Origin of the sequence: Roseateles subflavus (genome assembly GCF_030285365.1) — a bacterium.
GTDB lineage: Bacteria > Pseudomonadota > Gammaproteobacteria > Burkholderiales > Burkholderiaceae_C > Roseateles_B > Roseateles_B subflavus.
Window position 1 is genome coordinate 52,818 of the sequence record NZ_JASVDS010000003.1, and the last position, 55,212, is coordinate 108,029.

53 protein-coding genes and 1 riboswitch (2 of these 54 running past the window's edge) are annotated in these 55,212 nt (G+C 68.1%); of the genes, 30 read left to right on the forward strand and 23 right to left on the reverse strand.

Annotation, left to right across the window (positions count from 1 at the left end; translation table 11 throughout):
• The 3 genes from QRD43_RS11235 to QRD43_RS11245 form a co-directional block, all read left to right on the forward strand.
• A protein-coding gene (locus QRD43_RS11235; RefSeq protein WP_285982576.1) for an NADP-dependent malic enzyme crosses the window boundary here: on the forward strand, positions 1–82 show its final stretch. The gene continues 2,246 nt to the left of window position 1, outside the view; only the last 82 of its 2,328 coding nucleotides appear in the window; its start codon lies off the left edge, out of view; it ends in the stop codon at positions 80–82.
• Between the two features lie 306 nt (positions 83–388).
• Entirely contained in the window at positions 389–1,819 is a 1,431-nt protein-coding gene (pyk, locus tag QRD43_RS11240; RefSeq protein WP_434063865.1) for a pyruvate kinase, read from the forward strand.
• Between the two features lie 92 nt (positions 1,820–1,911).
• Complete coding sequence (locus QRD43_RS11245) at positions 1,912–2,700, forward strand: substrate-binding periplasmic protein (RefSeq protein ID WP_285982577.1); 789 nt, start codon at positions 1,912–1,914, stop codon at positions 2,698–2,700.
• 18 nt (positions 2,701–2,718) lie between these two features.
• Here the strand turns inward: QRD43_RS11245 and QRD43_RS11250 are convergent, their stop codons facing one another.
• Positions 2,719–3,738: an STAS-like domain-containing protein gene (locus QRD43_RS11250; protein ID WP_285982578.1), complete on the reverse strand. Its 1,020-nt coding sequence runs from the start codon at positions 3,736–3,738 to the stop codon at positions 2,719–2,721.
• A gap of 394 nt (positions 3,739–4,132) precedes the next feature.
• Between QRD43_RS11250 and fba the strand changes: the two genes are divergently transcribed.
• The 3 genes from fba (at position 4,133) to QRD43_RS11265 (ending at position 7,437) form a co-directional block, all read left to right on the forward strand.
• Positions 4,133–5,197 carry a class II fructose-bisphosphate aldolase gene (fba, locus tag QRD43_RS11255; RefSeq protein WP_285982579.1) on the forward strand — a complete coding sequence of 355 codons (1,065 nt, stop codon included), beginning with the start codon at positions 4,133–4,135 and terminating at the stop codon, positions 5,195–5,197.
• Positions 5,198–5,309: 112 nt separating this feature from the next.
• Entirely contained in the window at positions 5,310–6,206 is an 897-nt protein-coding gene (locus QRD43_RS11260; protein ID WP_434063866.1) for a phosphoribosylaminoimidazolesuccinocarboxamide synthase, read from the forward strand.
• 118 nt (positions 6,207–6,324) lie between these two features.
• Positions 6,325–7,437 carry a hypothetical protein gene (locus tag QRD43_RS11265; RefSeq protein WP_285982581.1) on the forward strand — a complete coding sequence of 371 codons (1,113 nt, stop codon included), beginning with the start codon at positions 6,325–6,327 and terminating at the stop codon, positions 7,435–7,437.
• A gap of 20 nt (positions 7,438–7,457) precedes the next feature.
• Here QRD43_RS11265 and QRD43_RS11270 read toward each other — a convergent pair whose 3' ends face one another.
• From QRD43_RS11270 to QRD43_RS11280, 3 genes are all read right to left on the reverse strand, one after another.
• Entirely contained in the window at positions 7,458–8,147 is a 690-nt protein-coding gene (locus QRD43_RS11270; protein WP_285982582.1) for a glutathione S-transferase family protein, read from the reverse strand.
• A 122-nt stretch (positions 8,148–8,269) separates the two neighbouring features.
• Positions 8,270–9,235, reverse strand: a complete 966-nt coding sequence (locus QRD43_RS11275; protein WP_285982583.1) for a complex I NDUFA9 subunit family protein — start codon at positions 9,233–9,235, stop codon at positions 8,270–8,272.
• A 49-nt stretch (positions 9,236–9,284) separates the two neighbouring features.
• Positions 9,285–11,291, reverse strand: a complete 2,007-nt coding sequence (locus QRD43_RS11280) for a lytic transglycosylase domain-containing protein (protein WP_285982584.1) — start codon at positions 11,289–11,291, stop codon at positions 9,285–9,287.
• Positions 11,292–11,387: 96 nt separating this feature from the next.
• Here QRD43_RS11280 and QRD43_RS11285 point away from each other — a divergent pair, with 96 nt between their 5' ends.
• The gene (locus QRD43_RS11285) at positions 11,388–11,954 is read left to right on the forward strand and encodes a 5-formyltetrahydrofolate cyclo-ligase (RefSeq protein WP_285982585.1); all 567 of its coding nucleotides are present in this window, start codon (positions 11,388–11,390) and stop codon (positions 11,952–11,954) included.
• A gap of 13 nt (positions 11,955–11,967) precedes the next feature.
• On the opposite strand, the gene QRD43_RS11290 is transcribed toward QRD43_RS11285, so the two are convergent.
• Positions 11,968–12,960, reverse strand: coding sequence for a LysR substrate-binding domain-containing protein (locus tag QRD43_RS11290; RefSeq protein ID WP_285982586.1), 993 nt, complete (start codon positions 12,958–12,960; stop codon positions 11,968–11,970).
• 132 nt (positions 12,961–13,092) lie between these two features.
• Between QRD43_RS11290 and QRD43_RS11295 the strand changes: the two genes are divergently transcribed.
• Complete coding sequence (locus tag QRD43_RS11295) at positions 13,093–13,452, forward strand: DUF2917 domain-containing protein (RefSeq protein WP_285982587.1); 360 nt, start codon at positions 13,093–13,095, stop codon at positions 13,450–13,452.
• A gap of 78 nt (positions 13,453–13,530) precedes the next feature.
• Here QRD43_RS11295 and QRD43_RS11300 read toward each other — a convergent pair whose 3' ends face one another.
• Both QRD43_RS11300 and QRD43_RS11305 read right to left on the reverse strand, forming a co-directional pair.
• Positions 13,531–13,833, reverse strand: a complete 303-nt coding sequence (locus QRD43_RS11300) for a hypothetical protein (RefSeq protein WP_285982588.1) — start codon at positions 13,831–13,833, stop codon at positions 13,531–13,533.
• Between the two features lie 25 nt (positions 13,834–13,858).
• The gene (locus tag QRD43_RS11305; RefSeq protein WP_285982589.1) at positions 13,859–14,257 is read right to left on the reverse strand and encodes a TfoX/Sxy family protein; all 399 of its coding nucleotides are present in this window, start codon (positions 14,255–14,257) and stop codon (positions 13,859–13,861) included.
• Positions 14,258–14,327: 70 nt separating this feature from the next.
• On the opposite strand from QRD43_RS11305, the gene QRD43_RS11310 reads away from it, so the two are divergent.
• Together QRD43_RS11310 and pepQ are read left to right on the forward strand one after the other, a co-directional pair.
• The gene (locus QRD43_RS11310; RefSeq protein WP_285982590.1) at positions 14,328–14,930 is read left to right on the forward strand and encodes a 5-formyltetrahydrofolate cyclo-ligase; all 603 of its coding nucleotides are present in this window, start codon (positions 14,328–14,330) and stop codon (positions 14,928–14,930) included.
• Positions 14,931–15,045: 115 nt separating this feature from the next.
• A complete protein-coding gene (pepQ, locus tag QRD43_RS11315) occupies positions 15,046–16,395 on the forward strand; it encodes a Xaa-Pro dipeptidase (RefSeq protein ID WP_285982591.1) in 1,350 nt (449 codons plus the stop codon).
• Positions 16,396–16,404: 9 nt separating this feature from the next.
• Here pepQ and QRD43_RS11320 read toward each other — a convergent pair whose 3' ends face one another.
• From QRD43_RS11320 to QRD43_RS11350, 7 genes are all read right to left on the reverse strand, one after another.
• A complete protein-coding gene (locus QRD43_RS11320; protein ID WP_285982592.1) occupies positions 16,405–17,448 on the reverse strand; it encodes a FemAB family XrtA/PEP-CTERM system-associated protein in 1,044 nt (347 codons plus the stop codon).
• 174 nt (positions 17,449–17,622) lie between these two features.
• Positions 17,623–18,234 (reverse strand): OmpW/AlkL family protein, encoded by a 612-nt coding sequence (locus tag QRD43_RS11325; protein WP_285982593.1) that lies wholly within the window; start codon positions 18,232–18,234, stop codon positions 17,623–17,625.
• 138 nt (positions 18,235–18,372) lie between these two features.
• Entirely contained in the window at positions 18,373–19,230 is an 858-nt protein-coding gene (gene metF, locus QRD43_RS11330; protein WP_285982594.1) for a methylenetetrahydrofolate reductase [NAD(P)H], read from the reverse strand.
• Positions 19,227–19,988: a TlyA family RNA methyltransferase gene (locus QRD43_RS11335; protein WP_285982595.1), complete on the reverse strand. Its 762-nt coding sequence runs from the start codon at positions 19,986–19,988 to the stop codon at positions 19,227–19,229. The genes metF and QRD43_RS11335 overlap by 4 nt, the downstream gene beginning before the upstream one ends.
• 214 nt (positions 19,989–20,202) lie before the next feature.
• The gene (gene ahcY, locus QRD43_RS11340; protein WP_285982596.1) at positions 20,203–21,624 is read right to left on the reverse strand and encodes an adenosylhomocysteinase; all 1,422 of its coding nucleotides are present in this window, start codon (positions 21,622–21,624) and stop codon (positions 20,203–20,205) included.
• 82 nt (positions 21,625–21,706) lie between these two features.
• Positions 21,707–21,821: riboswitch (S-adenosyl-L-homocysteine riboswitch) on the reverse strand.
• Between the two features lie 63 nt (positions 21,822–21,884).
• A complete protein-coding gene (locus QRD43_RS11345) occupies positions 21,885–23,006 on the reverse strand; it encodes a DNA glycosylase AlkZ-like family protein (protein WP_285982597.1) in 1,122 nt (373 codons plus the stop codon).
• 104 nt (positions 23,007–23,110) lie between these two features.
• Positions 23,111–24,121 carry a GGDEF domain-containing response regulator gene (locus QRD43_RS11350; RefSeq protein ID WP_285982598.1) on the reverse strand — a complete coding sequence of 337 codons (1,011 nt, stop codon included), beginning with the start codon at positions 24,119–24,121 and terminating at the stop codon, positions 23,111–23,113.
• A gap of 300 nt (positions 24,122–24,421) precedes the next feature.
• On the opposite strand from QRD43_RS11350, the gene QRD43_RS11355 reads away from it, so the two are divergent.
• Together QRD43_RS11355 and QRD43_RS11360 are read left to right on the forward strand one after the other, a co-directional pair.
• Positions 24,422–25,387: a chemotaxis protein CheX gene (locus QRD43_RS11355; RefSeq protein ID WP_285982599.1), complete on the forward strand. Its 966-nt coding sequence runs from the start codon at positions 24,422–24,424 to the stop codon at positions 25,385–25,387.
• Between the two features lie 38 nt (positions 25,388–25,425).
• The gene (locus QRD43_RS11360; protein ID WP_285982600.1) at positions 25,426–25,797 is read left to right on the forward strand and encodes a response regulator; all 372 of its coding nucleotides are present in this window, start codon (positions 25,426–25,428) and stop codon (positions 25,795–25,797) included.
• Positions 25,798–26,005: 208 nt separating this feature from the next.
• Here QRD43_RS11360 and metK read toward each other — a convergent pair whose 3' ends face one another.
• On the reverse strand, positions 26,006–27,190 hold the full coding sequence (gene metK, locus QRD43_RS11365) for a methionine adenosyltransferase (RefSeq protein ID WP_285982601.1): 1,185 nt from the start codon (positions 27,188–27,190) through the stop codon (positions 26,006–26,008).
• Between the two features lie 179 nt (positions 27,191–27,369).
• On the opposite strand from metK, the gene QRD43_RS11370 reads away from it, so the two are divergent.
• The 8 genes from QRD43_RS11370 (at position 27,370) to QRD43_RS11405 (ending at position 35,667) form a co-directional block, all read left to right on the forward strand.
• Positions 27,370–28,218 (forward strand): lysophospholipid acyltransferase family protein, encoded by an 849-nt coding sequence (locus tag QRD43_RS11370; protein ID WP_285982602.1) that lies wholly within the window; start codon positions 27,370–27,372, stop codon positions 28,216–28,218.
• On the forward strand, positions 28,215–29,090 hold the full coding sequence (locus QRD43_RS11375; RefSeq protein WP_285982603.1) for an LpxL/LpxP family acyltransferase: 876 nt from the start codon (positions 28,215–28,217) through the stop codon (positions 29,088–29,090). Before QRD43_RS11370 ends, QRD43_RS11375 begins: the two co-directional genes overlap by 4 nt.
• A gap of 18 nt (positions 29,091–29,108) precedes the next feature.
• Positions 29,109–29,975, forward strand: a complete 867-nt coding sequence (gene dapF / locus QRD43_RS11380; RefSeq protein WP_285982604.1) for a diaminopimelate epimerase — start codon at positions 29,109–29,111, stop codon at positions 29,973–29,975.
• Entirely contained in the window at positions 29,972–30,676 is a 705-nt protein-coding gene (locus QRD43_RS11385) for a DUF484 family protein (protein ID WP_285982605.1), read from the forward strand. Before dapF ends, QRD43_RS11385 begins: the two co-directional genes overlap by 4 nt.
• Positions 30,657–31,619 (forward strand): tyrosine recombinase XerC, encoded by a 963-nt coding sequence (gene xerC, locus QRD43_RS11390; protein ID WP_285982606.1) that lies wholly within the window; start codon positions 30,657–30,659, stop codon positions 31,617–31,619. The genes QRD43_RS11385 and xerC overlap by 20 nt, the downstream gene beginning before the upstream one ends.
• Positions 31,620–31,664: 45 nt before the next feature.
• Positions 31,665–33,212, forward strand: a complete 1,548-nt coding sequence (locus QRD43_RS11395) for a hypothetical protein (protein WP_285982607.1) — start codon at positions 31,665–31,667, stop codon at positions 33,210–33,212.
• A 28-nt stretch (positions 33,213–33,240) separates the two neighbouring features.
• Positions 33,241–34,422, forward strand: a complete 1,182-nt coding sequence (locus QRD43_RS11400; protein ID WP_285982608.1) for a class I SAM-dependent rRNA methyltransferase — start codon at positions 33,241–33,243, stop codon at positions 34,420–34,422.
• 153 nt (positions 34,423–34,575) lie between these two features.
• Positions 34,576–35,667 (forward strand): trypsin-like serine protease, encoded by a 1,092-nt coding sequence (locus QRD43_RS11405; protein WP_285982609.1) that lies wholly within the window; start codon positions 34,576–34,578, stop codon positions 35,665–35,667.
• Positions 35,668–35,724: 57 nt separating this feature from the next.
• On the opposite strand, the gene QRD43_RS11410 is transcribed toward QRD43_RS11405, so the two are convergent.
• Positions 35,725–36,192 carry an Lrp/AsnC family transcriptional regulator gene (locus QRD43_RS11410; RefSeq protein WP_285983168.1) on the reverse strand — a complete coding sequence of 156 codons (468 nt, stop codon included), beginning with the start codon at positions 36,190–36,192 and terminating at the stop codon, positions 35,725–35,727.
• Positions 36,193–36,357: 165 nt separating this feature from the next.
• Here QRD43_RS11410 and glmS point away from each other — a divergent pair, with 165 nt between their 5' ends.
• Positions 36,358–38,229, forward strand: coding sequence for a glutamine--fructose-6-phosphate transaminase (isomerizing) (glmS, locus tag QRD43_RS11415; RefSeq protein WP_285982610.1), 1,872 nt, complete (start codon positions 36,358–36,360; stop codon positions 38,227–38,229).
• A 178-nt stretch (positions 38,230–38,407) separates the two neighbouring features.
• Positions 38,408–39,271, forward strand: a complete 864-nt coding sequence (locus QRD43_RS11420; protein WP_285982611.1) for a TniQ family protein — start codon at positions 38,408–38,410, stop codon at positions 39,269–39,271.
• A gap of 89 nt (positions 39,272–39,360) precedes the next feature.
• Here the strand turns inward: QRD43_RS11420 and QRD43_RS11425 are convergent, their stop codons facing one another.
• The 5 genes from QRD43_RS11425 to QRD43_RS11445 form a co-directional block, all read right to left on the reverse strand.
• On the reverse strand, positions 39,361–39,795 hold the full coding sequence (locus QRD43_RS11425) for a plasmid pRiA4b ORF-3 family protein (RefSeq protein WP_285982612.1): 435 nt from the start codon (positions 39,793–39,795) through the stop codon (positions 39,361–39,363).
• Positions 39,796–39,984: 189 nt separating this feature from the next.
• Entirely contained in the window at positions 39,985–40,656 is a 672-nt protein-coding gene (locus QRD43_RS11430) for a glutathione S-transferase family protein (protein WP_285982613.1), read from the reverse strand.
• A gap of 104 nt (positions 40,657–40,760) precedes the next feature.
• The gene (locus QRD43_RS11435; RefSeq protein WP_285982614.1) at positions 40,761–41,105 is read right to left on the reverse strand and encodes a hypothetical protein; all 345 of its coding nucleotides are present in this window, start codon (positions 41,103–41,105) and stop codon (positions 40,761–40,763) included.
• 23 nt (positions 41,106–41,128) lie between these two features.
• Entirely contained in the window at positions 41,129–42,592 is a 1,464-nt protein-coding gene (locus QRD43_RS11440) for a flavin monoamine oxidase family protein (protein ID WP_285982615.1), read from the reverse strand.
• A gap of 146 nt (positions 42,593–42,738) precedes the next feature.
• A complete protein-coding gene (locus QRD43_RS11445) occupies positions 42,739–44,193 on the reverse strand; it encodes a flavin monoamine oxidase family protein (protein WP_285983169.1) in 1,455 nt (484 codons plus the stop codon).
• A gap of 217 nt (positions 44,194–44,410) precedes the next feature.
• Between QRD43_RS11445 and QRD43_RS11450 the strand changes: the two genes are divergently transcribed.
• From QRD43_RS11450 to QRD43_RS11485, 8 genes are all read left to right on the forward strand, one after another.
• The gene (locus tag QRD43_RS11450) at positions 44,411–45,124 is read left to right on the forward strand and encodes a response regulator (protein WP_285982616.1); all 714 of its coding nucleotides are present in this window, start codon (positions 44,411–44,413) and stop codon (positions 45,122–45,124) included.
• Positions 45,121–46,209 (forward strand): ATP-binding protein, encoded by a 1,089-nt coding sequence (locus QRD43_RS11455; protein WP_285982617.1) that lies wholly within the window; start codon positions 45,121–45,123, stop codon positions 46,207–46,209. Before QRD43_RS11450 ends, QRD43_RS11455 begins: the two co-directional genes overlap by 4 nt.
• A gap of 498 nt (positions 46,210–46,707) precedes the next feature.
• Positions 46,708–47,823 carry a polyamine ABC transporter substrate-binding protein gene (locus tag QRD43_RS11460; protein WP_285982618.1) on the forward strand — a complete coding sequence of 372 codons (1,116 nt, stop codon included), beginning with the start codon at positions 46,708–46,710 and terminating at the stop codon, positions 47,821–47,823.
• 12 nt (positions 47,824–47,835) lie between these two features.
• Entirely contained in the window at positions 47,836–48,927 is a 1,092-nt protein-coding gene (locus QRD43_RS11465) for an ABC transporter ATP-binding protein (RefSeq protein ID WP_285982619.1), read from the forward strand.
• A 2-nt stretch (positions 48,928–48,929) separates the two neighbouring features.
• The gene (locus QRD43_RS11470) at positions 48,930–49,844 is read left to right on the forward strand and encodes an ABC transporter permease (RefSeq protein WP_285982620.1); all 915 of its coding nucleotides are present in this window, start codon (positions 48,930–48,932) and stop codon (positions 49,842–49,844) included.
• Positions 49,841–50,695: an ABC transporter permease gene (locus QRD43_RS11475; RefSeq protein WP_285982621.1), complete on the forward strand. Its 855-nt coding sequence runs from the start codon at positions 49,841–49,843 to the stop codon at positions 50,693–50,695. The genes QRD43_RS11470 and QRD43_RS11475 overlap by 4 nt, the downstream gene beginning before the upstream one ends.
• 35 nt (positions 50,696–50,730) lie before the next feature.
• The gene (locus QRD43_RS11480; RefSeq protein ID WP_285982622.1) at positions 50,731–52,101 is read left to right on the forward strand and encodes a DUF3138 family protein; all 1,371 of its coding nucleotides are present in this window, start codon (positions 50,731–50,733) and stop codon (positions 52,099–52,101) included.
• Positions 52,102–52,184: 83 nt separating this feature from the next.
• A complete protein-coding gene (locus tag QRD43_RS11485; RefSeq protein ID WP_285982623.1) occupies positions 52,185–53,675 on the forward strand; it encodes an aldehyde dehydrogenase in 1,491 nt (496 codons plus the stop codon).
• A 139-nt stretch (positions 53,676–53,814) separates the two neighbouring features.
• Here the strand turns inward: QRD43_RS11485 and QRD43_RS11490 are convergent, their stop codons facing one another.
• Both QRD43_RS11490 and QRD43_RS11495 read right to left on the reverse strand, forming a co-directional pair.
• A complete protein-coding gene (locus QRD43_RS11490) occupies positions 53,815–55,173 on the reverse strand; it encodes an NAD(P)/FAD-dependent oxidoreductase (RefSeq protein WP_285982624.1) in 1,359 nt (452 codons plus the stop codon).
• Positions 55,170–55,212, reverse strand: partial view of a glutamine synthetase family protein gene (locus tag QRD43_RS11495; RefSeq protein WP_285982625.1) — the end only. 1,322 nt of this gene lie beyond the right edge of the window; 43 of the gene's 1,365 nt are visible here — the last part of the coding sequence; its start codon lies beyond the right edge, outside the window — the gene reads right to left on this strand; the stop codon is at positions 55,170–55,172. The genes QRD43_RS11490 and QRD43_RS11495 overlap by 4 nt, the downstream gene beginning before the upstream one ends.

Here is a 55,212-nt window from a genome sequence, read left to right on the forward strand (position 1 = left end):
CCTCACGCCCTCGGCGACCGTGCGACGCATCGTCAACATGACCGCCTTGGCCGTGGCCGAGGTTCGTGCGGGTAGGAATTGACCACCCCCTACGGCCTTCGGCCGCCCCCTCAAGGGGGCACGCCTGACGGCCCGGCTGAGCCGGATCCGCAGGCGTCGCTCTGAACGAACCCCGCCGGGTTGCGCCGGCGGGGTTCTTTGTTTGTGGGCACGCCGCGTCCTGGCGATGCTCGGTCGTGCACTTGCGCTTCGAGCCTTCCCCGCCCTCCCGAAACCCCTCGCAGCCGATGCCCTCACCCCGCCCCGCTTGGTAACCTCATGAAATCGACTTCCCGCTCTAATTGCGGCACATAATCGTTTCCTGTAACTTAATTTCAGCGAGCTGCCCATGACCCGTGCCACCAAGATCGTTGCCACTCTCGGTCCCGCGTCTTCCACCCCCGAGGTGCTGGAGCGCATGATCCGGGCGGGGGTGGACGTGGTGCGGCTGAACTTCTCGCACGGCAAGGCGCAGGACCACATCGACCGCGCCCGCATGGTGCGCGAGGCCGCCGCCGCCGTCGGCAAGGAAGTGGCCATCATGGCCGACCTGCAGGGCCCCAAGATCCGCGTCGGCAAGTTCGAGAACGGCAAGATCGAGCTGGTCAACGGCACGAAGTTCATCCTCGACGCGAACCGGACCGAGCTGGGCAATGAAGAGATCGTGGGCCTGGACTACAAGGAGCTGCCCCGCGACGTGAAGCCCGGCGACACGCTGCTGCTCAACGACGGCCTGCTCGTGCTGACCGTCGAGGCGGTGCGCGGTGCGCAGGTCCACACCATCGTCAAGCTCGGCGGTGAGCTGTCCAACAACAAGGGCATCAACAAGCAGGGCGGCGGCCTCACCGCGCCGGCCCTGACCGCCAAGGACATGGAGGACATCAAGACCGCCATGTCCTTCCAGTGCGAGTACCTGGCCGTGAGCTTCCCCAAGAACGCCACCGACATGGAGATGGCCCGCCAGCTGGCCAACGTGGCCGGCGAGCCCTGGCGCCACAAGCCCGGCATGATCGCCAAGATCGAGCGCAGCGAGGCCATTCCGCACCTGGAGGCCATCCTCAAGGCCTCCGACGGCATCATGGTCGCCCGTGGCGATCTGGCCGTGGAGGTGGGCAACGCCGCCGTGCCGGCGCTGCAGAAGCGCATGATCCGCATGGCCCGCGAGCTGGACAAGGTCGCCATCACCGCCACGCAGATGATGGAGTCCATGATCGTCAATCCGGTGCCCACGCGCGCCGAGGTGTCGGACGTGGCCAATGCCGTGCTCGACGGCACCGACGCCGTGATGCTCTCGGCCGAGACGGCCGCCGGCAAGTTCCCCGTCGAGACCATCGAGCAGATGGCGGCCATCGCGCTGGAGGCCGAGATCGCCGAGTTCGTCACCATTGACACCGACTTCACCAACCGCCAGTTCGGCCGCATCGACCAGGCCATCGCCATGGGCGCGCTGTTCACGGCCCACCACCTGGGCTGCAAGGCGATCCTGGCGCTGACCGAGTCCGGCTCCACCGCGCTCTGGATGAGCCGCCACCGCATCCACGTGCCCATCTTCGGCCTGACCACCACGCCGCAGTCGCAGCGCAAGATGACGCTCTACCGCAATGTGCGCCCGCTGCTGATGCCCAAGTACGAGGACCGCGACGTCGCGCTGAAGGCCGCAGAGCAGCTGCTCGTCGAGCGCGGCGTGCTGATGCCCGGCGACACCTACGCCATCACCTGCGGCGAGCCCATGGGCTATCCGGGCGGCACCAACATGCTGAAGGTCTGCCGGGTCGAGTAAAGCTGCACGCGGCGGCCGTGGTCGTCGCGTCCGGCCGCCCCCGCCTGGCGTAAGCTCCCGGCCCTGCGCGGCATGGGGTCGCGCGCGCCTGCATGCCCGTCTCTCGCCCTCCGTCTGCGCCTGCCGATCTGTCCCGTCGTCGTCTGCTTCAGGGCCTGATGGTGGCGGGCGCCGGTGCCTGGCCGCGCGTGGGCTGGAGTGCCTCGGCGTCCTCGCCCGACGCCCTGATGCAGGTGCCGCTGGCTGTCGGTGACCACGTCAACCGGGATTTCGTCCTGCCCCTGCTGAACCTGCTCGCGCAGGCCGCCGGCTGGCGTTGGGACCTGCAGTTCGCCCCCATGGCCCGCGTGCTGGCCCTGCTGGAGCGGGGTGACTGCCTGGCCTTCGGCCTCGGTCGCACGCCCGCCCGTGAAGGGCTCCTGGCGTTCAGCGACCCGCTCTTCAGCTCGCGCGTCTGGCCCGTGTACCGCCGGGGCCGGGCGCTGCAGGTACGCAGTCTCGCCGACCTGCAGGGGCGGACCGTCTGCCTCAGCCGGGCCGCGAGCTACGGCGCCCAGGTGGACGCGGCCAAGGGCCGCGATTTCCGCGTCGAGTATGCCGACGGCGACCCTCGTAACCGGCTGCGCATGCTGCTCGCCGACCGCTGCGACGTCGCGCTGATGACGCATCGCAGCGCCGATCCTGCGGCGCTGGAGCGGCGTCTGCGGGAGGAGGGCGGGCTGCCGCTGCAGGTGCACATCGGCCCCGTGCCGCTGGTCAGCGAACCCGTTCACATCGCCGGCGCGCTGGGCAGTCCGTGGCTGCGCGTGCTGCCGGCCCTCAACGCGGGTATGCGCCGCCAGCAGCCGGCCATCCAGGCCCTGGTCGACAGCTCGCTGTAGCGCCGGGGCCCGGCGCGTTCAGGACTTCTGCGCGCTGCGCACGAGCGCCTCGATGCGCGGCGTCATGTTCGTCGGCACCAGCTCCACTTCCTGGTGGGCGCGGGCGAAGACCCGGAAGAGCTCGTCCGTGAAGCCGTGGCCCACGTCCTCCACGCCCTCGAAGCTGACCTCGGCCCGCTTGAACTGCGGCAGCCGGGCGGCCACCCGCCGCGCCTGCGCCCGTGAATCCAGCGCCTGGCCCGGCCCGGCCACCAGGCGCAGGTTGATCTTGGTCTGGTCGAACTCGATGCCCGTGCCGTCGGTGCTCCAGGCCTCCAGCACCTGGTCCAGCGTGCGGGAGCTGTCCAGTGCGATGGACATGTAGATCGAGCTGCCCTGTCGCGGCAGCGGACGCCCCGGCTGCCAGCCCGTCGATTCCCAGGCGCGGCGCTGGAAGGCCGTCCCGTTGGCGTGGATGTCGAACACGTCGGCGAGCTGCGAGCTGAAGAAGAGCCCGCGGCCGGTGTGCATCTGCGGCTGGCTCGTCAGGCGGCCTTTGGACAGCTCCAGCATCGCGTGCTGAGGGTCGGCGATGTCAAAGGACTCGCAGATGCGGTTGAACACGCCGCAGCCGTCGTCCGAGACCAGCAGCTGCACGTGGCTGGGCGTCTGGCGCAGCGAGACCGTGACGCTCGTGCCGCCGCTGTGGTCCACCGCGTTGTTCACCAGTTCCGTGAAGCCGTGCTGGACCATGCGGGCGACATGGCGGGGCAGGGCGAAGTTGGGCGCGAAGTCCCGCTGCCAGGGCAGGTCCTCCTGCAAGCCATGCAGCGAGTAGGTCCGCACCACCTGCCGCAGCACGCCCGGGCCATAGACGGGACGGCGCGTGCTGCCTTCACGTGTGAGCCACTGGGCATCGACCAGCCGGCGCAGGGCCGACAGCACCGCGCGGTGGCTGGCCCCGGTGCGCTCCTCGACGTGCGCCGGCAGATCCAGCGAATGCTCACGGGCTGCCGCGGTGATCCACAGCGTGAGATGGTCGACGGACAGTCGGGTCATGAATGCTCCATGAGAGGGCTGCCAGTGTCGCCGCAAGCCCCCGCAGGCCAGGCGCGCAACAGCGGGTGCAAGGGCGGACCGGTCCGCCGCTTGGGATCGGCGCAACACACCAGTGGCGGACCAGTTGCGAGCCTAGCCCGCAGACCGCCCCTTCGCAAGCGACCCAACCCGGCCCCGGCGCCCCCGTGAGCGCCACCCCGGCACCCGACTTGCGGGGGCCGGCGCGAGGCTTGCCGGGGTCGGGCGCCGGTTTTGGCGGCCCTCGCCGCTAGAATCCCGGGCAGTTACGGCGCGGTTACATGCCTATGCTCAAGCCTGCCCGGTGATCCGGCCGGGCTCCCGGGCCTGCCGCCAGTCGCGCCAGCAGGATTTTTCACTTCCTCGGAGTTTCATCATGGCCCTCGTTTCCATGCGCCAGTTGCTGGACCATGCCGCCGAGCACGGCTACGGCATCCCGGCCTTCAACGTCAACAATCTGGAGCAGGTGCAGGCCGTGATGGCCGCCGCTGACGAGGTCGGCGCCCCGGTGATCCTGCAGGCCAGCGCCGGCGCCCGCAAGTACGCCGGCGAAAGCTTCATCAAGCACCTGATCCAGGCGGCCGTCGAGGCCTACCCGCACATCCCCCTGGTGATGCACCAGGATCACGGCACCAGCCCCAAGGTCTGCTCGGGCGCCATCGACCTCGGCTTCGGCTCGGTCATGATGGACGGCTCGCTGATGGAAGACGGCAAGACCCCGTCGTCCTTCGACTACAACGTGGACGTCACCCGCAAGGTCGTGGAGATGGCCCACAAAGTCGGCGTGACCGTCGAGGGCGAGCTGGGCTGCCTGGGCAACCTCGAGACCGGTGACGCCGGCGAGGAAGACGGCATCGGCGCCGCCGGCAAGCTGGACCACAGCCAGATGCTGACCGACCCGGAAGAGGCCGCCACCTTCGTGAAGGCCACGCAGCTGGACGCCCTGGCCATCGCCATCGGCACGAGCCACGGCGCCTACAAGTTCTCGCGCAAGCCCACGGGCGACATCCTCGCCATCAGCCGCGTGAAGGAAATCCACAAGCGCATCCCGAACACCCACCTGGTGATGCACGGCTCGTCCTCGGTGCCCGCCGAGCTGCTGGCCATCATCAACCAGTACGGCGGCCAGATGAAGGAAACCTACGGCGTGCCCGTCGAGGAGATCCAGGAAGCCATCAAGCACGGCGTGCGCAAGATCAACATCGACACCGACATCCGCCTGGCCATGACCGGCGCGGTGCGCAAGTTCCTGTTCGAGAACCCGGACAAGTTCGATGCCCGCGAGTGGCTGAAGCCGGCCCGCGAGGCCGCCAAGCAGGTCTGCAAGGCCCGCTACCTGGAATTCGGCTGCGAGGGCCAGGCCGCCAAGATCAAGCCCCTGACCCTTGTTCAGGTGGCCGAGGCCTACGCCCGTGGCGAACTGGCCCAAGTCGTGCAATGATTGACTGACGAAGACGAAGCTCCACGAACTTGACCCGCAGGTCGCGAGACCCGCGGGTCTTTTTTTGCCTGCGCCACCCTTAAAATCGGCGCCTCTTCGACGGATGCCCACCATGACCGCTGCCCTGCTGAACTCCTCCATCACCTCGCTCCCCCTCCTGGCCCGCGGCAAGGTGCGTGAGAACTACGCAGTCGGTGAAGACCGCATCCTGATGATCGCCAGCGACCGCATCTCGGCCTACGACGTCATCATGGGCGAACCCATCCCGGGCAAGGGCGCGCTGCTCACGAAGATGGCGCTGTTCTGGTTCGACAAGCTCGACGGCATCGTCCCGAACCACCTGACGGGCGAGGACCCGCTGTCGGTCGTCTCCGAGGCCGAGCGCGAGCAGGTGCGGGATCGCGCCATGCTCGTCAAGCGCCTGAAGCCCCTGCCCATCGAGGCCGTGGTCCGCGGCTACCTGGCCGGCAGCGGCTGGGCCGAGTACAAGGAGAGCGGCAAGGTCTGCGGTGTCGAGCTGCCGGCCGGCCTGCAGAACGCCTCCAAGCTGCCCCAGCCGATCTTCACGCCTGCCACCAAGGCCGAGATGGGCGACCACGACGAGAACATCGACTTCGACCGCTGCGTGGCCATCATCGGCCGCGAGCTCGCCGAGCAGGTCCGTGACATCGCGATCCAGCTCTACCAGCGCGCGGCGGACTATGCCCTGACCAAGGGCATCATCATCGCGGACACCAAGTTCGAGTTCGGCCTGGACGCCGATGGCACGCTCACGCTCATGGACGAGGTGCTGACGCCCGACTCTTCCCGCTACTGGCCTGCCGAGAGCTACGCCGTCGGCAGCAATCCGCCGAGCTACGACAAGCAGTTCCTGCGCGACTGGCTGGAGCAGGCCCAGGTGGACGGCAAGCCCTGGGGCAAGGTGGCCCCGGCGCCGCAACTGCCCGCCGAAGTGATCGAGAAGACGTCCGCCAAGTACCAGGAAGCCCTGGAGCGCCTGACGCGCTGAACTTGATCCAGACGAGGCGCGAGGGCGCCGCCGTCTGGCAAGCTGCACCGCTGTCGAATCAACCGCCGCCCTGCAGGGGGCATGCGTCCGGTCGGGCGCCGAAGTGAGGGAGTCTTGCATGGAGATCAAGTCGCGCCTGCTCAAGCAGCTGGACAAGGAGATTGCCGAGGCCCGGAGCCCGGTGCCCGCGGCCTGCCTCAAGGCACGACGCGCCATCCTGCTGGCCCGTCATGGCGCCCTCAACGAGGCCCGCGAGCAGCTGACGGTGCTCCACCAGATGGCCTTCCAGCATCCGCATCCCGAGGTGGGCGCCTGGCTGCATCTGGCCGAGGGCCTGATGAGCTACTACACCGACTTCGGCTCGAGCGCCCAGGAGAAGATCCAGCGCGCGCTGAGCATCGCCCGCAACATCCAGCAGGTGGAAGTCGAGGCGCTGTCGCATGCCTGGCTGGCGCAGCTGGCCTATGTGCGCCATGACCTGCCCGTCGTGCTGACCCACGCGGCGGAATGCCTGCGCGTGGCCGCCCCCGAGCACCACGTCGCGCGCGGCCGCGTGCACATGGTGCTGGGCGTGTGCTGGCAGTACGCCGGCCAGCTCGACCAGGCGCTGCCGTGGTTCCAGCGCTCGCGCGCCTATGCCGCGGCGGATGGCGACGACGCCACCATCTCCGCCCTCATGTACAACATGGCCGTGATGCGCACGGCGCAGGTGCGCTGGAAGGCCCTGGCCACGGCGGCCGCCCAGGCGCCCGAGCTGCTGCTGGGCGTGGACTCGGTCAAGCACTACGACGCCGCCGTGGGCGCCGCCGTGCTCGCGGAGCTGACGCCGCTGCTGCGCGCGCAGATCCTCACCATCCAGGGCGACTTCGTGCAGGCCAAGGCGCTCTACGAGGAGCACCTGCCCCTGGCCATCTCGCGGGGCCTGGCCCGGCTGGGCAGCAGTCTGATGTCCGACCTGGCCTGGTGCCGCCTGAACTGCGACCAGCCCGAGGCGGCTCTCCAGCAGGCACGCGAGTCCGAGGTGGAGCTGGACCCGCTGTGCGACGTCGACGACCGCGCTGCCACCCACACCCGCCTGGCGCAGATCTTCGCGGCCGTGGGCGAGGCGGACCGTGCGGCGCACCATGCCGAGCGCGCCGCTGCCGAGTGGGCCGAGTTCGCCCGCCAGCAGCGGGAATGGGGCGACGCCCTGGCGGCGTCCGGGCTCAAGGCGGATCCGCTGCGCCGCTGAGGCCCACGCGCAGGCCGCCCTCAGGCCTGGGACGGTGCCGTGCGGTAGGGCTCGTCGTCCGCGATGAAATCGTGCTCGGCCAGGGCCTGCGTGATCCAGTCACGCACACCGGGTGCGGCGGCAAGGCGATCCACATAGGCCCCCACGGCGGCGGGCACGGGCAGGCCATAGGTGCGGATGCGCATGGCCACCGGCGCATAGAAGGCATCGGCCGCGCCAAAGTCCCCGAACAGGAAGGGGCCGCCGCTCGCGCTCAGCGCGTTCTCCAGCAGCTCGCACACGCGCGCCAGGTCCTTGCGCAGGCCGGCCTCAGCGGCCATCAGCTCGGCGCCCTTGGCCCGCAGATCGGCCTCGATGTTCATGGGGCAGTGCGTGCGCAGCTGGCCGAAGCCCGAGTGCATTTCGGCGCAGAGGCTGCGGGCGCGGGCGCGCAGGCGGGCGTCCCGCGGCCAGACGCCGGCCTCGGGGTGGCGCTCGGCCAGGTACTCGGCAATGGCCAGGGTGTCCCACACGGCGAAGCCGTCATCCTCGATCAGCACGGGCACCTTGCCGGCCGGTGTGTGCGCGGCGAGGGCCTGGTAGAAGGGCGAACCCTCGCTGAAATCGAAGCGCAGCATCACCTCCTCGAAGCCAATGCCCAGGCCCTTGGCCAGCACCCAGGGGCGCATGGACCAGGACGAGTAGTTCTTGTTGCCGATGACCAGCTTCATGGGGAGTCTCCTCTCGGGGTTCAATGGGGGAGGCCGAAGCTTAGGGGCTGAGGCCGCTTCGCAGTGCTGACAAATCGGCAAGTGATTGATGCGCGCCGCGAATGGGTGCGCTCAAGGGCGCCTCAGCGGTCCGAACGCAGACGCCAGCGGTCGAGCTGCGCGGCCCGCGGTGCCGCCGCCAGGACGCCACGCACGCTGCGGGGTGCAATGCCCAGCTCGTGCAGTCCCGGGAGCTGGTCGCTGGCCACGTTGGGCACGCGCATCGAGTCCAGGTTGTCGCGGGACATCAGCGGCTCGCCGGGCAGGCACTCCATGAACACCGCCTGCAGCCAGGCCAGCGGCGCGGGCAGCGGCAGGATGGGGCGTGGCTGGCTGAGGCACTCGCCGGCCAGGTGCACGAGCTCGCGCAGGCGCCGCTCCTCCGGGCCGGCGGCCTCGTAGACGCGCCCCGCCGTGCCGGGCAGCTCGATGAGCCGGCGCAGCGCGAGGGCCACATCCTCCACCCACACCGGCTGGAAGCGGGCGTCGGCGCCGGCCAGCGGCACCAGGGGGAAGACGCGCTGCAGGTCGGCGAACAGGTTCAGGAAGCGGTCCTCGGCCCCGAAGATGACCGAGGGCCGCACGATGTGCCAGGGCAGGCCCGCCGCGCGGATCACCGCCTCGCCCCGCGCCTTGGAACGCAGATAGCGCGAGGGGGCGTCCTCGCTGACGCCCAGTGCGCTGACGTGCAGGATCCGCCGCCTGCCCGACTCTCCTTCGGCCGCCTCGCAGGCCCGCACCAGACGCTGCGGCCAGCGCACGTGGGCCGCCTCGAAGGCGGCCTCGCTGCCCTGCAGGATGGCGATCAGGTTCACGACGACGTCGGCCGCCTCGACGAGCCGAGCGAGCGTGGCGTCGTCATGGACATCGGCCTGGAGCACTGTCACGCCCGGCAGCACGCTCAGCGACTTGCCATGGGCCGGGCGCCGCGTGGGGACCGTGATGCGCCCGTAGCCGGCCGCGACCAGCTGACGGCACAGGGCACGGCCGACGAAGCCGGTGCCGCCCAGGATCAGCAGGCGTGGGCCGGGGGCGAGGAACTCGGACATCTCAGACTCCTGGAAAAAATGCCGGCGACCGTCGAGAACGGTGGCCGATTCAGGGCAGATCCTGGTTGGCCAGGGGCGCCGCCTGGTCCCGCGGACCGACGGTGCTGCCCAGCCGCTCGCGCAGCGTGGCACGGGGCATGCCCATCAGGCGGGCATACACCGTGGCGTTGGCCAGCACCTTCTTCACATAGTCGCGGGTTTCGTTGAAGGGCACGTTCTCGGCCCACAGCGAGGCGTCCAGCACCTGGCCCTCGCGCCAGCGGCGGGGACGGCCGGGGCCGGCGTTGTAGGCGGCGGCGGCCAGGGGCATGGCGCCGCCGAAATCGTCCAGCACCAGCTTCAGGTAGCCGGTGCCGATGCGCAGGTTGAAGTCCCGGTCCAGCAGGTACTCCGGCCGGTACTCGATGCCCAGCTTCTTCGCCGTCCACTTGGCGGTGGCCGGCATCACCTGCATCAATCCGCTGGCGCCCACGTGCGAGCGGGCGTCCTGGATGAAGCGGGACTCCTGGCGGATGAGCCCGTAGACATAGGGCAGATCCAGCCCGACCTCACCGGCCTTGGCGCTCAGCTCCTTCAGCAGGGGTTGCGGGAATCGCTGGTTGACGTCGATCTCGGTGCGCGTGCGCTCGCTGCTGTTGATGCAGCGGTCCCAGACCTCGCGGTCGCAGGCCAGCTGCGCCGCGGCCAGCAGCTCGCGGTCGCCCATGCCGCGCAGGCTGAAGTTCCATTCCCTGACGCCTTCGTTGCGCAGCCCGGTGGCGATCAGTGCGAGGGCGCGGTTCAGCCCGCCGTGCGTGAAGGCGACGCCGCGTTCATGGGGCGTGAGCGGGGCAGGCGCGGGAGGCAGCGGCAGCGTGAGACCGAGGTCATCGGCCGCCAGCTGGCCATAGAAGTGCAGGGGATTGGCCATGGCCTGCAGCGCGGCGCGGGCCTGCTGGCGCTGGGGCTCACCCGCGGCACCGGCCGGCGCCTGGCTGAGCTGCAGCCGCGCGCGCCAGTAGGCCCAGACGGGTTCCTTGGCCTCGAAGGCCTGCAGCGCCTCGTGCGCGGCGTTGTAGAGCGCGGGGCGACCGCGGCCCTGCTCGGCCCGCAGTGCGGCGCGGGCGATCCAGGCCCAGCTGTCCTCGCTCCAGTCCCGCGCCGCGGGCCGGCCCTGCAGCTTGATCGCCTGCTCGGCGTAGTCCGCGGCGTCAGGCAGCAGACGGAACGCCGCCTGCTTGGCCACCTGCGCCCAGGCCCAGGCCGCCAGCTCGTTCGGCAGGCCCTGGGCCCAGCGCTGCTGCAGGGCATCGGCGGCCTGGGCCGGGTCGTTGCCGGCGAGCTTGATGACCGCCAGCGTGGCCAGCTCGGCCTGCGAGCGGCCCAGCGAGGCGACCTTGCGCGCCATGAAGCGGGCGTTGTTGTCCAGCGCCTCCTGGGCGGCGGCCTGCGCGGGCTTGGGCAGCAGCTCCATCGCCTGGCGGATGGCGCGGGGCCGGGCGTATTCCACGGAGAGCCGCAGCTTGGTCCAGACGTCCGCCGGGCCCAGCTTGCGCGCCTCGACGAGGGCGCTGGCCAGCGCCGCGCAGCCGTCGTCGCCGTCCTTCTGGGCGAGCCATGCCGCCCGGCCGCGCTCGCGCACGTCGCGCCCCTGTGCGTGCTCGGCGAGCAGGCCGTAGCAGGTGACCTCGCGGTCGTCGGCCATCTTGAAGCGCGGCAGTTCACGCTGGAAATTGCTCCAGTCCCGGCGGCGGCCGAGTTCCAGCAGCCAGTCATTGCGCAGGCGATCCTCGACGTAGGTGCCGGGGAAGCGTGCGTAGAAGTCCTCGAGGTCCTGCGGGCCGAGCTCCGTCAGCCGCAGTCCGTAGTCCCAGTAGGCCACCCAGGGCGCGAGCGGGTGCTGGCTGGCCTGCGCCTGCGCGGACGCCGCCTGCAGGCGCTTGCGGTCCCGGGCCTTGAGCGCATCACGGGCTTCCGTGAGCAGGTCCGCCTGCGCGCCGCCCAGGGGCAGGGGAATGGCCTGGGCCTGGACCCCGGCGGCTGCCAGGCCCAGCAGGCCGGCGGTGATGAGGGTCACGAACCGGCGGGTGGCGTGACGATGGCCCGAGGGCGCCGGCGTGGCGCGGGGCGCTCCATATACTGCGTTCAATGCGTGTCCTTGATGGGGTATCCCGTGTCGACCAATACTTCGCCCGATCGGGCCGTCCTGCGCCAGACGCTGTTGCAGCAGCGCCGTGAGTTCATCGCCTCGCCGGCCTTTGCCGCGGCCGAGCAGCAGCTCGGCCAGCGTCTGCTCGGCCTGCTGGAGCAGCTCGAGCCGCAGTGCCTGGGCTTGTATTGGCCGCTTGAAGGCGAATTTAACGCAGCCGCGCTGCTGGCGTCGGCCTCGGGGCTGCAGGAGTGCACCCTCGCGCTGCCCTTTGCGCGCAAGGCGAACCGCCAGATGGACTTCCGCCGCTGGGATCGCCAGCCGCCGGCCGTGCAGGACGAGTGCGGCATCCCCAGCAGCGCCGGGGCCGTGGTCCAGCCGGATGTGCTGCTCGTGCCCTGCGTCGGCTTCACCCTGGCGGGCTTCCGGCTGGGTTATGGCGGCGGCTACTACGACCGCTGGCTGGCGGCCCATCCGGGCGTGACCACCGTGGGCCTGGCCTGGCAGGCCGGGCAGATCGAGCTGTCGGTGCAGCCGCACGACCAGCCCCTCACCATCGTGCTGACGGAAGCGGGCCTGATCGCGCCCTGAGCCCGGGGCCGCCTCAGTCGCCGCCGAGGCCTTCCTCCTCGTCGCCCGTGAGGCCATCGCCGATGGCGTGGCGGGTGAGGGCGGCCTGCTCCTGCACCCAGCGCGCGAAGCCCAGCGCCTCCGGCCGCTGCCGGCCCTGGCGTGACATCACCAGCCAGTAGGACGAGGGCGCATCCATGCGCGCCTTCGGGCCGAAGGGCTCCAGCAGCTCCTTGCGCTGCAGCGGCTCGCTCACCAGCGCCAGGCGGGCGAGCGCAATGGCCTGGCCCGACAGCGCGGCCTGCACCTGCTGGTAGGTGAAGTTCAGGTACATCCAGCGCCGCGGCTGCAGGTCCTTCTGCCCCTGCTCGGCCAACCACCGCCGCCAGCTCACGTAGACGCCCGAGGGCCGCTGATCGTCCTCTTCCGCCAGCGTGTGCAGGGCGAGGTCGCTCGCCTGGCGCAGCGGCGGCAGCTGGCCGCTCTGCGCCTGCTGCAGCAGCCAGGGGCTGGCGACCGGCGTGAGGATCTCGCCGAAGAGCCGCTGGGCATCAGGCGGAAGGAGGTTCGTGGGCCCGTAGCGCAGGGCCAGGTCCATCTCGCTGTCGTCCAGGTCGATGATCTGGTCGTGGGCCGAGACACGGATGTCCATGTCCGGATGCAGGCGATGGAAGGCCTCCAGGCGCGGCAGCAGCCACAAGGAGGCGAAGGAGGCGAAGGTGGTCACGTTCACGACCTTGCGTCCCTGGCTCTGGCGGATCTGGCGCACCGTGGTGTCGAGCCGGTCCAGCACGCCGCGCACCGTGCCCAGCAGCAGCGAACCGTGGCTGCTCAGCTCCACGTGCCGGGTGCCGCGCAGGAGGAGCTGGCAGCCGACCTCCTCTTCGAGCGAGCGAATCTGGCGGCTGATGGCGGACTGCGTGAGGTGCAGCTCCTCGGCCGCGGCGCGGAAGCTGAGGTGGCGTGCGACGGCCTCAAAGGCTCGCAGCGGGCCGATGGCGAGAGGGCGTTGGCGGCTTGGATTCATGACGGAAACGCATCAATGTGACGCAGCGATGTCATTGGACGCTGCTCCGGGCAGACCCTAGTATCACTCCACGTTCCCGATTTTTACTGTGTCTGTGCGAATTGCAGGCCAGGGGGGACGCAGGGGAAAACCATGTTCAGCCGTATCACTGCCGCAGAATCCGCATCAATCCAGCAGGCCGCCGACCATGGCGCCGACTGGCGTCTGGCCCAGGGCGAGGCCCTGAAGCTGCCCATCGGTCCAGGGCCGCGGGAGCTGAAGGTGCTGGAAGGCCGCGTGTGGCTCACGCGGGACGGCCGCATGAACCGCCCGGCGCTCGATGTGTGGCTGGAGGCGGGTGACAGCCTCGCGGTGCCGTCGGGGGCGGAGCTGGTGCTGGAGGCCTGGCCGCAGGCCCGCTTCCAGCTGCTGGTGCCGCCCTTGGCGTGCCCGGAGCTCAAGCGCCGTCCGGTGAGCGCCGGCTCGCGCAGTCATGGTCTGGTCATCGCCTGAGCAGGGAGGCGCCGGTGAGACCGGTTGCGGCTCAGGCCTGAGGCCACCGGGCGGCGACCCAGGGGGCCGCGCCCACCATCAGCAGCGCTGGGCGCCGTTCAGCGCCCAGAGCAGCAGCCAGGCGCCGCGGACGCCGCAGCGCCGGCGCCTCGACGGCCAGCACAGGGCGGCTGAACTGGGGATGAGGAGCCGCGCCGACAGGCCGAGCAGCGGCAGACCCATGCCGATCAGGCCCAGGCCGGTGGCGGCGGCGGCCGAGGCGCTGGCCTGAGGCCCGAGGTCTCTCAGCAGCAGGACGGCCAGCCCCAGGACCGCCAGTGCCAGCAGCAGACCGATGACTTGCACGGTCTTCTCGGCCCTGCCGGTGAGGGGACGGTCCATGCCGGGGCGCGTGAACGGGCGTGACTCAGCCCTTGCTGCGCGGCCGGGCCGCCGAGGCGGCTGCCTTCTTCGCGCGCGCCGTGGCCGGCGGCTTCGCCTTCTGCCGCGCCCGCAGCGCCGCCTCCAGGGCCAGCTGTGCCCAGGGCCGCATCAGCGCGGGGGACTCCAGCGCCTCTTCCGGCGGGCAGAAGTAGCGCAGGCCCGCGACCTTGCCTTCGCGCTCGTACTCGAAGCGGCGGCAGCCCAGGGCCTCGAAGCGCGGGACGGTGACGTCGTCCGCCTTCAGGAACAGCTGCTCGAAGGCGATGATCGCGATGAAGAGGTCCTCCACATAGAGGCCCCAGCCGCCGAACATGCGCCGGCTGCGCAGCGAGCCCAGCGGGGCCAGCAGCTCCAGGGCGTGGTCGAGCAGTTCCTTGGACATCGCCGCATGATAGGCGCAACAGTCCTCGCCTTGACGCCGAGGCTGGCCGCAAGGCCTGACCCCGGCTAGGATGCAGGCTTCCTGCCATGCAAGGGTCTTGCCTGTGGATTTGAACGACAAGGTCGCGCTGCGCCGCAAGCTCATCCAGGATCGCCTGGCTCTGCCCCATCGTCTCGAGCTCGCCGCCGGGCTGCAGGAGGTGCTGCGGGTCTGGCTGGTCACCCGTCCCGAACTGACCATTGGCGCCTACTGGCCCATCAAGGGCGAGTTCGACCCGCTGCCGGCGCTCTACCGCTGGAGCGAGGCCCACGAGGACCGCCGCATCGGCCTGCCGGTGGTGGACAAGGCGCACGGCACCCTGCGCTTCCACGTCTGGTACCCGGGCTGCCCCATGGAGGAGGACGCCTACGGCATTCCCAAGCCCAAGGACACCGAGGTCTTCGAGCCGCAGTTGCTCGTCGTGCCCTGCGTGGGCTTCGGTCCCTGCGGCCTGCGCCTGGGCTATGGCGGCGGCTTCATGGACCGCACGCTGGCCGCGCTGCAGCCGCGTCCCGCGACCGTGGGCGTGGGCTATGCGCACGGCTTCCTGCCGCTGCTGAAGGCCGAGCCGCACGACGTGCCGCTGCAGGCCATGATCACGGAAGAGGGCGTGGTCTGGGACGAGCGCGGCTGATCGCGGCGGTGCACCGGTCCCCCTGGGCATGACCGAAGGCGGGCCGGCGCCGTCTGACCGAGAATGCACGCTCCACCTGACCGCTACCGGGCGTCACCGCGCCCCATCCGTTGCCATGAGCCACGCCGCCCAAGATCCCCGCATCCCCGCGCTGTATGCCGAGCACATCCAGGCCTGCCAGGCCCGCGCCGAGCGCGCGCTGAGTCTCAGCGGCCATGACGCGCTGCTGGTGGCGTCCGGGGTCGAGAAGTACGCCTTCCTGGATGACCGACCCTACCTCTTCCAGCCGAATCCGCATTTCAAGGCCTGGCTGCCCCTGGTGGCGCACCCCTACAGCTGGCTGCTGGTGCGCCCCGGCCAGAAGCCGCTGCTGGTGTACTACCAGCCAGACGACTACTGGCATGTGCCGCCCGCACCGCCGGCGGGGTACTGGGTCGAGCACGTCGAGCTTCGCGTGATCAGCGAGCCGGAGCAGGCGCTGCAGCACCTGCCGGCGGACGTCAGCCGCGTGGCCATCGTCGGCGAGGCCGATGCCGCCCTGCAGCATCTGGTGCCCAACAACCCCGACGCCCTGATCCACAGTCTGCACTGGGCCCGCGCCAGCAAGACGCCCTACGAGGTGCAGTGCCTGCGCGAGGCCTCCCGCATCGGTGCGCGGGCGCATCGGGCTGCGCGGGATGCCTTCCTGGCGGGCGGCTCCGAGGCCGAGATCCATCGCGCCTATCTGATCGCCGCGGGCCACACCGACCGGGACCTGCCCTACGGCAATATCGTCGGACTGAACGAGCATGCCGCCGTGCTGCACTATCAGTATCAGGACACGGCGCGGCCGGCGCAGTCGCGCTCGCTGCTGGTGGATGCGGGTGCGCAGGTGTCGGGTTATGCCTCGGACATCACCCGCACCTGGACGCGCGGCGATGCCGACAGTGCCGAGTTCGATGCCCTGCTGGCCGCGATGGAGTCGGCCCAGCTGGCGCTGGTGGGCGAGGTGCGCAACGGCGTTGACTACCGAGAGATCCACCTGAGCACGCACCGTCACATCGCCCGCATCCTGCGCGAGCAGGGCCTGGTCGCGATGAGCGAGGAGGCGATGCTGGCCGAGCGCGTGACCTCGACGTTCTTCCCGCACGGCATCGGCCACTTCCTGGGTCTGCAGGTGCATGACGTCGGCGGCTTCATGGCCAGCGAGGCCGGCGGCACGCGCGCCAAGCCGGACGGCCATCCCTATCTGCGCCTCACGCGCGACCTCGCGCCCGGCATGTGCGTGACGATCGAACCGGGGCTCTACTTCATCCCGACGCTGCTGAACAAGCTCCGCGCCACGCCGGCCGCGAAGTCGGTGGACTGGGCGAAGGTCGAGCGCCTGGCGCGCTTCGGCGGCATCCGCATCGAGGACGACGTTGTCTGCCAGGCCGAGGGCGCGCCGGAAAACCTCACGCGGGACGCGTTCGCGTCGCTGGCCTGAGTCCGGCCGTCAGGGGATGCCGCGCACGATGTGCGGCCCCAGCAGGCTGCTGAACCACACCGGCAGCTTCTGCCAGGCCCGCACCAGGAGCGCGAACTTGCCGTTGCTGGGGCGGGCGTCGCCCACGGAGCCCTTGAAGGAGTGGTACTGCCAGAAGGCCGGATGCGCCGTGGCGCCCCACTGCTGCTTGAACTTGTAGGTGCCGCTGTCCACGGTGCTGCGGCCGAAGTCGAACTGCGGCTGGCCGCGCTGGATGCTGCGCTCCAGCACGCGCCAGTACAGCAGCAGATTGACGCTGAGGTGGTTGTGCTCGCGCAGCGCGCTGGCACTGGGGATCAGCGTGCAGCCCGGAGCATGCAGCAGGAAGCCCGCGGCCACGGCCTGGCCCTGGTGGCGCACCACGGCAATCTCGGCCTCGGCCGGGAATTGCGCCAGCATCTGAGCGAAGAGCGCGCGACCGTAGGGCGGCGTGCCGAGGTCGCGCATGTTGCGGGCAAAGACGCGGTAGAACTCGTCGAGCAGCTCCTCGCGCCCGAAGGCCACGGTGAGGCTCTCGTCGGCCAGCGGCTTGCGGATCTGGCTGCGCAGCTTGGACTTGATGCCCTTCTCCCACAGCAGCTCCGGCGTGGCGGGCAGTGCGAGCCGCATGTGGACCTTTTCCGTCACGAGCGCATTGAAGGCCGGGTGTGCAAGCTCCCGCTCGTGGCGCAGTTCGAGGTGCTTGACGTCCAGCGTCCGGGCGAGCTCGACGGCGGCCTCGACCAGCCGGGCCTCGTCGGCGGGGCTGTCGGCCAGCACGCCGCCGGTGTTGAGGTAGGGCTGGCTCACCAGGTAGCGGCCGAAGATGGGGCCGGCGACGAGCTGCAGGGGCAGAGCGCCGACGATGGCGCCCTCGCGCGTCAGCCACAGGAAATGCGGCTCATGGCGCAGGGCCTGCTGCAGCACGTCCGACCACTCCTGTCGCAGATGGAAACCGTCGTAGCCGAAGCGCTGCAGATAGGCATTCCAGCCGGCGGGCGGCTGCGGGGCTTGATGCAGGATCGTGTCGGACATGCGGCGAACGGGGGAGGGACGGTATTGAGCGGCCCCGCATCCTATGACATCGACCCTGGCGCCGCATCGCCCGAGTCGGGGTGAGGTGCAAGCAGACGCAAAAAAGCCGCCGGGCCCGAAAGGCACGGCGGCTCAACAAAGAGGAACGTTCAGAAGAAAGCTGAAGGCGCCTGCTTAGAAGCGGAAGCCCAGGCCCACGCCGACCAGCAGCGGGTCGACCTTGAACTTGCCGACTTCGGTGCCCTTGGAGTAGACCTTGGTGCCGATCTGGACCTTCTTGATGTCGACGTTCAGGTACAGGTTCTTGCTGATCTCGTAGTCGAAGCCGATCTGGAAGGACAGACCCAGGCTGGTGTGCTTCACGCTGGGCGACAGGGCGGTGTCCACGGCCGGGTCGAACTTGACGTCGGAGAAGATCGTGTAGTTCAGGCCGGCACCGACGTAGGGACGGAAGGTGTCATTCGGGGCGAAGTGGTACTGCAGGCTCAGGGTGGGCGGCAGGTGCTTCAGGGTGCCGATCTCGGCGCCACCGGCCGACAGGGTGTGCTTCTGCGGATAGGTCAGGATCAGCTCGGCCGCCAGGTTGGGGCTGAAGAAGTAGCTGAAGTCGACTTCCGGGATGACCTTGTTGTTCACGGTCAGGCCCAGGCCGGTGTCGTCCTTGTTGGCCGAATCCAGATTCACGGCGCGCACGCGCATCATCCAGGGGCTCTCGGCGGCCTGGGCGGCGAAGGCGCCAGTGGCCAGGACAGCGGCGATCACGGTGCGTGCAACAAACTTGCTCATCTCAATAGCTCCTTCAATGAATGGGATCGATTCCCGATGAAGCTATTGGAGTCGCGGGCTCCGGGTAAGCCCTTGATGTGGCGCAACCCGGGGGAGCCGTTCCCCCCGGGGGCTATGGGGACTTGATCTTGCGCAAGTTCAGGCGCCGAGGCCGAGGCGTTTGCACAACTCCAGCACCAGACCGCTCTGGTTGAGCGTATAGAAATGGATGCCCGGTGCGCCGCCCGCGATCAGGCGCTCGCACACGCGCTGCACCACGTCCAGGCCGAAGGCGCGGATGGAGGCGGTGTCGTCCATGTAGCCTTCCATCTTGAGCGCCACCCAGCGCGGGATCTCGATGCCGTCACGGGCCGCGAACTGCGCGATGCGGCCGTAGTTGTGGAAGGGCATGATGCCCGGCACGATGGGCGCGGTCACGCCCAGGCGGCGGGCCTCGTCCACGAAGTGGAAGTAGGCGTCCGGGTTGAAGAAGAACTGCGTGATGGCGCCGCTGGCGCCGGCCTTCATCTTGTCGGCGAAGTGCTGCAGATCGCGCGCCGCATAACGCTGCTGTGGGTGGTACTCGGGATAGGCCGCCACCTCGATCTGCCAGTCGGCGCCCTGCGTCTCACGGATGAACTGCACCAGCTCCGCCGCATAGCGGAACTCGCCGGCCGTGGCGGTGCCGCTGGGCAGGTCGCCGCGCAGCGCGACGACGCGGCGGATGTCCTGCGCACGGTAGTTGGCCAGGATCTCGGCGATGTTCTCGCGGGTCGAGCCCACGCAGGAGAGGTGGGGTGCGGCCTCGTAGCCGGCGGCCGCGATGTCGCTGACGGTGGCGAGCGTCTTCTCGCGCGTCGAGCCCCCGGCGCCATAGGTGACGCTGAAGTAGTGCGGGTTCACGGCACTGAGCTCCTGCACTACGGTGCGCAGCTTCTCGGTGCCCACGGGCGTGTTGGGGGGGAAGAACTCGAAGCTGACCGGAGGGCGGCTCGAGGCGATGTTCGGGGTCGTCATGGCGATGCCTTTCCTGTGGCTGCGGGGTGGCCGCTTGTCTTGCGGGCCCACAGAAAGAATTCCGTGTTGCCATCACCGCCGGTGATGGCGCTGCTGAAGTAGCCCAGCACCTGCCAGCCCAGACTCTGGGCGGCCGTGCGGGCCTGCTGTTCCAGTTGCGGATACAGCGAGGGGTCCTTGACCAGTCCGCCGCGCGAGAGGGCCTTGGGGCCCAGCTCGAACTGCGGCTTGATGAGAAGCAAGACCTGACCCTCGGCGGCGAGCCAGGGGTCCAGCTGCGCGAAGGCGCCGATCATCGAGATGAAGCTGAGATCGCCGACGATCAGCGGGAAGCCGCCGGCCGGCAGATGGCTGGAGAGGGCCGAGCCGGTCAGCTCCCGCACATGCAGGCCCTCGAGCGCCGTGACGCGCGCGTCGGCCTGCAGCGTGGCGTGCAGCTGCCCGTGGCCCACATCGACGCCCACGACGCGCGCGGCGCCCTGCTTGAGCAGGCAGTCCGTGAAGCCGCCCGTGCTCTGGCCCATGTCCAGCACGGTCAGGCCCTGCACCGAAAGACCGCTGGCCTGCAGCGCGCCTTCCAGCTTCAGGCCGCCGCGCGAGACGTAGCGCAGCTCCGCGTCGTCCGTCACCGCCAGCACCTCGTGCTCGCCCACGTCCTCGCCGGCCTTCTTCACCTTCGCCCCGGACGCACGCAGCACCGCTCCGCGCTCGATCAGCCGCTGGGCGGCGGATCGCGTGGGCGCGAGTTGCAGGGTCATGAGGCGTTGATCGGCGCGCATGGAGGAAGCGAAGAGGCTGAGGTGTGTCGTGGGATAGCCCGGTGGTGCCGGGCGAACCCGGCTCGGTGCCTCGGGGCGTAGCGAGCGGTGCGCTGGCCAGGCGGACGGAGTGCAGGGACCGGAGCGACCTTGCGGGTCGTGAGGATCCCGAGCACCGCCCAACGACGCCAGCGTGCCGCGCAGTAGCCCTCACTCAATAGCGGTAGGTGTCGGGCTTGTAGGGGCCTTGCTTGGGCACACCGATGTAGGCCGCCTGCTCCTCGGTCAGCTCGGTCAGCTGCGCATTCAGCGTGGTCAGCTGCAGGCGCGCGACCTTCTCATCCAGGTGCTTGGGCAGCACGTAGACCTTGCCGATGTCGTAGGCGTCGCGGTGGGCGAACAGCTCGATCTGCGCAATGGTCTGGTTGGCGAAGGAGGAGCTCATCACATAGCTCGGGTGGCCCGTGCCGCAGCCCAGGTTCACCAGGCGGCCCTTGGCCAGCAGGATGATGCGCTTGCCGTCCGGGAAGATCACGTGGTCAACCTGCGGCTTGATCTCTTCCCACTGGTACTTCTCCAGCGAGGCAACCTCGATCTCGTTGTCGAAGTGACCGATGTTGCAGACGATGGCGTTGTTCTTCATCGCGACCATGTGCTCGTGGCGGATGACGTTCTTGTTGCCGGTCGTGGTCACGAAGATGTCGGCCTTGTCGGCGGCGTATTCCATCGTGACGACGCGGTAGCCTTCCATCGCGGCCTGCAGGGCGCAGATCGGGTCGATCTCGGTCACCCACACCTGGGCGGACAGGGCGCGCAGGGCCTGGGCCGAGCCCTTGCCCACGTCACCGTAGCCGGCCACCACGGCGATCTTGCCGGCCACCATCACGTCGGTGGCGCGCTTGATGCCGTCCACCAGCGACTCGCGGCAGCCGTAGAGGTTGTCGAACTTGCTCTTGGTGACGGAGTCGTTGACGTTGATGGCGCGGAACAGCAGCGTGCCCTTGGCGCTCATCTCCTTCAGGCGGTGCACGCCGGTGGTCGTCTCTTCCGTCACGCCGATGATCTCGGCGCTCTTGCGGGTGTACCAGGTCGGGTCCTGGGCGATCTTGGCCTTGATGGACGCGAAGAGGATGCGCTCTTCCTCGCTGCCCGGATTGGCCAGCACGGAGAGGTCCTTCTCGGCCTTCTGGCCCAGATGCATCAGCAGCGTGGCGTCGCCGCCGTCGTCCAGGATCATGTTCGGGCCTTCGCCCGCTTCACCCTTGGCCCCGAATTCGAAGATGCGGTGCGTGTAGTCCCAGTAGTCCTCCAGCGTCTCGCCCTTGTAGGCGAACACGGGCGTGCCACGGGCCACGAGCGCGGCGGCGGCATGGTCCTGGGTGGAGAAGATGTTGCACGAGGCCCAGCGCACTTCCGCGCCCAGCGCCTGCAGCGTCTCGACCAGCACGCCGGTCTGGATGGTCATGTGCAGCGAGCCGGTGATGCGGGCGCCCTTCAGGGGCTGGCTGGCGGCGTACTCCTTGCGGATGGCCATCAGCGCGGGCATCTCGTGCTCGGCGATGTTCAGTTCCTTGCGGCCCCAGTCGGCGAGCGACAGGTCGGCAATCTTGTAGTTTTCGGTGGCAGCGGCGTTCATGGGCAGGCTCCTTCATGGTCTGAAGCCGCTGACGCCGGGCAGGGGGAGGGCGAGGAAGACGCGATCACCCAGGCCTGACGGCAGCGGGTGAGCGCGGTTGCGAGGGGTCGGCGCCAGGGTGTGGCTCGCTCGACCGGTTCCGAGCCTGGCCTGCAGCCGCTGTGCGCGGTCTGCGGGTTGCAACGCTCCTCGGATCAGCGCGGATTGTAGTGGGAGCCGCGAAGGCCTTGCGTGAAATACGGCCTGGCCGATGCGGCAATTCAGCCTTCGCGGGGGCTTTCGTCACCGAGCCCGAGGAAGCGCGACAGATGCGCCAGGGCCTCGTCGAGCGCCGCCTCGAAATGGGCGCCGCGAGGGCGGGGGCCGACGAAGCCGGTCTCGCACTGCAGGCGACCGCCGACGATCTTGAGGTTGGCCCAGCCCGGGATCTCCTCGCCCCACAGCAGCGGCAGGGCGTAATGACCCATCTTGCGCTTCGCCGCCGGTGTGTAGGCCTCGAAGCGGTAGGGCCAGCCCCAGAACTGCTCGAAGCGGTGGCGGTCCCAGACGACGGGGTCGAAGGGCGCGAGCAGGCGCAGCGCCTCGTGAGGCCGGTGGCGGCGCGAACGGGGGTCCTCGCCGTCCGGCCAGAACCAGACCTGGCCGTCGACCTCGGCATGCGGGTGGCGCTGCCGGGCCTGCTTGAGCGCCAGGCGGATCTCGGGCTGCAGGTGCGGGGCGCCATAGCGCAGCAGCGTGCCGAGGTAGCCGAAGCTGCGCGCCGGCAGCGGGGCGTAGAGCTTCAGCACCATGTCCAGCAGTGTGTGTGCGCGTGCGAGGCGGGCGGCCGGGCTGTCGTCCTGCGGCGGGTGCTGCACCGCCTCGTAGACCCGCGTGCCGCTGTCCCGCCGGTGCACGCGCAGCAGGCCGCGGTAGTGCATGCCGTCCAGCAGGTGCGTGACGGCATTGGACTGGCCACCCCAGTAGCCCTGCACCTGCCCGTGGTCGAAACGGGCCTGGACCTGGGCCGGATGCTGCGGACCGGCACCCTCGATGTGGGCCAGCAGCTCTGCCGCGCGCGCGGCGGTCGGGCGGTCCCAGGCCTTGCGGGCGGTGCGTGGGTGCATCAGCGCCAGGTGCTCGCGAGGCAGGAAGCCGTAGTTGACGAAGCAGTCCTCCTCGACGGCCAGACGCCGGTAGCGCGACTCCAGCTCGCCGGCGCGGTAATCCTTGACTCGCCAGGCGAGGATGAGGTCCTGCGCCCGTGCCGGCGCCCGCATCGGGTCCGCCTGGACAAAACCCAGCCGGCGGATGGCCTGGGGCAGCGTCGTGGGGGCGAAGAGACTGCGCGCGATGGCATAGCGGCGCAGCTGTTCAAGGCTCGGCGGGCGGGTGGGGCTCACGGGAAGACGGCGGCAGGGCGTGGCGTTGAATGGGCCGCAGCTTGCCTGTTGGCTGTGGATTTGTACAGTGCTGCTTGTCCGAGGCGGGGCGCGCGCTGGCGCCGTCAGCGGTCGCCGCGCAGGGCCTGGCGCTGCTCGTCGGTGTCCATCTGCATCTCGTAGCTGAAGAAGCGGTTGCGGCCGTAGGCCTTGGCGTTGTAGAGCGCGTCGTCCGCCCGCATCAGCAGGCCTTCGGGCGTGGTCGTCTCGTCGGGGACGCAGGTGGTGATGCCGCCGGACAGCGTGATGTGGCCGGCGATCGGCGAATCCGGATGCTTGAGCTGGCCCTGCGCCAGCGTGCGCAGCAGGGCGCGGGCGTAGGTCATGGCGCCGGAGCGGGGCGTGTTGGGCAGCAGCAGCGCGAACTCCTCGCCGCCGTAGCGGGCCGCGCAGTCGGCCGGGCGACGGCACAGGTCCTTGAGCTGGCGCGCCACGTGGCGCAGGCACTGGTCGCCCTCGACATGCCCCAGTGCGTCGTTGTAGCGCTTGAAGTGGTCGACGTCGCACAGCATGAGCGTCAGCGGCTGGCCGCTGCGGCGCGCGGCGGCGATCTCCTGCTGCAGGCGGCCGTCCAGCCCGCGGCGGTTCATGAGGCCCGTCAGCGGGTCCACCTGGCTGAGCTCGTGCAGCTGCGCATTGGCCTGGCGCAGCTCCTCCGAGACGGCGACCAGCCGTTGACGCATGTGCGAGAGCCGCTGCATGGCCCGCAGCTTGGCGTGCAGGATCATGGGCGTCACGGGCTTGATGAGGTAGTCGTCCCCGCCGGCCTCGATGCCCTTCCAGACGTCGGCGTCCTGACTCCGCTGCGAGAGGAAGATGATGGGCGTCCAGCCGCCGGGCTCGGCGCTGCGCATGGCGCGGGCGGCCCAGTAGCCGTCCTTGTCCGGCATCTCCACGTCCAGCAGCACCAGGTCCGGGCGGTAGCGCTCGAAGAGCTGCAGCCCCCAGTCGGCACTGTCGGCTTCCAGCACGCGATGGCCCGCACGGTCCAGGTCGGCGGCCAGCGCCACACGCGTCGCGTTCTGGTCGTCCACGACGAGGATGGTCAACGGGGCGGCTTGGTAGTGCAGGCTCATGTCGGACACGCCGGCGAGGGACGGGTGCTGAGGGTAGCGCCGGACGCGGGGGCTGTCATGGCCAGGCGGCCCGGGCCGTGCGGCGCCCCATGACCGCCTTCGCAAAGCCGTGAATCCTGCACAGGGCGGCGTCTGTGCAATCGGCGCTGCAGGCGTAGCATGGGCCGGAGTCCGCTCGGCGCCTGCCCATGCCGGCCGGACCGTGGATGAGCGCCGGTGTTCTGCGGACGCCGATGCCGTGCCGGACAAGCCCGATCGCCTCGGCGGTCATTTCGGACAGGGCCCGACCCTGCTGTGCCCATGACGGAAACCACGCAACTCGAAGCCAAGGTGCTGCTGCTGGAGCATGAGCCGGAGCAGTACCGGCGACTGTCCGACTTCTGCACGCAGGTCGGCCTCGTGGCGCTGCCGCGCTCGGCCGGCGATGCCCTGGCGACGCTCTCCCAGCACAAGGACCTCGGCGGCGTGCTGCTGGCGGAGAACCTGCCCTGCGACGGCCCCGACGGCCTGAGCCTGGCCCGCGCCATCCACCGCTTGAGGCCTGAGCTGCCCATCTTCCTGCGCCGCACCAGCGAGCGTGCCCTGACGTCCGAGGAGCAGGCGACGCTGCGCCACGAGTGGAAGTCCGGCGAGATGGAGCCGCTGCGCGAGGCGGTGGAGCGGGCCATCTTCAGCCTGCGCTATCCGACCAGCCTGGTCAACGGCATCGTGCAGCTGACGTGCTCGGCGCTGAGCTCGATGTTCCCCAATGCGCAGGTGATGGCGGAGTCGCCCTACGTGGTGCATGACCGCATCATCCATGGCGAGGTGTCCACGCTCATCGCCATCGAGAGCACCTGGTGCCGCGGCTACATGATGCTGCAGACCGAGGAATCGGCGCTGCGCCAGGGCCTGCTGCAGGGCTTCGGCTACGAAGGGGTCGGGGGCGACCTGAACTTCCGCGAGCTCAACAACATGCTCGGCGAGACGACGAACCTCATCTGGGGCGCCTTCAAGAACCGCTACATCCCGCCCAAGGCCTTCGCGAACCAGCAGACGCAGGTGCCCATCGTGATCAACCACGAGCACAAGTACATCTCGTTCGGCTCGCAGGACCCGCAGCTGTGCATCCGCTACCAGCTGTCGGACCCGAAGCGTCCGGGCCTGCCGCCGTTGATGATCGTGCAGCGCTTCATCTTCAACCTGCACTGGTCGCCCGAGGAATTTGCCGAGTTCGATGCCGCCCCGCCCGATGTGGCCGCCACGGGCGAGCTCGAGCTCTTCTGAACAACGACTGACCGAAGATTCGCGAGGAGAACCCCGATATGGCCCACATTCTCGTGGTGGACGATTCCAGCACCATGCGAGAGATCGTCGCCAGTTTCCTGAGCAAGAACGGCTTCGAGGTGGCCGTCGCCACCGACGGCCGCGATGGCCTGCACCAGCTCCAGAAGGATCCCGGCATCAAGCTGGTGGTCAGCGACGTCAACATGCCCAACATGGACGGCCTGACCATGGCGGAGAAGATCCGCACCGAGCTCGGCAACAAGCAGGTGCGCATCGTCATGCTCACGACCGAGGACAACCAGACCATGCGCGAGCGCGGCAAGGCCATTGGCGTGACCGGCTGGATCGTCAAGCCCTTCAAGGGCGAGGCGGTGCTGGGGCCGTTCAGGAAGCTGTGCGGGATGGCCTGAGGGCGCCTGCCGCCCGGACGTGAAAAAGCCGCCCGAGGGCGGCTTTTGCTTGAGGGGAGGGGTGCGATGCCTCGCTCGCGCGAGGTGGGCTTACAGCCCAGCTGCCGCACGCAGTGCTGCAGCCTTGGCGGTCCGTTGGTCTCTGCTCACGTTGCTGCGCAACATGAGCATCGCCCGCGAACCGATGCCTCGCTCGCGCGAGGTGGGCTTACAGCCCAGCTGCCGCACGCAGTGCTGCAGCCTTATCGGTTCGCTCCCAGGTGAACTCCGGCTCCTCGCGGCCGAAGTGACCATAGGCCGCCGTCTTGGAGTAGATCGGGCGCAGCAGGTCCAGCATCTGGATGATGCCCTTCGGACGCAGGTCGAAATGCTCCTGCACCAGCTTGGCGATCTGCTCGTCAGGGATGACGCCCGTGCCTTCGGTGTAGACGGTCACGTTCATCGGGCGGGCCACGCCGATGGCATAGGCCACCTGGATCTGGCACTGGCGCGCCAGGCCGGCGGCCACGATGTTCTTGGCCACGTAGCGGGCGGCATAGGCCGCCGAACGGTCCACCTTCGTCGGATCCTTGCCCGAGAAGGCACCACCGCCGTGCGGGCAGGCACCGCCGTAGGTGTCGACGATGATCTTGCGGCCGGTCAGACCGCAGTCACCCTGCGGGCCGCCAATGACGAAACGGCCGGTCGGGTTGATCAGGTACTTCGTGTCCGGCGTCAGCCACTCCTTGGGCAGGACCGGCTTGATCAGCTCTTCGCGGATGGCCTCGTAGAAGGCATCGGTCATCTTGTCGCCCAGGCTCATCTCGGGCGCGTGCTGGGTGGACAGCACCACGGTGTCGATGCTGTGCGGCTTGCCGTCCACATAGCGCATCGTGACCTGGCTCTTGGCATCCGGGCGCAGGAAGGGCAGACGGCCATCCTTGCGCAGCTGGGCCTGGCGCTCCACGAGGCGGTGGGCGTAATAGATCGGCGCGGGCATCAGCTCGGGCGTCTCGTCGCAGGCATAGCCGAACATCAGGCCCTGGTCACCGGCGCCGGTGTTCAGGTGGTCGTCGCTGGCGTGGTCCACGCCCTGGGCGATGTCGTTCGACTGCTTGTCGTAGGCGACCAGCACGGCACAGCCCTTGTAGTCGATGCCGTACTCGGTGTTGTCGTAGCCGATGCGCTTGATCGTGTCGCGCGCGACCTGGATGTAGTCGACATGCGCGTTGGTCGTGATCTCACCAGCGAGCACGACGAGGCCGGTGTTGCAGAGCGTCTCTGCAGCCACGCGGGAGCGCGGGTCCTGGGTGAAGATGGCGTCAAGAATGGCGTCGGAAATCTGATCCGCCACCTTGTCCGGGTGGCCTTCCGAGACCGACTCCGAAGTAAAGAGAAAATCGCTGTTCGCCACGTTTTTAAACTCCAGTTCGTTGATTCATCGGCGTTGCCGTGCTGGTGGAGTCAGGCGGCGAACGCTTTAGCGGCATTTGTGGAGCTTCTCAGCCCGGCGGTTCTCTCCATCGCTGAATGAGCCCCGCATCGCCCCGCAAGTTGTCCAAGTTAACTCGGCGATCCGTCCATTATAGAAACATGCTCCTGCTGCGCCTGCTGTCTCGCTGTCCCCTGTGGTTTTTGCACGGCCTGGGCGCCGCCGTGGGGTGGCTCAGCTGGGCGCTGAGCCCGTCCTACCGCCGGCGCATCCGCGAGCACCGGGCCCTGGCCGGGCTGCACGGCTGGGCCGGCATGGGCGCCGTGGGCCAGGCCGGCCGGATGATCGCGGAGCTGCCCTGGCTGTGGCTGCGCGCTGCGGACCGGCCGCTGGGCGCACGCGTGCGCTGGGAGGGCGAGGAGCACATCCTCGCCGTGCCGCCGGGCCAGGGGCTGATCTTCCTGACGCCGCACATGGGCTGCTTCGAGGTCACGGCGCAGGCCTACGCCGAGCAGTTCGCCGCCAGCCATGGCGCGATCACCGTGCTCTATCGCCCCGCCCGCAAGCCGTGGATGCGCAAGATCGTCGCCGCCTCGCGCCAGCGCCCCAACCTGGACACGGCACCGGCCACGCTGTCCGGCGTGCGCCAGTTGCTGCGGGCCCTGCGCCAGGGGCAGGCGGTGGGTCTGCTGCCTGACCAGGTGCCGCCGCAAGGGCAGGGCGTCTGGGCACCGTTCTTCGGCCGGCCCGCCTACACGATGACGCTGGCCCAGCGCCTTGCCTTGCAGACGGGTGCCGCCGTGGTCCTGGTCTGGGGCGAGCGGCTGTCCTGGGGGCGGGGCTATGTGGTGCATGCGCGACCCGGACCTCAAATCCCGGCCGATTCCAGTCCAGAATGCGCGGCCGAGCTCATCAACCAGTCCATGCAAGCCTTGATCTTGGAAGCGCCCGACCAGTACCTCTGGGGCTACAACCGCTACAAGTCCCCCCGCGAGGGCGGTCTGGCATGAGTGCCCGCCTGCTGATCGGCCTGCTGTGGCTGCTTCATTTCCTGCCGCTGGCGGCGCTGGCGGCGCTGGGCCGCGGCCTCGGGCGCCTGCTGTGGTGGCTGGCGCGCCGCCGCCGCGGGATCGCGCTGCGCAATCTCGAGCTCTGCTTCCCGGAGCTGCCGGCCGCCGAGCGCGAATCCCTGGCGCGCGAGCACTTCGCCATGGTCGGTCGCAGCCTGCTGGAGCGCGGGCTGCTGTGGTTCGCCTCCGCCGAGCGGCTGCAGCGCATGATCCGCATCAAGGGCAACATCCAGCTGGCCGAGCAGACCCCCGGCGCGATGATGTGGCTGCTGCCGCACTTCGTGGGGCTGGAGTGGGTCGGCCCGGCGCTCATGCTCAACCAGAAGCGGCCCGGCGTGGACGTGTACCAGCCGCAGAGCAACGCGGTGATCGACGCGCAGATCCTGGCCGGGCGCTCACGCTTCGGCACGACGGCTTTCGTGGACCGGCACGACGGCATCCGCCCCGTGCTGCGACTGATCAAGCAGGGCTATGCCTTCCTCAACGCGCCCGATCTCGACCACGGCGAGAAGGACTCCGCCTTCGTGCCCTTCTTCGGCGTGCCCGCCTGCACGCTGCTGGCCCCGGCCCGCCTGGCGGCGAGCCAGGGCATGGTCGTTCAGCCCCTCGTGGTGACGATGCTGCCGGGCGGCCAGGGCTATGAAGTCGAGGCCTGCGAGCCCATTCCGGGCTTCCCGAGCGACGACCCGCTGGCCGATGCCCGCACCGTCAATGCCTGGCTCGAGGCGCGCGTGCGGCGCCACCCGGCGCAGTACTTCTGGGTGCACAAGCGCTTCAAGACGCGCCCGCCCGGCGAGCCGCCGGTGTACTGACGCCCCGATAATGGCCGCATGAAGCTGCGATTCACCAAGATGCAGGGCGCGGGCAACGACTTCGTGGTCATCGATGCCACGCGTGAGCCCTTGCGCCTCGACGCCACCCAGATCCGCCACCTGGGCGACCGCCGCTTCGGCGTCGGCTGCGACCAGATCCTCGTGATCGAGGCGAGCGACGAGCCCGGCGTGGACTTCCGCTACCGCATCTTCAACAACACGGGCGACGAGGTCGAGCACTGCGGCAACGGCGCGCGCTGCTTCGTGCGCTACGTCTCCGAGAAGGGCCTGTCCGACAAGCGCAGCGTCAAGGTCCGCACCGTCAACCGGCTGCTGGAGCTGCACCTGCGTGACGACGGCCGCGTCAGCGTGAACATGGGGGCGCCGGTCTTCGACTTCCCCTCGCTGCCCTTCGATCCCACGGGGCTTGGCGTGCGCCGGGAAGGCGGCGGCGAGCTCTGGACCCTGCCCCTGGCCGACGGCGATGCCTGCGAGGTGGCCGTGCTGTCCATGGGCAACCCGCATGCAGTGCAGCGCGTCGCCGATGCCGACCACGCCCCCGTGGCGCAGCGCGGCCCGCAGGTGGAGAGCCATGCGGCCTTCCCTCGGCGGGTCAACGCCGGCTTCCTGCAGGTCATCGACCGCGGCCACGTGAAGCTGCGGGTCTTCGAGCGCGATGCCGGTGAGACCCTCACCTGCGGCACCGGCGCCTGCGCGGCCGTGGTGGCCGGCATCCGCCTGGGCTGGCTGGACGAGGCCGTGGAAGTGCAGACGCGCGGCGGCCAGCTGCGCATCGAATGGGCGGGCCTGAGCCAGGGCCCCGACGCGCCGGTCTGGATGACCGGCCCGGCCCAGACCGTGTTTGAAGGAGAGATCTCGCTGTGAGCACCCAAGACCATGCCCCGCAGGGCCTGACCGAGCAGGACATCGCCCAGTACCTGCTGCGCAACCCCGGCTTCTTCCAGCGCCATGCCGAGCTGCTGGCCAGCGTGCAGCTGAGCCACCCGCACGGCCAGCGCGCCGTGAGCCTGCAGGAGCGCCAGGCCGAGATGCTGCGCGAGAAGATCAAGGGCCTCGAGCACAAGCTGATCGAGATGATCCGCAACGGCCAGGAGAACGTTGCGATCGCCGACCGCCTGCACGCCTGGACGCTCAGCCTGATGCTCACCGCCGACCCGGCCGCGCTGCCCGAGGTGCTGCTGCACGAGCTGCGCCACCATTTCCTGATCCCCGCGGCGGCCCTGCGGCTGTGGGGCCTGGACGCCCGCCACACGGCGGCCGAGTACGCCCAGCCCGTCAGCGACGACGTGCGCAGCTTTGCGTCGAGCCTGGCCCAGCCCTACTGCGGCGTGAACAGCGGCTTCGAGGCCGTGCGCTGGCTGGGTGAGGAGGCATCGATCGCTTCGCTGGCCCTCGTGCCCCTGCGCCGCCATGCGGGCGACGAGCCCTTCGGCCTGCTGCTGCTCGGGTCGCCCGACCCCACGCGCTACACGGCCGAGATGGGCACCGAGTTCCTGCAGCGCATCGGCGAGCTGGCCGGTGCGGCGCTGGCGCGGCTGCTGGCCGATGGCCCCGTCGCTGCCTGAGCCCGACGCCGGCCCGGCGCCGCTGCCCGAGTCGCAGCGGCGCTACCTCGAGCACCTGCGCGTCGAGCGCCGCCTCGCGCAGCGCACGCTGATCCTCTACGAACAGGCGTTGCGCCGCCTGTGCCAGCTGGCCGAGGAGGCCGGCGTGGCGCTGGAGCGCGTGGGCGTGGCGCAGGTCCGTCGCTGGGTGGCGCGACTGCACGGGCAAGACCTGTCCCCCCGCAGCCTCGCGCTGATGATGTCCGCCTGGCGGAGCTGGTACCGCTGGATGGGCCGCCAGGGGCTGGTCGAGCTCAACCCCGTCGACGGCCTGCGCGCACCGCGCGGCGCCAAGCCGCTGCCCAAGGCGCTGTCGGTGGACGATGCCGTGCAGCTGGCCGCCCACCGCGACGAGGCGGCTGACCCCGTGCGCGAAGCCTGCGATGCCGCGCTGGTGGAGTTGCTCTACAGCTGCGGCCTGCGGGTGAGCGAGCTGGTGGGCCTGGACGTGGTGCCAGGGGCATCGGCCCGGGGCTGGCTCGACCTCGACGCTGCGGAGGCCCATGTGCTGGGCAAGGGCAGCAAGCAGCGCCTCGTGCCCATCGGGCGTGCGGCGCTCGAGGCCGTCCGCGCCTGGCTGCAGTGCCGGGGCGAGTGGCTCGCGGCCGGCAGCACCGAGCGCGCCCTCTTCATCGGACCGCGCGGCGGCCGCCTGGGTGCCACGCAGGTGCGCCAGCGCCTCAGCCTGCGGGCGCAGGCGGCCGGCTCGCCCACGCACGTGCACCCGCACATGCTGCGGCACTCCTTCGCCTCCCACGTGCTGCAGTCCAGCGGGGACCTCCGCGCCGTCCAGGACCTGCTCGGCCACGCCAACATCAGCACCACGCAGGTCTACACCAAGCTGGACTTCCAGCACCTCGCGAAGGTCTACGACGCCGCGCATCCCCGCGCCCGCAAGCGTTGACCGCAGGGCCGGCAGGGCCGCAAAACCCTGGTATGGTCGGCGCCCATGTTTGCGCCGCGTCTTCCACTCGATTCCCTGCTGCCACGCCTGCTGTGCCTGAGCCTGGTCGCCGCTTTCTCCAGCAGCCACGCCCAGGCGGCGGATCCCGCGCCATGGGTGCCCAGTGCCGCCCGCCCGCTCAACTGGGAGATGAGCTGGACGCCGCTGCGCACGAAGGAGGGCGGGCGCATGGCCCTGGCCGGCGGCAGCGCGCTGCTGGCGGTCAACGAGGACTGGGGCCTGGGGCCCACGGTCTATGCCTCGGCCAAGGGCAATTACGGCGGCATCTTCATGCTCGGCATCACCGGGCAGCGCCGCTGGCGCCTGGGCGCCAATACGCACCTGGCGGCGGGTCTCTTCGTGGGCGGCGGCGGCGGGCTGAGCTCTGATGTCCTGCGCTTTGGCGGCGGGCTGATGTGGCGCCCGGAGCTGTCCATCCGGACCGAGGCCGGGCCGTGGTACAGCGGTCTCGGAATCTCCCGGGTGATGGTGCCCGGCGGCAACATCGCGGACACCCAGATCAGCTTCATGATCGGCCGGCAGTCGATGTTCCATTCCTTCGATCCCTCGGCCGGCGGGCACGTCGGCACCTCGGGGGATCGGGGGGGGCTGGGCTTTGACGAGATGTCGCTCACGGCGGGCGGGTACGCGCCGTCCAAGTCGATCCGGCGCCGCAGTGGCAGCACGATGGATCGCAAGGTCGGGCTCGCCGGCGCCTCGCTGCGCCAGTACATCTCGCCCAGCGCCTGGTGGGGCCTGGAGGCGGCCGGCGGAGCCAAGGGGGGCGCCGACGGCTACATGGAAGTGCTCGCCAATCTCGGCCAGGACTGGGGCCTCGGCAGCACGGGACTGCGTGTCGGCGCCCAGGCGGCGCTGGGGCTGGCCGGGGGCGGTGACGTCGACACCGGCAGCGGCTGGCTGATGAAGGTCGGCCCCACGCTGCGCTGGCAGTCCGCCAGCGGCTGGGGCTGGCGGGTGGATGCGGGCTGGGCGCAGTCGCGCGGCGCCTTCCATGCGCCCTATGCCCGTTTCAGTCTCGACATGCCCCTGGAGCCGGTGCTGCGGCGCCAGCAGCCGGGCGCGCTGCAGACGGGCACGGTCGAGGAACAGGGCTGGCTGGTCAGCGTGCAGCGCGTGCGCCAGGTGCCGTTCAAGGATGGCAGCCGCCAGGACATGACCCAGATGGGCCTCATCATGACGCGCGGCCTCGGTGACCATCTCTACGGTCTGGCGCAGGCCGGGACGGCGGTGCAGGGCAAGGCCGGCGCCTATGCCTACGGTCTGCTGGGGGCGGGTCTGCGCACACAGCCCTTCGGCGACGGTCGCTGGCGCGTGGGCGCCGAGGTCCTCGCCGGTGCGGGCGGCGGCGGCGGGGTTCAGCTCGGCGGCGGCGCGCTGCGCCAGACCGAGATCTGGGCGCAGTGGCAGGGGCAGGGCGACCTCAACCGCCTGCGTCTGCGCGCCGGCCTGGGCCAGTGGGGCAGCCTGCGCGGGCGGGGCGGAGACAGCACGCAACTGAATCTGGCGGTCGGCTACGCCTGGGGCAACCTCTGACCGGAGCGGCGCGGCGACAATACGCGCCATGAAAGTCATTCGTCTCAGAGCCGGCAAGGAGCGTTCGCTGCTGCGCCGCCATCCCTGGGTCTTCCAGGGTTCCGTGGAAAAGGGCAAGGCCGACGCCGGTGAAACCGTGCGCGTGGAGTCCGACAGCGGGCAGTTCCTCTGCTGGGCCTCCTTCAGCCCCAGCTCCATGATCCGCGTGCGCGCCTGGAGCTTCGACGAGGCCGAGCGTATCGACGCCGACTTCTTCGACCGGCGTGTCCGCACGGCCATCGCCGTCCGCGAGCGCATGCCCATCGTCTCGAACGCGCGCCGGCTGATCCATGGCGAGGCGGACGGCCTGCCCGGGCTGATCGTCGACCGCTACGACGACACGCTGGTGGCGCAGTTCCTGTCCGCCGGCACCGAGCGCTGGAAGGACACCATCGCCGACAGCCTTCTCGCGGCCACGGGGCTCACGCGCCTCTTCGAACGCTCGGACTCCGGCGTGCGCCAGCTCGAGGGGCTGCCGCCCGTCACGGGCTGGCTGCGCGGCGAGGGCCACACCGAGCTGACCATCGAGGAGCATGAGTGGAAGCTCACCCTCGACGTGCAGGAAGGTCACAAGACCGGCTACTACCTGGACCAGCGCGACAACCGCAAGAAGTTCGCCGAGACGGTGCGCCAGTACGGTCTGCAGCGCGTGCTCAACTGCTACTGCTACACCGGCGGCTTCTCCGTGGCGGCGCTGGCCGGCGGTGCGGCCGAGGTGACCAGCGTGGACTCGTCCGCGCCGGCCCTGGCCCGCGCGAGCGCCCACGTGACGCTCAACGGCTTCGACCCGGCCCGTCACACGGCCCTCGATGCGGACGTCAACCAGACGCTGCGCGACTTCCTCAAGCAGGGGCGCACCTTCGATGCCATCGTGCTGGATCCGCCCAAGTTCGCGCCCACCGCAGCGCATGCGGAGCGGGCGGCCCGCGCCTACAAGGACATCAACCGCCTCGCCTTCAAGCTGCTGGAGCCGGGCGGCGTGCTGTTCACCTTCTCGTGCTCGGGCGGTGTGGGCCCGGAGCTCTTCCACAAGATCGTGGCGGGTGCCGGCATGGATGCCAACGTCGATGGCTTCATCCTCGACCGCGTGGGCGCCACGCCAGACCATCCGCAGACGATCTGCTTCCCGGAGGGCGAGTACCTCAAGGGCCTGCTGCTGCTGAAGCGCTGAGCCAACAGGGAGGGTGACCCCTAGGAAGGGGACAAGACGATTCAGGGTATACCTCCGGCCCGCGCTCGAAAAGAGCGTCTTTTCGTGAAGCAGATCACGAAGAGGCGTCATTCAGAGGTCTCACGAAGCGCGAGTCATCTCGAGGGAATATTCATGAAAGTCTTGTCTTCTCTGGCATTGGCGCTGCTCAGCGCCGGTGCGATGTCGTCGGCCCACGCGCTGACGCCGGTCACGTCCTTCGGCCCTGATCTGGTGCCGCTGACCGGCAATACCAGCGGCCCCGAGGACTGGCGCTTCCTGCCGGGCCAGAGCTTCAACGGTGTGCCTGGCGCGCTGGACGGCGTCGCCATGCTGAACTTCAAGACCCACGGCGGCCGCAACTATGCCTGCTCGGGCTCCCTGCTGGCGGGCGGCCAGTACGTGCTGACGGCCGCTCACTGCGCGGACGACTTCGTGAGCATGCAGGTGGACTTCGGCTGGGCCGGCGGCGCCTCCAAGGTGTCGCGGACGGTGGCAGCAGGCAATGCCATCGTGCATTCCGGCTGGACCGGCCGGCTGGACACCGGGGCCGACATCGCGCTGCTCCGCCTCGACCGCGCCGTCACGACCATCAAGGGCTACCAGCTCAGCACCACGCTGGACGTGGGCAAGGACATCCTGGTGGCCGGCTACGGCACCACCCAGGTGGGCAACGCCCCGGATGACACCAACTGGAACGACTGGAAGTTCGGCCATTACGCCTGGAACCGCATCGACGTCGCCAGCCAGACCTTCCACAAGGAGCTCGGCACGGTCTTCAAGGGTTGGTACAACCCCGAGAACTTCAAGTACGGCGTGACCTACATGTCCGACTTCGACAGCGGCCTGGATGACAACAACACGCTGCAGATCTTTGCCGATGGCATCGGCACCGCGCTGTGGAGCAGCGACCGTGGTCACGGCAAGGACGAGGGCATGATCGCCGCCGGCGATTCCGGCGGTGGCGACTTCGTCTGGGACGGCACGCAGTTCCTCCTGACCGGGGTGCACAGCTGGGGCTGGGAGGCCTGCACCCGCTTCGGCCTGGACTGCGACGCCGCCTATGGCAATTCGGCCAGCTACGGGGACCTCTCCGGCTCGACCGCGGTCTACTCGCACCTGAACTGGATTCGCCAGCAGATGGGCATTCCCGAGCCGGGCAGCGCTGCGCTGGCGGCACTCGCCCTGTTCGGCCTCGGCGCCGTGCGCCGTCGTCAGCGCGGCTGATCCATCGCCCGCTGATGAAGCAACGGCCCTGCGGGGCCGTTGTTCATGGGGCCTGGTTCAGAGCGCCGGCAGGTGCAGGCGTGGCGAGAACTTCGCCCGGTGCACGCTGAAGAAGGCCTTCACGTTGCGCACGTTGCTGTCCGCGCTGTAGAGGCCCTGCACGAGCTGGTGATAGGCCGCCATGTCCGGCACCTGGACGATGAGCACGAAATCCGGCCCGGGGGACACCTGGTAGCACTGCTGCACTTCGCTGCGGGCCACCGCCAGCGCCTGGAAGCCGGCGATGGCCTCGGCGGTCTGGCGTTCCAGGGTGATCTCGACGATGGCGATCAACCCTGCGCCCAGCTGCGCCGGATTCAGGATGGCGACCTGCTGCTCGATCACGCCCAGCTCGCGCAGCCGCTTCACCCGGCGCAGACAGGTGGCCGGGGACACCGCTGCGCGGCGCGCGAGGTCCAGGTTGGACAGCGAAGCGTCGTCCTGCAGCACCCCCAGGATGCGGTGATCGGTAGCGTCGAGGTGAATCAAAATTTCAAATGGAATGGCCTGATGATCGAAATGATCTTATCTGGCATTCGGTGAAATTTATGGTCACATTGCGATGAAATTTGATCGCACATGCCAATGCCCCCCTCCTAGGATTCGCTCCCATCGCAGCCCGGGTGGGTTGCACCAGCGGAGGAAACATTCATGTGTGGCATCGTCGGCGCCGTCTCGAAGCGCAATATCGTCCCCATCCTGATCGAAGGCCTGAAGCGCCTGGAATATCGCGGCTATGACTCCTGCGGCGTGGCCGTGCACCAGGACGGCGAACTGCGCCGCGCCCGCAGCACCTCCCGCGTGGCCGAGCTGCACAGCCAGACGGCCGAGGACGGCATCGCCTCCGGCACCGGCATCGCGCACACCCGCTGGGCCACCCATGGTGTGCCGGCCGTGCACAACGCCCACCCGCACTTCTCTCACGGCGCCCATGCCGCCGACGGTGCCGCGGGCCGCATCGCCCTGGTGCACAACGGCATCATCGAGAACCACGACGAGCTGCGCGCCGAACTCAAGGCCCGGGGCTACACCTTCCACAGCCAGACGGACACCGAGGTCATCGCCCACCTGATCGACCACGTCTACCAGGGGGATCTGCTGGAGGCCGTGCAGCAGGCCGTGCAGCGCCTGAAGGGTGCCTATGCCATCGCGGTGTTCAGCCGTGACGAGCCGCATCGCGTCGTCGGCGCCCGCGAGGGCTCGCCGCTGGTGCTGGGCGTCGGGACGGAAGAGGGCCAGGGCGAGTTCTTCCTGGCATCCGATGCCATGGCGCTCGCCGGCGTGACCGATCAGATCGTCTACCTGGATGAGGGGGACGTCGTGGACATGCAGCTGGGCCGTTATTGGATCACGCACCGCGTGGTCGACAGCACCCGCTTCGAGACCGTCCAGCGCGAGGTTCGCACCGTGCACGCCCACAGCGGGGCCGCCGAGCTGGGCCCGTACCGCCACTACATGCAGAAGGAGATCTTCGAGCAGCCCGTGGCCATCGCCAACACGCTGGATGCCGTGACCGGCATCAGCCCCGAGATCTTCGGTGACGGCGCCTATGGCGTGTTCAAGGAGATCGACTCCGTGCTGATCCTGGCCTGCGGCACGAGCTACTACGCCGGCTCCACGGCCAAGTACTGGCTCGAGAGCATCGCCAAGATCCCGACCAGCGTCGAGATCGCCAGCGAGTACCGCTACCGCGACAGCGTGCCCAATCCGCGCACGCTGGTCGTGACCATCAGCCAGAGCGGCGAGACGGCCGACACGCTGGCGGCGCTCAAGCATGCGCGCGCCCAGGGCATGACGCACACCCTGACCGTCTGCAACGTCTCGACGAGCGCCATGGTGCGCGAGTGCGAGCTGGCCTTCATCACCCGTGCCGGCGCCGAGATCGGCGTGGCCTCGACCAAGGCCTTCACCACGCAGCTGGTCGGTCTCTTCCTGCTGACGCTCGCGCTGGCCCAGACCCGCGGCCACCTGAGCGAGGCCCAGGAGGCCGAGCACCTCAAGGCGCTGCGTCACCTGCCCGTGGCCGTGCAGGCCGTCGTGGCCCTGGAGCCGCAGGTCATTGCCTGGAGCGAGGAGTTTGCCCGCAAGGAGAACGCCCTGTTCCTCGGCCGTGGCCTGCACTACCCCATTGCCCTGGAAGGCGCGCTGAAGCTCAAGGAGATCAGCTACATCCACGCCGAGGCCTATCCGGCCGGCGAGCTCAAGCATGGCCCGCTGGCGCTCGTGACCGCCGAGATGCCCGTCGTGACCGTGGCCCCGAACGATGCGCTGCTGGAGAAGCTCAAGAGCAATATGCAGGAAGTGCGCGCCCGTGGCGGCGAGCTCTTCGTGTTCGCCGACAGCGATACCCGCATCGAGAGCGAACCGGGCCTGCACGTCATCCGCATGCCCGAGCACTACGGCGCCCTGAGCCCCATCCTGCACGTCATCCCGCTGCAACTGCTGGCCTATCACACCGCCTGCGCGCGCGGCACGGACGTGGACAAGCCGCGGAATCTGGCGAAGAGCGTGACGGTGGAGTGAAGGAGTTGCTCTCCGATGTGACTGACCGGCAGGAATGAAGTCCGTCGCAGAGGAGCAAGGTCCGTCGGACGTGACGGAAGAAGGGGCCGGGAGGCCCCTTCTCCTTTTGAGCTCACGTGTTGTTGACAATTAAGGTCGTAAACAGGCAATTCGTGTCGTAAACACGGGCTGAGTCCCCATGCGACCTGGCGACCGAAAGCCGGATTGCGGGAACAAGCTCGTCCCTTCGGCCAGTGCAGAACGCCTGCACCGGGAGCTGCTTCAGTGGCTCCCGGGCGAGACTCTCTTCCGCCTGGTGAGCCGGCTCCACCGCCTGTGGGGCCATCGAACGGCAGATCAAACGGCGGACGTCCTGTTCGGGCGTCGTCGGCAGGGCTATCAGCACGACTTCTCGAGCGGCCTGCATGAGTTCGAGCAGAACACGGCAGGGCTGCTCGGCGACGTCAAGGCCATCGCGCTCGAGCGAACCCTTCTTCGCTTCTACCGCCCGTTCCTGAGTCCCGCCAAACTGGATGAAACCATCGCGGCGATGGCCAGCCCGTCCGTGGCGCATCTCAAATTCCGCCTGGGACTTCTGACGAGCCGCTTCCGAGCGCATCACCCGCTGAAGGCATGCCCTGCGTGCATCGCCGAAGACATTGCTACCTACGGATGGGCTTGGTGGCATTGGGATCACCAGTACCCCGGGGTCTGGGTTTGCTTGACTCATGGCCAACGCCTGCTGGAATCCGCAACCAAGACCAATGGCGTGGCGCGATTCCAGTGGCAGTTGCCGACGCTCAATAGACAGCATGCTTGGCTGTCCAGGAGTGAAGCACCGGGGCCCGACGCCGACGAAGGCCTATCCCGGCTCGGCAAACTTGTCGTCGAGCTGATCGAACAGCGCGAAGTGCTGCACTTGGACGGCGAGGTACTCAGGCGCATCTATCGCCAGAAACTCATCGCCCGAGGGTTGGCGTCAACCAGTGGTCGGCTGAAACTGGCACTTGCCGCGCAAGACTTCCTCGAGCACGTGCGGCCATTGAGGCTACGCAGGAGCTGATGGCGTTGCCGCAGAACCTGGACGAGCCAAGGGTTCAGCTGACGGGCATGCTCCGTGAAGATCGAGTGGGAGCCCACCCGCTGCGTCACTTAGTAATGATTGACTGGCTGGTCAGCGTTCTCGCCGGCCAGGCACATTGGCCAGTCGTTGCGGCCGTCCTGGATCGGCAGCCGCTCCTCGACCGTGATGCGGTGGTCCCACCCATCGCCGAAGTCGTAGCTGTACATGAACTCGCCGACCTGCTCGCCCAGTACGGCGCCGACAGTGAACTTGCGCTCGCCTCGCATGTCGCCACTGCCCGCCCATTCGTCGTCAGGGATGCCGTAGCGTTGTCGCTCGATGTGCCAGTCGTGCAGATGGCTGTTGGTCCAGCCCATGGCGGCCTGCACGACGCGGTCGAGCTTGGCAAGCTTGATGGTGGCGGGTACGAGGATGCGCCGCCAGATCAGCGGTTCAAGGTGCTGCGACTCGATACGCAGCTGGTAGGCGATATGAGGCTGGGCGCGCTGGAACTTGGTGCTCATGCGCCCAATGTCGCAGCACCAGCTGGCCAGCGGTGCCGCAGCTAATCGCCAATACGGCTCGCCAGCTAGGACGGTACGTACGCAGCTCAATACAGAATGAGGTCTAGCAAGCTGCTAAGGTGCACGGCACGCACTCAGCGCGGAGCGCCAGTTTTCGACTAACTGAATCCCGGGCGATTCAAGCAGTCTCTAATTCGTCCTGAGCTCTGGCGCAGGAGTCGCCGGCACTCCCTGCAGCGCAGCAGCGGTGCTCTGTGAGGCCAAAGCTCGCTGATAGGCCTCTCGTTGCTGAAGCGTGTGCCAATAGCGTGCGACGTGGGGCGTGAAGCGCTCGCTCAGGCCCAGATGCTCGGCCAGCATCAAGGCATACCCGACTGACACATCGGCTGCAGTGAACCGGTCTCCGCACAGGAAGGGCTGATTCGCTAGGACTGGCTCCAGCGTTCGCAGTCGGGCCAGGAACCAGCGGGTGTAGTCCTGCACCACCTGCGCCTGTCGGCGCTCCTCGGGCTCGAAGCGGGTGTACCGCAGGATGAGCGTTTGGGGGAATGTGAGTGTGGCTTCGCCGAAGTGAAGGTAGTTGAGGAAGCTCGCGAAATGCGGCTCACCAGGTTCGACCTGCAGGGGCGTGGGCGCTGCCAAGGTGCAAAGGTAGTGGCAGATGGCCGCGGACTCCGTCATCTGCGTGGCCCCGTCGACCATCAGTGGGACGGTTCCAAGGGGATTGATGTCCAGATACGTCGGTGCCAAGACCCGAGGAGGGAATGGCAGCATGACCAGCCGGTAGGGGAGGGACAGTTCCTCCAGCATCCACAGCGGGCGGAACGACCGTGCGCTCATGCAGTGGTACAGGGTGATCATGGGGCGTCGGTTGGTGTGAAGCACGCTGTGAGCGGGAGGCCGTCTTGTCGTTCGCGAGCGCCGGCTGTTCCACGAGGTGCGGGTAGTGCCGGTGGCAACTCAGGTCAGATGAAGCCCGACATCAAGATACTCAAGAAGGCCAGCGCGACCCCGGCGCTGAATATCAGCAGCGTCCGTTCGTAGTAGCGCTGGGTGTCGGTCGCCGGCGCAATGCGCAACATGCGGATGAGCGCGACGTACAGGCATGCCGAGCCAGCCAGGCAGCCCCAGAAGGTGAGCCGGTCATCGGCGCTGGTGAGTTTGAAGCTGCCCTCGGTCACCCAGTTGCCCAGGAAACCGATCAGGAAGCCCAGGATGATGCCAATGGCCGTGACCATGGGTTGACGGTAGTCCTTGAGGTCTACCGTTGCGGGCGCGGCGGGCTCATGATTTGAGATCGGTGCAGTCATCGTTGCTCGCTCCAGCTGCAGGTTCAGCCCAGCGGCGAAGCCATGGGACGCCACGGTGCCGCGGCCGTGCTGCCTGTGTTCTGCCGCAGCACTTCATTGGCCGCCCTGAGGCCGGACAGGTACGCACCGTGGACCGTCTGATAGTACTGCCGCTCCGTCGCCTCTCCCGCGAAGAAGAGGCGGCCGTTGACGCTCTGGGCCAGGTCGTCCCGCTGTTGCGGCGTGGAACCGACCACGTGGCATGAGTAGGCGCCACGGGCATAGGGGTCAGCAGCCCAGCGGGTGACGAGGGCGTCCACAGGTGCGGGAATGCCTTGGCCGAACATGGTACGCAGGGCGCCCATCGCGCTTTGAACGATGGCCGTGTCGTCCCAACTCTCAATCTTGCGTCCGAAGTCTGCTGCGTTGAAACCCATCAGCACCGGGCGGCCCGTGGGGCGGGCGAAGCTCACCCATTCCGCCCACTGGCCAGCCTTGCCCTGTCTGGGCAGCTGGTTCAGCCAGTCAAGGCGGCTGTTCCAGAACGTCTGAGGGAACAGCAGACAGCACTTGTTGAGCACACCAACGCCCAGCCCCTCGATCGCGGCACGCTTGCTGGTGGGCAGAGCCGGGGTGAAGTTGACGCGCCCCGATTTCAAAACGCCAAGCGGCAGGGTGACGACGACGTAGTGTGCGGAAAACTCACCCTGGTTGGTCTGCACGGTCACGCCGCTCGGGCCTTGGTAGGTGACTGCACTCACCTCATGTTTGAGCTTGATGTTGAGGCCGGCGGCGAGATGGGTGCTCAACACTTGGTAGCCATCGAGAAACAGGTGCTCGGGCCCCTCGAAGGCCTCGCCACTGTCGAACCACCTCGCGGACAGTTGGTCCGCTGATGCGCCGTACTCGTGCTCGTAGGTGCCGTTGAGCGCGAAGTCGATCATCCGCTGCTCCAGCACCGGTCGATCCTGGTAGTCCAACTCGTCATAGACCAGCGCTTTGAGAGACTGCTCTTTTCGGCGATCCCGCTCGGCAATGGCCGTGGCGACTTGGCGTTGGATGGCTTCGAGCAGGCGGTTGTGGTGGTCGGCCAACTCGCCCCCTTCGCCGTCATAAGCCTCCGCGTTGTCGTACGTTGTCGAGGTCAGACGCGCGCCGAGCTGCTTGGCCAGCACGGCAACGGGGTTGCCCGGGCCGGCGCCGTGAATCCACGAGGCCCCTAAGTCCATGGCCGGGCCACGCCATGCCGTGCTGGTGTGCAGCCGTCCACCGATGCGGTCTCGGGCTTCCAAGACGAGCACCTCCAGGCCCGCCGTTCGAAGGCGTTGGGCCGCGGCGAGGCCCGAGATGCCGGCGCCGATCACGATCGCCTTGCGTGGCCCTTGGCTGGGCGTCACGCCGGCCTGGTCGCTCGCCCGACCGGTCAAGGCCAACGCTCGCTGAGTGCCGAGTCCCATGAAGGCTCCCAATCCCATTCCTGCTGTTTTCATGACGGTCCGACGCTTCATTGCTCAACCTTTCATTCGAATCGAGGGCCTCAAGCCCCGAGCGGGAGCGGCCCCGACCTGGACACGGGCTCGGTCAGTAGACGAATGAGCGCAGGCGCCGTCAAGGCTATGGCCAGGCCGTGTCCCGGAAATTGGACTGGGGTGCGCTAGCGGGCGAGTACCTCTGCTGCCGCGCGTTGCCCGGACAGATAGGCGCCATGCACCGACTGGAAGTAGCGTGGATCCGTTGCCTCGCCTGCGAAGTACAAGGAGCGACCCACAGCCGCCGCGAGATCCTCGCGCATGCCGGGCGCCGAGCCGAGCTTGTTGAAGGAGTACGCGCCACGTGCGAAGGGGTCTGAGGCCCAGCGCGAGATTTGCCAGCTGACCGGATCGGGAATGCCCGCGCCGAACATCGTGCGCAGCGTGCGCATGGCACTGGCGACGATGTCCTGGTCTGACCACGCCTCCATGGCCTGCCCGACGGCGGCGGCGTTGAAACCGAGCAGGATCGGTTGGCCGGTCGGCCGTGCAAGGCTCACCCACTCGGCCCACTGGCCATTGTGCTCAGCACTGGGGATGTAGTTGAGCCAGTCCGTCTTGGTGTCCCAGAAGGCCGTGGGGAAGCGCAGGAAGCACTTGTTCAGGACGCCCATGCCCAGCTTGTCGATGGCTTGGGCTTTGCGTGCTGGCAGTGGGGGATCGAAGCTCACCTGCCCGGACTGCAGCACACCCAGCGGCAGCGTCACCACCACCGCCGCGCCAAAGAAGCTGCCCTGGCTGGTCTGGACGGTCACGCCCTGCTCGTTGTGGCGGACGCTCTGCACAACGTGTCCGAGTCGAACGTCGAGGTCCTTGGCCAGGAAGTCGATCAGCACGCGGTAGCCATCGAGAAACAAGCTCTCGACACCTTCGTAGCGGCTGTCGCTGTCAAACCAGAGAGCCGACAGCTGGCTGGCGTCACCGCTGTACTCGTGCTCATAGGTCGTGTTGATCAGGTAGTCGATGCGCTGCTGCTCCAGCGCGCTGCGCTCGCTGTAGCCGAGCCCGCGATAGACGGCGTCGCGCAAGGTGGTGTCGCTCTCCGAGCGTTGGTAGTCGCTGATGGCCTTGCGGATGCTGGCGCGCAGGCTGTCGAGTTGCGCTGCACCCGCGGCGTCAAGCCGGCGACCGTCGGCCTCGAAGGCCTGGTCCCGGCCGAAGCTGGTCTGGGCCAGGCGAGCCCCGGCCCGACGTGCCAAGTCGGAGATCGGGTTGCCTGGGCCATCCCCGTGGATCCACGTGGCGCCCACATCCAGCGGGGCATCCGCCCATTGGGTGGATGTGAACAGCCGCCCGCCCAGGCGCTGCCGAGCCTCCAGGACGACCACCTCTCGACCGGCATCGCGCAGGCGGCGTGCGGCAGCGAGGCCAGCCATGCCAGCACCGATCACCAAGACTGCTTGCGAGCTCGGCGCAGGGGCCGGCGTGGGCGTCGGCGTCGGGCTCGGTGTGGGGCTGGGCGCCGGTGCCGGCGATGGAGTCGGCGTCGGAGTGATGGGGGCATCCGTTCCGTCGGAGCCGCCGCCGCAGCCTGCCAAGGCCAGGGTTCCCGTCAAAGTGAAGAAGTGTCGTCGTTGCATGTCTTGCTCTGTTTGCTGGAAGGCCACCTGACTCCACGCAGGCGTGCCAGCCGGACGGCGGGCCCAGTCGCTGGCCTGTTTTGCCCGAGCCTGTCGGCTGCGTCGCAGAAGTGTCGAAGGCCGGGGTGGATGCAAGGATGAGGAACTGTGGAGGTTGTGTGGAGCGGGCCTGTTGCCCTCAGAATCGAGTGCAACAAAACACAAAAAAGGGTTCCGTATGCATGCCAAGAGTTCGGGTTCGGCGCTGGTCCTTGTCGTGGAGGACGAGTCCGAGATCGCCGACATCGTGGGCGCCTACCTGCAGCGGGAGGGGCTGCGCACGGCCTGGGCGCGCGATGGCAGGGAGGCGCTGCAGCTCCACTTGGCGCTCAATCCGGACCTGGTGCTGCTGGACGTGCAGATGCCGGTCACGGACGGGTGGGAGGTCCTCTCTGCCTTGCGGCAGCGGGGCGGGACGCCCGTCATCATGCTGACCGCTTTGGAGGGGGACGTGGACAAGATCTCCGCGCTGCGCATCGGAGCGGACGACTACATCGTCAAGCCCTTCAACCCGTCGGAGGTCGTGGCCCGCGTCCGGGCGGTGCTCCGTCGAACGATGGTGACGTCCGTGGACTTGGCCCCCGCCGTCCTGAGGGCCGGGCCCTTGGAGCTGGACCGCCAGAGCCACAGCGCCTGGCTGCATGTGCAGGGGGAGCGCCGGCCGCTGATGCTCACGGTGACAGAGTTCCGCCTGCTCCAGGTGCTGGCGCAGGTGCCGACGCGAGTCTTCAGCCGCGCCGAGCTCATGGATGCCTGCCTGCCCGAGGGTGACACGCAGGAGCGCACGATCGACAGCCACATGAGCAAGCTGCGCAAGAAGATCGAGCAGCTGGGGCTGGAGGGCATGCCCGCCGGTGTCCGAGGCGTTGGCTACTGTCTGGAGCGTCGATGAACCTGAGCTATGGCCTGGGGCGAAAGATCGCCAGCGCGGTGGCCAGCACGGTCCTGCTGGTTCATGCGGTGATTTTCATTCTCTGCTACACCATCTACTACTTGGCGGGCAAGTACTGGCCCACGCTGTTTGACTGCGAGTCGGACTTGCCGACGCTGCCAGACTTTCTGCTCTTCCTGGCGCTGGGGCTGGTGGCGGTGCTGGTGTCGCTCTATTTCTCCACGCGGATCGCCCGTCGCCTCGTGGAGCCATTGAACAGCGTGGCTACAGGCATTCGCTGTGTGGCCGCAGGCGACCTCGACGCCAGAGCTCAGGCCACTGAGGCGCCGCTGGGCGAGGCCTCTGCGCTGGTTCAGGACTTCAACCAGATGGCAGAAAAGCTGCAGCGCGCTGTGAATGAACGAGCTCAGTGGAATGCGGCCATCGCCCACGAGCTTCGCACGCCGGTGACCATCCTGCGAGGGCGCCTGTTGGGCTTTGCCGATGGCGTCTTTCCTCCGACGGAAGAGGCGCTGCGCAAGCTGTTGACGCAGGTCGACGGGCTGTCCCGCCTGATCGAGGACTTGCGCCTGCTGAGCCTATTCGAGTCCCATCAGCTGCGACTGGACCTTCGCAGTGTCAACCTCGAGCAAGAGATCCGGACGGTGGGCGATATCTATGAGCCCATGCTGCAAAAGGCAGGGCTGCGTCTGCGAATCCTGGTGGAGGCGATGCCAGTGCGCTGCGACCCGCTGCGCATCCGCCAAGCGCTGGTGGCCTTGCTGGACAACGCTCTGAAGTACGCCACGGCCGGTGAACTCTGGGTTCGCTTCGCCCGCGAGGGGGAAGACAACGTCCTGCGAGTGAACGACGCTGGCCCCGGCCTGCCCGACGCCGCCATGCAGCAGGTCTTCCAGGCGTTTTGGCAGGCCGACAGTGTCAGCGCCAAGATCGCTGGCGGCAACGGGCTCGGACTGTCTGTCGTGAAGGCCATCGCGATGGCCCACGGCGGCGACGCCCGCTGCACGGCGAACGAAGCCGGTGGAACGAGCTTCTCGATCCGCTGGCCGATTGCATCTCCAGACGCGGCCCGCTCGACCGACTGACGCCCAGGGCGCCGCAAGCGCGCCTACCCGCCACTCACCCTCTCCATCCCTGCGCCGCAGCGCACCAGGCGAGGCGTTCGCACAACTGCACCGCGGTACACACGCCCACACCGGCGGAGCGCAGGCCTGGGGTCTTGTTGCCGGGCGCGCTTGCCGCGTGCGACCACCCAAGCCCCTGTCGCTTGTGCCGTCCGTGTGCACCTGCTGCATACACCTGCCGCATGCACCTGAAGCATGCCTGCAAGCACCGGCTCAGCATCGCTGATGCCCACGCGCGGTGCGTGCGTCGGCAGCTTGCATCTGCCTGGCAACGGGCAACGCGCTCCGTTGGATCGACGCGGTGACGTCTGTCCTCCCGCGGGCTGACATACAAGGCAGACGCCCCCCCGTAACGTTGGCGCCGCTGTCCCCTCGAACGCCGGAGCCAGGCAGCAGCAAGGGCCGATCACTTCTCTCAATCCTGCCCTCCCCAACGCTCGACATTACGGAGATCCCCTGATGAAACTCTCGCCAGCCCGCTGTGCCCTGACGCTTCTTGGCGCTCTGCTCTTCGCCGCCGGAGGCGCTGCACACGCGGAAGAAGAAAAGGTCCTGAACGTCTACAACTGGTCGGACTACATCTCCGAGGAGACCATCCAGAAGTTTGAGAAGGAGACGGGCATCAAGGTCCGCTACGACGTCTTCGACAACAACGAGATCCTGCATGCCAAGCTCGTGGCTGGCCGGACGGGCTATGACGTGGTGGTGCCCGGATCGAACTGGGCCGGCCTGCAGATCCTTGGCGGGCTGCTGCAGGAACTGGACAAGTCGAAGATCCCGAACCTCAAGAACATCGACCCGAGCATCAATGAGCGGCTCTCCAAGGTGGATCCTGGCAACAAGTTCCTGGTCACCTGGCTGTGGGGCTACACGACGGTCGGCATCAACGTCGACAAGGTGAAGGCTGCGCTGGGAGGACCGCTCCCTGAGAACGTGTGGGATCTCGTCATGAAGCCGGAGTACATCAGCAAGCTGAAGTCCTGCGGCGTGTCCTTCCTCGACTCCGCCGACGAGGTGGTCGTCGTGGCGCTGCAGTACCTGGGCCGGGACGGCGCGAACAAGACGCCGGCTGACTACGCGGCGGCGACTGCCCTGCTGAAGTCGATCCGTCCCTACGTGACGCTGTTCAGCTCCTCGGGCTACATCAACGACCTGGCGAGCGGCTCCTTGTGCGTGTCGGTCGGCTGGTCCGGCGACATCAACATCGCGCGGCAGCGTGCGATCGACGGCAAGACGGGCCAGAAGATCGAGGCGCTGATCCCCAAGAGCGGCGGGCCTCTGTGGTTCGACACCATGGCGATTCCCGCGGATGCGCCGCATCCCGAGAATGCGCTCAAGTGGATCAACTTCATCCTTCGTCCTGAGATCAGCGCGTCGCTGACGAACAAGGTCTTCTACGCCAATCCCACCACCGCGGTATCCAAGAAGTTCGTCGTTCCTGACGTGGCGAACAACCCGACCGTGTTCTTGTCGGAAGAGAACCTGGCCCGGATGAAGAGCACCGCCGGCACCTTGAGCAACGAGAACCGGCGACAGCAGAACCGCGTCTATTCGGTGTTCAAGACCGGTCTGTGAGGAGCCGGGGTCATGGCGCATGAGAACGCGGGCTTCCTTCGCATCAAGGACGTCACGAAGAAGTTCGGCCCGTATACGGCCGTGGACAACGTTTCGCTGGACATCGCGAAGGGCGAGATCTTCGCCCTGCTGGGCTCTTCGGGATGCGGCAAGACGACGCTGCTGCGCATGCTGGCCGGCTTCGAGACGCTCAGCGCCGGCAGCATCACGCTCAACGGCGTGGAACTGGGTGGCATGCCGCCCTACCAGCGGCCGCTGAACATGATGTTCCAGTCGTACGCTTTGTTTCCCCACCTGACCGTGTGGGACAACATTGCCTTCGGGCTGCGACGCGATGGCTTGCCACGGGACCAGGTCGCCGAGCGAGTGGATGCCATGCTGCGTCTGGTGCAGCTGGGAAAGTTCGCAAAGCGCAAGCCGCACCAGCTCTCCGGCGGCCAGCAGCAGCGGGTGGCCTTGGCACGCAGCCTGGCCAAGCAGCCGCAGTTGCTGCTGCTCGACGAGCCGCTCGGAGCGCTCGACAAGAAGCTGCGCGAGCAGACACAGATCGAACTGGCCAACATCATCCGGCAGGTCGGCGTCACCTGCGTCATGGTCACGCATGATCAGGAGGAAGCCATGACGCTGGCGTCGCGCATCGCGGTGATGAGCGAGGGGCGCCTGCTGCAAGTCGGGGCACCGGAGGAAATCTACGAGACCCCCTCCAGCCGCTTCGTGGCGGACTTCATCGGCAATGTGAACCTCATGCAGGGCACGGTGGCCGTTGACGAGACGGATCACGTGATCATCGACTGCGCGGACTGCCGCCACTATGTCGGGCACGGCATCACGGGCACGCAGGGCATGGCCGTCTGGGTGGCGGTGCGTCCCGAGAAGATCCAGCTCTCGGCTCAGGCCCCGGTGGATGACTTCAACTATGCCTATGGCCGCGTGGAGTCGATGTCCTACTTTGGCAGTGTCACCCTCTACCGCATCAAGCTCGGCAGCGGCCAAGTGATCGCCGTCAGTCAGGCCAACCACGAACGCTATGCCGAGCAGTTCAGCCAGGGTGACGCCGTGTGGGCGAACTGGTCGACGACGACCCAGGTTGTGCTGACCCAATGACCATGAAACGCATTCTTCCGCGCGGCCGCACGGCCGTGATTGGCATCCCCTATGCCTGGCTGCTGGTCTTCTTCTTCGCCCCGTTCCTGATCGTCCTGAAGTACTCGTTCTCCGAGATGGGCCTCGTGACCGTCCATGACATCGTCACGGTGTCCGACGGCGCCATCCGGCTGGTGGCGAAGTATGCCAACTACGCCTTCATCGCCACGGATGGCTGGTACTTCATGGCCTATGTCTCGAGCCTGAAGTACGCCGCGATCACGACGGTGTGCTGCCTCCTGATCGGCTATCCCTTTTCCTACTTCATGGCGCGCTCGCGGCCGACGCTGCAGCCCGCGCTGCTGATGATGGTGATGCTGCCCTTCTGGACCTCGTTCCTCTTGCGCGTGTACGCCTGGAAGGGGCTGCTTGATGAGCGCGGCTGGCTGGCCAGCGTGCTCACCTCGCTCCACGTCGACACGCTGCTGCTGGCGCTGGGGCTGATCAGTGCGCCGGGGGTCTATCTGCACACGCCGTTCTCGCTGGTGGTGGGCATGACTTACACCTACCTGCCCTTCATGATCCTGCCGCTCTACTCGAACCTGGCGAAGTTGGACCTGCGATTGCTCGAGGCGGCTGCCGACCTCGGGGCCACGCCGTGGCTGACGTTCTGGAAGGTGACCGTGCCGCTATCCCGTGCCGGCATCGTCGCGGGCTCGATGCTCGTGTTCATCCCTAGCATCGGCGAGTACGTCATCCCCGAGCTGCTGGGCGGACCGCAGACGCTGATGATCGCCCGGGTGATCTGGGATGAGTTCTTCACCAACAACGACTGGCCCATGGCCTCGTCCGTGGCCGTGGTGCTGGTACTGCTCATCGTCGTGCCCCTGGCGGTCTTCAACAAGTACCAGATGCAGGCGCAGGAGCTGAAGTCATGATCCGGGCATTTCAAGGTCGTCGCGCAACGGCGGCACTGGGCAAGAGCTGGCTGGCCGGGGGGCTGCTGTTCCTGTACCTCCCCATGTTCACGCTGATCGTGTACTCCTTCAACAAGTCGCCGATGCCCGATGTATGGGGCGGCTTCACGCTGGAGTTCTACGGCAAGCTGGCCCGGGACAAGGAGCTTCTGGGCGCGCTGTGGCTGTCCCTCAAGATCGCGTTCTGGTCCGCCACACTGTCGGTGATGCTGGGCACGATGGCCGCGTTCACCCTGGTCAAGTACAAGCGCTTCTCCGGCAGGACCTTTTTCACCGGCATGGTGAACGCGCCGCTCGTGATGCCCGAGGTGATTCAGGGGCTGTCCCTGCTCCTGATGCTGGTGGCGATCCAGTCCTCCTTCGGTTTCCTCGAGCGCGGCTTTCTCACCATCCTGATCGGGCACGTCGTGCTCGGGCTCGCCTATGCGGCGGTCGTTATTTCAGCCCGCTTGCAATCGTTGAATCCGCAGCTCGAGGAAGCAGCGATGGATCTCGGGGCGCGCCCCTGGAATGTGTTTCGCCTGGTCACGCTGCCCATGATCAGCCAATCACTGGGCGCGGCCTGGTTGCTCACCTTCAGCCTGTCACTGGATGACGTGGTGACCTCGGCATTCCTGTCCGGGCCGGGCGCCACGACCTTGCCCCTCGTCATCTTCTCCCGCGCCCGCCTCGGCCTCAATCCCAGCGTGAATGCCGTGGCCAGCGTGACCATCGTCGTCGTGGCGACCTGCGTCACCGTGGCCAGTGTTCTGGTGGCTCGATCCGAACGTCGGCGTACCCAAGAAATTAGTTCAGCGTCCCGAGACGAATAGTCCGGGGCAATTCCTTGCACCCTAACGGAGATCCCATGAAGACAATTCGAATGACCGCGCTGTCGGTGGCCCTGCTGATGTCCTTCGAGGCAGCGTCCGCCCAGACGCCGGGTGGACAGGATCAGTCCAAGGAAATCCAGGCGCTGCGCGCCCGGGTGGAGGAGCTCGAAAAGGAGGCCCGTGCCCGCAAGGCAGCGGCAGCGGAGGCCGCACAAGGGGCGGCCGCTCAGGAGCGGGAGCTGAACCGGCAGATGGTCAAGACGGACGCACTGGAGACGGCGCAGGAGACCAACGGCTACAAGGCGCTGAAGCTGTCCGGCTACATCGAGCCGGTGTTCATCTACAACCAGCGTCAGAACCGAGCCGGCTTCCAGTTCCTCAACCAGCAGTCGGATGGCTATGCGTATGACACCTCGTTCATGGGGTCGGCCGTTCTCGACCTGCTCAAGGAGACGGACAGCGGCACGCAGTGGCATTTGACGCTCAGCCCCAATCGTGGCGCAGGCTCGGTCATGGACGGCAAGAGCATCATTCAAGAGGCCTCGGTGTCCATCCCCTTGGACAGCCCGGCTCGACGCCTCATCGCTGGTCAGATTCCTGACTGGTCGGGCTACGAGTACCAGCAGCCCACACTGAATCCCCTGACCAGCCACAACCTGCTGTATGACTTCACCGCGCCGGTCAGCTTTGTCGGGATCGGGTTGGATGTGAAGGTCGACAAGTGGTGGATCCGCTCGGCGCTGGCCAATGCGAACACACCGATTCGCAAGGCCAACGAGCGCTCGCCGAGCTGGGCCTTCCGCATCGACTACGCCAAGGGCGAGTTCGTTGGCTTCGGCTTCGCCAGCCTGCTGGGCAAGCAGCCCAACCTGAATACGGGCAGCAACACCATGGCCTATCTGACGGAGCTTGACGGCTTCTTCACGCGTGGGGATCTCACGCTGCAGGGCCAAATCGCCATCGGCGGTCAGCGCCAGGGAGCGATCACGCCGGACGACGATGGCACCTGGCACGACTCCCGGTGGGTGGGCGTCTCTGGCTTGTTTGGCTACATGCTCACGCCGCGCCTGCAAGCGCTGGTGCGTGCTGACTACATCCAGAACGACAGCCATGGCGGGGGGCTGTTCGGCACCACCGGCCTCTCGAAGGTCAATGCCGACGGCACGATCAGCTATGGCTACGACGGCCGTAACGGCATCGGCCCGGACGTTCGAGACGACGTCTCGCGCGGCGCCAATCGCTACGCCATCACCGCCGGCCTGAAGTACGCCTTCGACAAGGCCACGACGCTCAAGGTCGAGTACCGCCTGGACGGTGCGGACCGTGCCGTGTTCAACGACGCCAAGTCGGGTGACGTCAAGAAGACCAACAGCTTGCTGATTGCCTCGCTGGTAGTCGCCTTCTAGCCGCTTCCTGGCGCCGGTGCCTGGCAACCTCGAGTGAATTCGGGGGCCGGGCCGGCGCTGCCACTCCTGCCTCTGGGCAACACATGAACCAAAGCAAACTGTGGGCCGCACGGGCGGCCGAACTGCGTCCGGACGGGCGCGCCTTCATCGAGGGTCGCCGTGTCGCAGCGGTTGACGGCCTTACCTTTGACCGGCAGTCCCCTATCGACGGTCGGCCGCTGGGGGCTGTTGCCCGCGGGCAGGCCGCGGACATCGACGCCGCCGTTCAGAGTGCACGGCGAGCCTTCGAGGACCGGCGCTGGACAGGCATGCCGCCAGCGTCTCGCAAGAAGGTCCTGCACCGCTTTTCGGCACTGATCCTGGCGGCGCGCGACGAGCTGGCACTGCTGGAAACGCTCGACATGGGCAAGCCGATCCAGTACGCCCTCGAGGAGGACGTGGCCGCCACCGCGAGCTGCATCGCCTGGTATGCAGAGGCACTCGACAAGGTGTACGGCGAGATCGCACCGACCGCCGATGATGCGCTGGCGCTGATCGCCCGTGAGCCGATGGGCGTGATCGGCGCCGTCGTGCCCTGGAACTACCCGATGGTCATGGCGGCCTGGAAGCTCGGGCCCGCACTGGCCGCGGGCAACAGCGTGGTGCTCAAGCCCAGTGAGAAGAGCCCGCTGACGGCCATGCGCCTGGCCGAGCTGGCCATGGAGGCCGGCTTGCCGCCGGGGGTGTTCAACGTGGTGCCTGGTTTCGGCCACGAGGCGGGCGAAGCGTTGGCCCTGCACATGGATGTCGATGCCATCGGCTTCACGGGGTCGACCCGTGTCGGACGCCTCATGCTCGCCTACGCAGGCCAAAGCAATCTCAAGCGTGTCTACAACGAGCTGGGAGGCAAGTCCGCGGTGCTGGTCTTTGATGACCACAAGGACCTCGAGCGCGCGGCGCGCACGGTGGCGGGCAGCATGTTCTACAACCAGGGGGAGAGCTGCAATGCGCCGTCCCGGGTGCTGGTGCAGGCGGACATCGCGGAGGACTTCGTCCAACTCCTGGCCGCCGAGGCACGCAGTTTTGCGCCGGGTGATCCGCTGGACCCCGAGACCGAGCTGGGCGCCCTCGTGGATGAGCAGCAGCTGCGGACCGTCCTTGGCTATCTGGCGGCTGGGCGAGAGGCCGGGGCCCGCTGTGTGACTGGCGGCGAGCAGGCACGCCAGGACAGCGGTGGCTACTACGTGCAGCCCACCATCTTCGACGGCGTGACCAACTCGATGAAGATCGCACGCGAGGAGATTTTCGGACCGGTGATGAGCGTCCTTCGATTCCAGAGCGAGGAAGAGGCGATAGCCCTGGCCAATGACACGCCCTACGGCTTGCAGGCGAGCGTCTGGAGCCACGACCTCAACCGGGCCCACCGGGTGTCCCGGGCGCTGCGTGCCGGGACGGTTCACGTGAACCAGTACGACGAGGACGACATCACGGTGCCGTTCGGCGGCTACAAGCAAAGTGGCAACGGGCGCGACAAGAGCCTGCACGCCTTCGAGAAGTACACCGAGCTGAAAACCACCTGGATCAGTCTCGATTGAAGTGCTGGCCCGCCACGCGGGAGGAGCCAATGCATCGAGGGGGCCGCTGAGGCCCCCTCGACGCTTGGTGGATGCAGCATCAGGAGGTGCCAAGCCTATCAGCCGCTATCCCTTGCCGGTCTGGTTCAGGGGTCGGGATTCACCCCCGCAGCTTCTCCCGCATCTGGTAGTACCACATGCCGACCGCCAGCAGCGGGTTACCCAGGGCGCGACCGAAGGGCACCGAGATATGTCGGCACAAGGCGAAGGTGTCGAAGCGACCGAGCGTGCCGGTGATGGCCTCGGCCATGATTTCCCCCATCACATGGCTGGTGGCGACGCCATGGCCCGAGTAGCCCTGGCAGTACCAGACGTTCTCAGAGAGCTTGCCCAGTTGCGGGATCCGATTGATGACGATGCCCATGGCGCAGGTCCATTCGAAGTCGATGCGCACGCCCTTGAGCTGGGGGAACGTCTGCTCGATGGCCGGGCGCAGCTCGGCGGCGACGTCCCGGGAGTCACGTCCCGAGTAGTTGGCGCCGCCCCCGAACAGCAGTCGCCCCTCTGGCGTGAACCGGTAGTAGTCCAGCACGAAGCGGCAGTCGTAGACGGCGAGGTTTCTCGGATTGAGCGTCTGGGCCAGGGGCCCCAGTGGCTCCGTCGTCACGATGCCGCCCATCGCTGGGAAGATCATCCCGCCGAGCTTGCGGCGCTCCAGCTGGTGGTGCACATCGCCGGCCAGTAGAACCTGGCGGGCATGAATCCGGCCATGGCGTGTGACCAACATCGGCCGTGGGCCGTGCGTGATCTCGAGGACTTCGGTGTGCTCGAAAATGCGCACGCCCAGCGAGGCGGCAGCGCGGGCCTCGCCGATGCACAGATTCAGCGGATGCAGATGCAGGTTGCGCATGTTGCAGATCGCGCCGACGTAGCGTTCGCTGGCCAGGTGCTCCCGCATGCCGGCGGCATCCAGCAAGGCCACGTCGCTACCCATGCCGCGCTGCTGCGCCTCGTCGAAGGCACGCTGCAGATCGGCCATGTGCGCGGGCGTCATCGCTGCATGCAGATGGCCGTCGCGCAGGTCGCAGGAGATGCCGTACCTCGCGACCCGGGCGCGGATGATGTCGTGGCCCCGCCAGCGCAGGTGCCAGATGAAGTCATCCACCTCGCGCCCGAGCCGGCGCTGCATCTGCCGGCGCATGGCAGCATCGCCCGAGAGGCTGCCGGTGACTTGGCCGCCATTGCGGCCGCTGGCGCCCCAGCCGATGCGGTGTGTTTCCACCAGCGCGACTTTGAGCCCGCGCTCGGCGAGTTCCACTGCGGTGGCGACACCCGTGAAGCCTCCACCGATGATGGCCACGTCGACCGTCGCGTGGCCTTCCAGTGTGGGATAGCGGGTCTCCTCCTGCAATGTGGCGGTGTAGTACGTCGGCGCCCGGTCGCGGGCGGCCCTGGCATGCAGGGGCGTGGTGATCGTGTCCATGGGCGTCCTGGGAATGGCGAGGGGCTGCGCGTTCATGCCTGGTGCATGTACCAGCGCCAGTCCTGCTCGCCGACT

Coding starts and splice junctions, on each gene's coding strand:
- QRD43_RS11420 (WP_285982611.1), top strand. CDS start 38,408: ATGCGACCTGGCGACCGAAAGCCGGATTGCGGGAACAAGCTCGTCCCT.
- QRD43_RS11260 (WP_434063866.1), top strand. CDS start 5,310: ATGACCGCTGCCCTGCTGAACTCCTCCATCACCTCGCTCCCCCTCCTG.
- QRD43_RS11305 (WP_285982589.1), bottom strand. CDS start 14,257: ATGTCCAAGGAACTGCTCGACCACGCCCTGGAGCTGCTGGCCCCGCTG.
- QRD43_RS11355 (WP_285982599.1), top strand. CDS start 24,422: ATGACGGAAACCACGCAACTCGAAGCCAAGGTGCTGCTGCTGGAGCAT.
- QRD43_RS11490 (WP_285982624.1), bottom strand. CDS start 55,173: ATGAACGCGCAGCCCCTCGCCATTCCCAGGACGCCCATGGACACGATC.
- pepQ (WP_285982591.1), top strand. CDS start 15,046: ATGAGCCACGCCGCCCAAGATCCCCGCATCCCCGCGCTGTATGCCGAG.
- QRD43_RS11250 (WP_285982578.1), bottom strand. CDS start 3,738: ATGACCCGACTGTCCGTCGACCATCTCACGCTGTGGATCACCGCGGCA.
- QRD43_RS11245 (WP_285982577.1), top strand. CDS start 1,912: ATGCCCGTCTCTCGCCCTCCGTCTGCGCCTGCCGATCTGTCCCGTCGT.
- QRD43_RS11460 (WP_285982618.1), top strand. CDS start 46,708: ATGAAACTCTCGCCAGCCCGCTGTGCCCTGACGCTTCTTGGCGCTCTG.
- QRD43_RS11440 (WP_285982615.1), bottom strand. CDS start 42,592: ATGAAGCGTCGGACCGTCATGAAAACAGCAGGAATGGGATTGGGAGCC.
- QRD43_RS11405 (WP_285982609.1), top strand. CDS start 34,576: ATGAAAGTCTTGTCTTCTCTGGCATTGGCGCTGCTCAGCGCCGGTGCG.
- QRD43_RS11425 (WP_285982612.1), bottom strand. CDS start 39,795: ATGAGCACCAAGTTCCAGCGCGCCCAGCCTCATATCGCCTACCAGCTG.
- QRD43_RS11310 (WP_285982590.1), top strand. CDS start 14,328: ATGCAGGCTTCCTGCCATGCAAGGGTCTTGCCTGTGGATTTGAACGAC.
- QRD43_RS11395 (WP_285982607.1), top strand. CDS start 31,665: ATGTTTGCGCCGCGTCTTCCACTCGATTCCCTGCTGCCACGCCTGCTG.
- QRD43_RS11465 (WP_285982619.1), top strand. CDS start 47,836: ATGGCGCATGAGAACGCGGGCTTCCTTCGCATCAAGGACGTCACGAAG.
- QRD43_RS11265 (WP_285982581.1), top strand. CDS start 6,325: ATGGAGATCAAGTCGCGCCTGCTCAAGCAGCTGGACAAGGAGATTGCC.
- QRD43_RS11275 (WP_285982583.1), bottom strand. CDS start 9,235: ATGTCCGAGTTCCTCGCCCCCGGCCCACGCCTGCTGATCCTGGGCGGC.
- pyk (WP_434063865.1), top strand. CDS start 389: ATGACCCGTGCCACCAAGATCGTTGCCACTCTCGGTCCCGCGTCTTCC.
- QRD43_RS11470 (WP_285982620.1), top strand. CDS start 48,930: ATGAAACGCATTCTTCCGCGCGGCCGCACGGCCGTGATTGGCATCCCC.
- metF (WP_285982594.1), bottom strand. CDS start 19,230: ATGACGACCCCGAACATCGCCTCGAGCCGCCCTCCGGTCAGCTTCGAG.
- xerC (WP_285982606.1), top strand. CDS start 30,657: ATGGCCCCGTCGCTGCCTGAGCCCGACGCCGGCCCGGCGCCGCTGCCC.
- QRD43_RS11485 (WP_285982623.1), top strand. CDS start 52,185: ATGAACCAAAGCAAACTGTGGGCCGCACGGGCGGCCGAACTGCGTCCG.
- QRD43_RS11320 (WP_285982592.1), bottom strand. CDS start 17,448: ATGTCCGACACGATCCTGCATCAAGCCCCGCAGCCGCCCGCCGGCTGG.
- QRD43_RS11450 (WP_285982616.1), top strand. CDS start 44,411: ATGCATGCCAAGAGTTCGGGTTCGGCGCTGGTCCTTGTCGTGGAGGAC.
- QRD43_RS11325 (WP_285982593.1), bottom strand. CDS start 18,234: ATGAGCAAGTTTGTTGCACGCACCGTGATCGCCGCTGTCCTGGCCACT.
- glmS (WP_285982610.1), top strand. CDS start 36,358: ATGTGTGGCATCGTCGGCGCCGTCTCGAAGCGCAATATCGTCCCCATC.
- QRD43_RS11295 (WP_285982587.1), top strand. CDS start 13,093: ATGTTCAGCCGTATCACTGCCGCAGAATCCGCATCAATCCAGCAGGCC.
- QRD43_RS11370 (WP_285982602.1), top strand. CDS start 27,370: ATGCTCCTGCTGCGCCTGCTGTCTCGCTGTCCCCTGTGGTTTTTGCAC.
- QRD43_RS11350 (WP_285982598.1), bottom strand. CDS start 24,121: ATGAGCCTGCACTACCAAGCCGCCCCGTTGACCATCCTCGTCGTGGAC.
- QRD43_RS11375 (WP_285982603.1), top strand. CDS start 28,215: ATGAGTGCCCGCCTGCTGATCGGCCTGCTGTGGCTGCTTCATTTCCTG.
- QRD43_RS11430 (WP_285982613.1), bottom strand. CDS start 40,656: ATGATCACCCTGTACCACTGCATGAGCGCACGGTCGTTCCGCCCGCTG.
- QRD43_RS11480 (WP_285982622.1), top strand. CDS start 50,731: ATGAAGACAATTCGAATGACCGCGCTGTCGGTGGCCCTGCTGATGTCC.
- QRD43_RS11475 (WP_285982621.1), top strand. CDS start 49,841: ATGATCCGGGCATTTCAAGGTCGTCGCGCAACGGCGGCACTGGGCAAG.
- fba (WP_285982579.1), top strand. CDS start 4,133: ATGGCCCTCGTTTCCATGCGCCAGTTGCTGGACCATGCCGCCGAGCAC.
- QRD43_RS11400 (WP_285982608.1), top strand. CDS start 33,241: ATGAAAGTCATTCGTCTCAGAGCCGGCAAGGAGCGTTCGCTGCTGCGC.
- QRD43_RS11300 (WP_285982588.1), bottom strand. CDS start 13,833: ATGGACCGTCCCCTCACCGGCAGGGCCGAGAAGACCGTGCAAGTCATC.
- QRD43_RS11455 (WP_285982617.1), top strand. CDS start 45,121: ATGAACCTGAGCTATGGCCTGGGGCGAAAGATCGCCAGCGCGGTGGCC.
- QRD43_RS11435 (WP_285982614.1), bottom strand. CDS start 41,105: ATGACTGCACCGATCTCAAATCATGAGCCCGCCGCGCCCGCAACGGTA.
- QRD43_RS11335 (WP_285982595.1), bottom strand. CDS start 19,988: ATGACCCTGCAACTCGCGCCCACGCGATCCGCCGCCCAGCGGCTGATC.
- QRD43_RS11360 (WP_285982600.1), top strand. CDS start 25,426: ATGGCCCACATTCTCGTGGTGGACGATTCCAGCACCATGCGAGAGATC.
- QRD43_RS11445 (WP_285983169.1), bottom strand. CDS start 44,193: ATGCAACGACGACACTTCTTCACTTTGACGGGAACCCTGGCCTTGGCA.
- dapF (WP_285982604.1), top strand. CDS start 29,109: ATGAAGCTGCGATTCACCAAGATGCAGGGCGCGGGCAACGACTTCGTG.
- ahcY (WP_285982596.1), bottom strand. CDS start 21,624: ATGAACGCCGCTGCCACCGAAAACTACAAGATTGCCGACCTGTCGCTC.
- QRD43_RS11290 (WP_285982586.1), bottom strand. CDS start 12,960: ATGAATCCAAGCCGCCAACGCCCTCTCGCCATCGGCCCGCTGCGAGCC.
- QRD43_RS11270 (WP_285982582.1), bottom strand. CDS start 8,147: ATGAAGCTGGTCATCGGCAACAAGAACTACTCGTCCTGGTCCATGCGC.